The organism is Pedobacter sp. Leaf176, from assembly GCF_001424305.1.
Classification (GTDB): Bacteria; Bacteroidota; Bacteroidia; order Sphingobacteriales; family Sphingobacteriaceae; genus Pedobacter.
This window is the reverse complement of sequence record NZ_LMPD01000006.1, coordinates 288,358-346,028: the sequence shown is the minus strand read 5'-3', so window position 1 is coordinate 346,028 and position 57,671 is coordinate 288,358. Positions and strand designations below refer to the sequence as shown.

Sequence of the window (57,671 nt, the reverse complement as noted above, 5' to 3'; positions counted from 1 at the left end):
ATGTACTGCAGGCGTTAAAAGAAATGACAGGCGGCCGTGGTCCTGACCGTTGCATCGATTGCGTGGGCATGGAAGCGGATAGCACCGGGATTGAAAAGTTATATGATTATGCCAAGCAATATGCCCGCCTGCAGAATGACCGGCCTGCGGTGCTCCGGCAAGCCATTATGGCCTGCCGCAAAGGCGGAACGGTATCCGTTATCGGGGTATACGGTGGCTTCATAGATAAATTCCCGATGGGTGCGGCCATGAATAAAGGCCTGACTTTCCGCATGGGCCAGCAGTTCGGACAGAAATACATTCCTACACTGCTGGATATTGTCGCCAGGGGAGAAGTGGACCCGGCTTATCTGCTGACCCATAAATTGTCGCTCGATATGGGGCAGGAAGGCTACATGATGTTTAAAGAAAAAACAGACAAAAACATGCGTTCGGTCTTTGCTCCGGCCGGATAAACAATCTGTTAATGGCGTGGGGCTGCTCAGCATCCGCGCCTTTTTTAAATTAAAATTATAAAGATGAAAAAGGAATTCTTGATTTTTAGTATCGTACTGATGGCTTTTATGGCCTGTAAAAAGGATAGGTCGGATGCGCAGGGACTCGAACTGGTTTTTGCTGATGATACCTATCAACTAACGGGTGTAGCAAAGGAACCCTCCGGCCGGCTTTGGGTAAATTACCCCAGGTGGTCTGACATTTACCGTTATGCAGTGGTTACGGCCGAAGGTAACACCGTAAAACCCTATCCAAACGAGGCCTTTAACAACTGGCAGCCCGGTCAGGATGGGCAAAATATGTGGGTTTGTGTGCAATCTGTTTATGTGGATAATGGCGGCGGACTTTGGATACTCGACCCGGCGGCACCGATGATGAAAACCATACAAGGCAATGGGGCGAAACTGGTGAAGATGAATAAAACAACCAACCTGCCGGAACGGAGCTATTCCTTCATGAATATCGTTCCCGATACGGCTTATGTAAATGATGTGCGCGTTGATGTCAGTAAAAATTTCGCTTACCTGAGTGAATCGAAAGGAGGCGGCATTATCGTAGTGACCTCGCTTCCGGCGAGATGCGCAGGGTATTGAGTACGCATTACTCCGTGAAATCAGACCCAAATTACAAGTTCATCATCGATGGGAGGGAACTGATGAAAGAAGGTAAGCCTGTAAAAATCAATTCAGACGGAATCGCCCTAACACCCGACGGCAACTGGATTTATTATAAGCCCTTAACCGACGACAAACTCTACCGCATTAGAACAGAGTTCTTGCGAAATTTCAGCATGAGCGATACGGAACTGGGCTCAAAAGTAGAGGATTTAGGCCATTTCTCCTCAACCGATGGAATGATCTTCGACGCCGCCGGCAACCTCTATTTAGGCGATTTACAGAACTACCGCATCCTTAAAATCGACCAGAACCATAAAATGACGACACTGATTAAAGATGAAAGGCTCATCTGGCCCGATAGCTACAGCATTGCCGATGGGTATTTGTACATCAGTTGCTCGCAGATTCAGAAGCAGCCGGAATATAACAATGGAGTGAATAAGAGAACTAGTCCTTATACGGTTTACAGGATGAAGTTGTGACTTTGATAAAATAGGAGGGTTTGATAAACTGCAGACTAAAAAAAGGTGACTTATGAACCCATCAAAAAGACTGATGTCCAGAACCTGAGATGTATGACCACCTGTTGCTTGCGTAAAATGTAAGACCTGGCCAATATCGCTTTATTTCGTTTCCTTCCGTCATTCTCGCGCAGGCGGGAATCTTAAAGCGCTTTGCGATAGAATTAGGATTATTCATAGGTTTTTCTTTCCTCAAAGGCATTCATGAGCAATCGTGGTTCCCAATTAAATTGGGAATGACAACTTATCTAAAATAATCGATTCGTTATAAACGAGACGCGTGTGCCAGACTAATACTTCTGAACGCAATTCCTAGACCTATGCCCGCCCTGTCCGTTAGCGTTAAGCATAGCGTCTCTATGGATGCAAGCATGGAATTGAGTTTATAACTCAATATAAAAACAGTCACAGACGCTTTTAATCAATCCGTAGCGCCGTCTGGAAACTATGGGCGGACAAGCTTATTCTATTTTAGAAACAAATTCACGAGAAAATTCTTTTGTTTCTCCTGTTTTTGTTTCTCCATCCAGAAACATTATCTAGAGAAACTTTTTTTTGTTTCTCGTGAAATTGTTTCTCCAATCCAAAATATTCTTTACGCTTATCGAAAATCATAAAAACAAATTCCGGCCTCGTAAGGACGAGTTCATCTTATGGATTGCAAAACAAAACATTCGCTGTTTGGGATTTTAGTTTAACGAATTCCGAAAATTGATGAATAGGATTTTCAATTATGTAACGCTCTGTCGGTAGCGTCTCTACAGATTATTTCGGAGAAAATATTTGTTAGAAATTGATATTATTTGAGTTAATTTGGATACGAGCTACAAGCTCGCACCAGCTTGAACACTAATCTTGAAAGTGTTGTGCAATTGGGAGACGTTTAAGTCAATAAAATAAGTAAGCAAACGATATGATGACCAAAATACTCTGGATAATATTTAGTCTCATATTACTTGTCACTTTAGTATATTTATCAATAAGATATAATAGCTTCAGTTGGGTTTATTATGCTCTGATAATTATTATATTTTGGAACATGAAACATTTATATAATAGGAAAGGCTAAAGATGAAAGGATACATGAATCTTGACTTATATTTGCATTTAAGTAAGTAATTCTTATGAGCAATGTGTCCCCCCGCTAGTCCGATCGGATTGCAATTCATTATTTGTGCTGGTCCGAGCTTTTAACTTGTAACAATATAAAAAAGCCATTATTAAAATTTAGAATTCGTAATCACTTGCTTTAAGCAGCTTAATTTATCCAGCTAGTTTTAGTTTTTGAATATATGCGGCAGAAATGATATAATTTAAGTTGATATAGGAACAAGCTACAAGCTCGCACCAGCTTATGGATGTAATCTGAAACAAGCTAAATTATTGAATACATTTGAGGCTTTGGTAGCCCATTTTGAGGATATATCAAAAAAAATGATAGTGCTACCTCCTAAGATTAGGTTTTATTATTACATTCTCCGTAAATTGGGCATATTTTTTTTTGTAAAACAGCAGAAAGTTATCTATGTTACAACCGAATCCTAACGTTATCAATAATCCTATAGAACTCTTTCCGGTAGCGCCTATTACACCACAATTAAAAGCAGTGGACTTCTTCTGTGGTGCGGGTGGCGTTACAGCGGGATTCGTCCAGGCTGGCATCGAAGTCTTAGCCGGAATCGACATTGATCCGAATTGTAAGGCTACTTACGAAGAGAATAATACCGGGAGTAAATTTTTGAAAAAAGATATTTCGCTCTACAATCCTGAAGATCTTAGCACTGAATTAAAAATTCAACGCAACGATGATGATTTGGTATTTATAGGTTGCAGCCCGTGTCAATATTATAGTTCAGTAAATAATATTAAAGATAAATCAGCCAAGGGAAGATTACTTTTAGAAGATTTTCAACGGTTTGTAGATCATTTTAGACCTGGGTATATATTTATAGAAAATGTTCCAGGATTAAAAAAAAACAATGAAAGTCCATTAGGTCGGTTTAAACAATTTCTGATCGACGCGGGTTATGTGTTTTCTGATGACGTACTTAATGCTAAGTATTTTTCAGTGCCTCAAAACAGAAGAAGATATGTGTTGCTAGCCACGAGGATAAATAATGAAATAAAATTGCCTACAGGTAGTAAGAAAAATGTGACCTCCGTTAGATCAGTTATCGGCGATACAACTGTATTTCCCCCAATCGTAGCAGGGCATAAAGATAATAGCGAATTTTTACATAGCGCAGCCAGTCTTAATGAAGTGAACATGAGAAGAATTCAAAGAACCACTCATAACGGAGGTTCGCGAAGAGAATGGTCTGATGATCCAGAATTACAATTGGAATGTTATAAAGATTATGAGGGTCATAGTGATGTCTATGGTAGGCTTTATTGGGACAAACCATCACCAACTATAACTACTAAATTTTACAGTTTGTCAAATGGTCGATACGGACACCCCGAACAGGACAGGGCTTTATCGCTACGTGAGGGGGCTGTACTCCAGTCCTTTAGTAGCAGTTACAAATTTTTGGCTTCGAGCCAAGGAATTAATGGAAAACTTATAGGTAATGCAGTGCCTCCTAAAATGGCCATGGCAATTGGTAATGCATTGATAGAAAACAGAATAAATGGCGCAATTTAGGGCTAAGGCGAGAGCGGTCGATTTATTAGGTAAAGGACAGATAGCTGATTTGCCTACTGCTATTTCCGAACTTTGGAAAAACGGATACGATGCTTACGGTAATAACCTAGAAGCATCGTTGTATGAGCAGGGGTATGAAGGTGCGAGCCAGTCCATATTCGTCGTTTCTGACGACGGCAGAGGAATGGACGATGAAGATATATCCGATAAGTGGTTTGTTTTGGGAACCGATTCCAAAACACGAGGCAGGTACGACCAACAAGGACCCGATACACTGGATAAGCCGCCTCGTGTAAAGATGGGCGAAAAAGGCATTGGCCGTCTTGCAGTTGCTTATTTGGGACCTCAGATGCTTATGCTTACTAAAAAGAAAAATCACCCTTTGGAATTGGTTTTTTTTGACTGGCGTATCTTAGAAAACTACAATTTATATTTAGGAGATGTGCAAATTCCTCAAAGCTCAATTACTTCATTAGACGAGTTTGAGGGAACGCTGAAAAATCTAAAAAAGGAATTTCTTCAAAATTTTCCTCAAATAGCCCCCGGTAAATTTGATCCATGGAGCGAACAGCCTGAAATTAAGGCATCAATAATTTCTTACTGTAATAATCTTAGCGTTCCTGATTTTATCATCAATGATGTTGTAAAAGGTCTTTTAGCCGATTTATCGGCTGCACATGCCACCAGGTTTATTATTTTTCATCCAGATCCGCAAATAACAGAGCTAAGCACGTTTGCGAAAGAAGATTCAACAAAAGACATTGATAGCGCGTCGTTAAATTATACCATATCCTCCTTAGCGGGCCTGTTTAATCTTTTTAAAACCAAAGACCCTGAATATAAGACTCATTTTTGGATACACAAAAGTGACGGCACAGGAGTGTATGACCTTTTGACATTTCGCTCTTTTTTTGAACCCGATGATTTCACTAAGTCTGATCACATGATCGAAGGTGATTTTGATGTTGAGGGAAATTTTGACGGGACAGTCAGAATTTACAAAAAATCGATACCACATGTATATAAACCTCAAAAGGCTAGAAAGAAAACGTCCTATGGGCCGTACAAGATAAAGCTTGGTTATGTTCAGCGTGAAAAGGAAGATAGCTCGCTGACAGAAGCCGTTAAAGATGAGTTTGAACGTAAGTTAGATATATATAGTGGCCTTTTCATTTATAGAGATGGTTTCAGGGTTCTACCATATGGACGTCCCGATACAGATTTTTTAGAATTTGAAGAGCGTCGCAGTAAAGGTGCTGGAACGTATTTTTTTTCCAATAGGAGAATGTTCGGTTATATTGAAATTACTAGGGATGGAAATGGTGGGTTAAAAGATAAATCAAGCCGCGAAGGATTTACTAACAATCAGGCATTTCGCGACTTTAAAGTAGACCTGATTAATTTCTTTAAAGATCTAGCCAAAAAATATTTTGCTACCAAAGCAGAGGAAGATTATAAGCGAGATCAGCAAGAAGAACTTAAAAAAATGTCTCTCGCTGAAGAACAGGAGAAGCAACGTGATATTCAAGCCAGAAAAGAGTTTCAGCAAAAACTTAAGGATCTTCCTGGAACTTTAGAAAAACTCCAAATAGAATACGACGGATATTTGAAAGAACTGGAAAATAAATCTAACCAATCTGATATCATTTATAACGATCTTCAAAATATCATAACAAAAGCGGAAAATTGCAGAATAAGAATAAAAGACCTTAAAATTTCTAAGCCAACCAGATTTAAGCCAACGCCTTTGCAGCAGAAAACTTACCATAATTATAATAAGGATTATTCTAAGGTAGTCGGTCATTTTGATGAATCAACTTCTATACTGAATAATGTCAGAGATAAGCTGAAAGTGCATGAGCTTTTCCAGTCGTTCCAGGATAAAAACACTTTATATAAAAACACACTTATTTCTCAGTATCGTAATGTATCTGCCGAGTTAGAACTAGCTTTTAAGAATATTGAACGGGAACTTGAAAATGAACGAAAAATATTGTTGGATGATTTTGAAGGCAAGTACAATGCAATCATTCCGGCAAAAGACGACGCAGATGATATCGGAAGAAGTATGAAATTACTGGAAAGCATTTTTAATGATTCCAGAGAACGGCTGATTAGCAGAACTGCACCATTTCTTGAACATATCAAAAGAATAAATTTTAATGTTGACGAAGATAATTTAGTTGGGTTTTATAAGTGGAAGTTTGAAGAAATGCGCGAAGAATGGAACCAAACTTATGAACTCGCTCAGTTAGGCATTGCCGTTGAAATTATCGATCATCAGTTTAACACTTTGTATGCACAGTTAGCTGAAAATATCAGCACAATGCAACGCTTTATGATTCCCGGTGATGAAGCAGAAAAAAAATATAACCGTCTCTATACGGCATTTGAACACCTGCAAAATAACTATAAGCTTTTACAACCTATTTACCGAACAACAGGTAGGATAAGAAAACAAATTCCAGGTCAGGAAATAAAAGACTATACAAAAGAATTTTTCCATGATAAATTTTCTGAAAATAAAATTTCATTTGATATAACCCCCAAAGCTTCCAAGTGGACTATTTATACTTATGAATCGATTTTGAAACCTGTCGTTATAAACGTTATTAACAATGCAATTTATTGGTTACAACGAGCGGATAAAAAAGAAATTCTAATTGATGAGGTTAATAGTAACTTACTGATAATGAATTCGGGGGAGCCGATTGATGATTATCTATTAGATGACATATTTAAATTATTCTATTCAAACCGTCCTAATGGAAGAGGAATAGGCCTTTATTTAGCCAAGAAAAGCCTTAATGGTGTTGGACTGGACATTGTTGCAACGAATGACCCCGCTCTAAACAAGTTAAATGGAGCATGTTTTGTAATTAAACCTTTATCACAATCTTAAATAGCACCATGACTGATCTAGAAAGCCCTGCTGTCGGAATTATTAAAAAATCAATTATTTCGTCGATTTATATTGATGATAACATCGTTGAGCCTTTTACACAGGTTACGGAAACTGATGCAGATTACACCTTAACAAAGGGGGTATATGAATCTTTCAGGAAAGAAAATAAAACTATCGATTTTTACAAATTCGATGCCGGCAAAAATTGGGAGGAAGACCACGAATATCTTTTTAAGAATAGAGATTTATTAGTTTTAGACTGGCAATTAATTGGCGAGGGGCTAAAACAGCCGGAAACGCTTAAAGTACTTCGAAAGGCCGTCAATACAGACAGTCTTCATTTCATATCGATCTACACCGCAACTGAAGTAAAGGACTTCTCTCAAATATTATACTTTATAAAGGCTTACTTCAATCCTGAGTATACTGATGCTTCAGTCGCTGAATACAACAAAATCATAGCGGAAATTGAAAGCCTTGGACACGACTCGTCCTTTTTTAAAAAATATATTGGTCAATTTAAAGATATAGCCTTAACGGGAGGTGATCTTAAAAAGGAAAATATACAAGAATTAAAAAAGTTGATAGAAACTGATCTTGGTGATGATTACAAAGTTTTTGCGAAAAGCCTTAAAAAAGTTCACTCAGACACATTAAAGGCCTGTGAAATCTTTGGTTATATATTAAATGAGGTTGAACCTATAGAAACTCCTACATTTGAAAGCGAATTTAATCTTGAATTTGTGAGCGAAAATTTTTTGATGGTTAATCACACTATCATCCAGATTACTAATAAATCCAATCCAGAGCCTTTACAACTCTTTCAATTTTTCACAACGGCCCTACAAAAAGTTTGCGGAAACTTGCTAACACTAATTACATTGGAAACTCGAAGTTTGCTCAGAGAAAGCTCAGGATTTATCGGCAAAGACGCGGATAGTATTAAGGATGCTGTGTTATATCACCAACGTGATAAAAAAAGTGGTTTTTTTGAATTCCTGATGAGCATAATAAAAAGTCATACCATTTCCTATTTTGATTATAAACAAGGTAGATTGAAATCTGTTCAAGATGAATTTTGGGATACTTACGATCGTGAAAAGAATGTTAAAGAAAAATTAACAGAGCTCGAAAAATCTGAAAATGAAGTCGAGCTAATTGATGAAATATTAAAGCTAAACCTGTATTATAACACACTCCATATTAAACGATCTGACGGAGATAAACTGAAATTTGGTGACGTCTTTTACCGAAAAAAAGATGGTAGTTTTTTTCTATGCATTACTGCGCATTGCGATTGTCTTGAACCGGATAATATCAAAAATAATTTTTTCTTTATTACCGGCAAAAAGCATTCCTCTGTAGAAATGGTGAAGATGGGCGACGATGTATTTTGTTCTTACCTTAAAGACAATGACAAAGTAATCGCCGTAAGATGGAACAATAGGCCGGTTGTCTTAAAAATAAAAGATAACAAGGTCCTGAATCATATTTTAAAAGGCTTGGATGGTAAGGACGAAGATTATGAATTAATCTATCATTCTACTATTAAAGAAAATTATACACAGAGGATGGCAAACAATTCATTTGCTCATGCGATGCGGGTAGGTATAGATTTTGGTAAATTGTAAATTCAAACAACCTGATGCCACAAGATTGGTCAGATGCCGAGGTCAAACTAATAGTAGCCGACTATTTTTCAATGTTGATAGACGAATTAACAGGGAAAGTACTTAACAAATCTTTTCATAGAAAGGCGTTGTTTCCGTTGCTGAATAATAGGACGGCATCTTCAATTGAATTTAAGCACCAAAATATTAGCGCTGTACTTGTCGAAATGAATATTCCATTTATTAGAGGATATCTGCCAAGAGATCAATTTCAGCGCAGCAAACTTATCCCTGCGGTAAGGGGGTATTTGAAGTTGAATCCTAATGTACAATTATTATTTGGTGAGTTTGCTAATGACAGTTCGTTCGTGAATAAAGGTGTTAAATTTGAAAACTGGTTGGTAACGGCGCCTGAAATTAAAAAGGATATCCGAATCGTAAGGCCGGCACAAAACCCTGTCAAAATAAATTATTTGGAAAGGGAACAAAATAATCGGTTATTAGGAATGCAAGGTGAAGAACTGGCTATTCAATTTGAAAAAAACCTGCTAATCAAATCTGGAAAAGAAGCGCTTGCAGAAAAAATTGAATGGGTGTCCAAAGAACAGGGTGACGGTTTAGGCTTTGATATTTTATCGCGAAACTTAAACGGTACGGATAAATACATTGAGGTTAAAACGACCAAACTATCTAAAGAAGCGCCTTTTTTTTTCACATCCAATGAATTCAATTTTTCAATTAAAAATGAGGGTAACTTTCATCTTTATAGAATTTTTGATTTTAACATAAACCCAAAGATGTTCCAATTAAAGGGACGATATGATGCCTTTTGCAGAATTGAGCCCGTAGGGTACAAAGGACGATTTTAATCTGAAAGCACAAATAAATTACAATTACTACTTTAGATTAGTGTCTTGAACTAAGCTTTGTTTTCTTTTAAAAAATCTCGAAATTACTCTTGACATTTATGACAATATGTTTAGATCGGTTGAAACATATTGTTGGAAATACCTCCCCAGAGCCTGACTTTATTAGTGCGCGTTAACAGAGGAAATTTTAAATGGTTTCAAAATCGCATTTTTTAAAAAGTATGTGCAACAATCAACAGTTGATTCATGGCACAAAAGGTATTATGAAGTGAACTTTAAATAACAGATAACTATTTATTATCCATCAATCAGAACTACAAATTTCAACATAGTTTGAATGACCCTTGAAATCCATTCTCTTGAAAAAACCGTAACAAATGCCTAACGGAGCAAATTTTAATGTTCCAAAAATCCTTGTTAAATCTCTTCTATAATTTATAAAATCACATTTTGACTCATTAATACGCATAGTCTAGCACATCATAATTTTTCTTCTTATTAATAATATAATATGTTCAAGCTTTCTTAAATTGAGTAAAAAAACTAGTTTGCCAATAATCTTATCAAAAAATATGAGTAATACTTTCTTTAAATTATTCTGCCGCTTAACCCTTAGTATTACTAATTTCGCAACGAATTTCCCTTAAACACTCATTATGGATTTATTCTCAATAGTAGGCTGGTTCGGCGTTTTGTTCTGCACGCTTGGCTATTTATTGCTCAGCCTTAAGACAATCAAAGCAGAATCCTTCAGCTTCCAGGCCTTAAATATTGCAGGCGGATTGTGTCTGGCCATCACGGCAATTCAGACGGAAGATCTCCCGAATGCGGTAGCCAACCTGCTCTGGATGTCTATCGGTTTATTTGCCGTTACCGGTAAATTCAGGAAGCGGAAAGTGGATGAAGCTTAGCTTCAGATAAAGATAGGGCATCGTAGGCTTTTTGCTTATAATAGGCGAGGCGCTCCACATAGGCCTTTTTATCGCTTTCCATGGATAGATAAAAATAGGCCCCATCTACCAATACAAAAATATAATCGGCCGTTACCTGCGGGTTCTCCACCTGTATGAGTCCCTGGCTGCTGCACTGTTCTATGATGGAAGCCAGTCCGTTACGCAGGGCATCGAGAATGAGTTTGTATTTCAGTTTTATCTTTTTCTCCCGGAAGGCCAGGGCATAAAAAGTATAAAATAGGCCATCATCAAACAGCAGGTTCCATTTTTTGGAAAAGAGCATGTCGATGGTTTTCTCCAGGTCGGCCAGGTTGGCTTTGCCCTTATGTCTTGCAGAATAAATGGATAAATACCGGTCGAGTATGTGATCAATCAGCGCATAGGTCATGCCTTCCTTCGTATCGAAATAATGTATAATCAGGCTTGGATTAATATCCATCACTTTGGCAATTTTCGCGATTGAAGTATTTTCATAGCCTTCCTTTTTGGCTACCTGGTAAAATACATTAATGATCTCTTGTTTCCGGGCCTCTTTCAGGCTTTTACGTCCCATGCTGCTGTTAATTTCACTGCAAACTAAGCAAAAGGAATCAGAAATAGCAAATTAAAAAAGCAGAATAGATTGAATGAACGTTCAATTAATATTTTAATGAGGGCTTAACTTCAGCTTAATATGATATGGTGAATTTAGCGGCGCTGAAAGGCATCAAAAAATCCAAACAAGAAATTAATTATTAATTACGATGAAAAAAAAGCTACTATGGATGTTCGCGCTGTTACTTTTATCGCCGGCCTTATTCGGGCAGGGGTTAACGGTAAGCGGTGTGGTGTCGGATGAGAAAACGGGGGAGACCATTCCCGCGGTAAACATTACGGTAAAAGGAACAAACCAGCACATCGCCACCAACAGCAATGGCGTTTATAACATCAGCAGCGTTAAGCCCGATGCCGTACTGATTTTCACTTACATTGGTTATAAGCAGCAGGAAATTGCTGTTGGCGGCCGGACAAAAATTAATGTGTCCCTTGCTGCCGATTTTGCCAACCTAGATGAAGTGATGGTGGTTGGATTCGGTACCAAGAAAAAAATCAATGTAGCCGGTGCAATCGATCAGATATCCGGTAAACAACTGGAATCTAGACCGGTAACCAATGTGTTGCAGGGCTTGCAGGGCATAAGTCCGGGCTTAAACATTACCTATGCAGGTGGCGCGCCGGGTAGTGTACCCAACATCAACATCAGGGGTTATACGTCGATTAACGGCGGTTCTCCATTAATTGTAATTGACGGTATTCCGGCCACGAGCAACGACGATATGTTAAGGCTCACCCCGTCTGATATTACCTCTTTCACCGTATTGAGGGATGCCGCATCTGCCGCGATTTATGGCGCAAGGGCTGCCTTCGGCGTGATTTTAATTACCACCAAACAAGGAGCAGCAGGGAACAATGTGATCAGTTACAATACTTTTCAATCCTGGGGAAAACCGACTTTACTTCCTAAACCCGTAACGGATCCTTATATCTTTTCGCGTGTGCTGGAAACGGCAACCGACAATACCCCATGGGATTATGTAAATTATTCGGATGAGTATTACCGCTGGGCAAAGGAAAGATCAGACAATCCATCCATCGCGGATACGCGTTTAAACCCAACCGACCCAACCAAATGGGCCTATATGGGCAGCAACGACTGGTATGGTTATTTCTTCAATAACGCAAGCTTATCTAAAAGCCATACGCTAACCTTTTCAGGTGGTGCAACCGTTAATGAAAAGCCTTTAACTTATTATTTATCTGCAGATTATGCCAGGGATAACGGCTTGAATAAATTATCGGCCGATTACTGGGACCGTTATGGAATGCGTTCGAAAGTTGGATTTGCTCCGCTTTCCTGGTTAAAGATTGATAACAACCTGAACATTTACGAAACGAAGCGTGCAGTGTCGAATGGCAACATTACGGATTTGTATTACCTGATGCCGACCGATGTGGCAAAAAATCCGGACGGCACCTGGGCAAATACAGCAGCGGGTAAACTCGCCGCGAAACTGGTGGATGGCGGAAACAACCAGCAGAATATGTTTGGTTTCCAGAACATTACCAGCGCCACCGCCTTATTTTTAAACGGCGACCTCCAGGTGAATGGTGATGCTTCCTTCAAAAGGGAGCTTTGGAAAAGCCATTTCGACAGTAAAAGATACAAGATTGGTTACGGACCGAATGACATCCGCGAGGAAGGCGGAAACGGTTCGGTATCGGAAGGCAATGGCTACCTCTACAATAATGCCTTTAACTTATACAGTACCTATAAAAAGACCATAGGCGATCATTTTTTCAGCGCCATGGTAGGTTTTAACAGCGAGGATTACAGTTATTCTACGGTAAGTGCGAGTAAGGATATATTAATCTCACCTTCATTGCCTTATCTGTCGCTGACCACAGGAACGGCTACCGCTGGTGCTGGTTATGCTGCCTATGCAACTAACAGTGCATTTTCGAGGTTGAATTATACCTTTAAGAACCGTTACATTGTGGAGGCTACCGGCCGTTATGATGGTTCATCACGTTTCCCGGTGGAACGCCGCTGGGGATTTTTCCCTTCCGCGTCTTTCGCATGGATTGCGAGTGGCGAAGATTTCTTCAAACCACTTTCGCCGGTGGTATCCACTTTTAAACTACGTACATCTTACGGTGATTTAGGCAACCAGAACGTAGGTGATTTTGGTTATATCCAATCCCTTGCCACGGGCACATCAGGTTACTTAATCGGTGGTTCCGGACAAAATCCAATCATTACAGGTGCGCCGGGATTGAATGTCGACCCCCAAACCTATACCTGGGAAAGGGTGTCTACCTTGAATATGGGTACCGACATCGGCCTATTGAATGATAAGCTTTCTTTTACATTTGATTATTATATCCGCGATACCAAAGGCATGCTTACCGCCGGACAGGAATTGCCAGGCGTATTGGGTACAGGCGTGCCGCGCCAGAATTCAGCTGATTTGAGGACAAAAGGATGGGAATTATCGGTAACCTACCGGGATAGATTCGATTTAGGCAGCAAGCCATTTAATTTTGATGCGAAGGTTTTCCTGTCGGATTCGAGATCAAAAATCACGAGGTTTAAAAATGACCAGAACTTATTCAGCAGCTTCCGCGAAGGACAGGACATTGGTGAAATCTGGGGATTGCAGAATGATGGCGTTTTTAGAAGTAAAGCAGAAATTGCGGCATTAGATCAATCGGCCATTGTTCCATGGGGCGCGCTTTCTATTGTAGAGGGCTGGCCGAAATACGTGGATCTGGATGGCAATAAAAAAATCGAAAGAGGCTTGAGCGCAAACGACCCGAAAGATTTAAAAGTTATTGGAAACAGTACCGACCGCTATACCGTGGGTGCGAACCTGAATATGGATTATGCAGGATTTGATCTGTCTGTATTTGTGCAGGGTGTGCTTAAAAGGGATTTTTATCCGCACAATTACCTGTTCTGGGGACCTTACCAGCAGCCTTATGCCAATGTGTATCCCTGGAACCTCGATTTCTATCGTGGCGCGGCTGAATCTGCTGAACAAAGGGCGAAACATTCTGCATCGTACATCGCTGCCGGTCTTGCCGATGCGAATCCAGATTCACAATACCCGGTGTTGCAATCCTGGCTAGCAGATTCAAACTATGGCTCAGGTCTGGACATTCCGCAGACTAAATATTTACTTAACGGGGCTTACCTGAGAATTAAGAACGTTTCCTTAGGCTATACCGTTCCTGCGAAATGGACCAAAAAGATAAACATTACTCGTTTGCGGTTTTTCGTAACCGGTGAGAACCTTTATGAATTCTCGGCGATTAAAAAATTCATCGACCCGGAAGCCGTAAACCAGGGACCTAACGCAGCGGCATATCCTTTCCAACGCCGGTATGCATTTGGTTTAAACCTCGATTTTTAATTTAAAAAGAACCCCATCAGATGAAAAAGCATTTATATATAATCGCTATTGCCGCACTAACAACAGTCGCAGCATGCAAAAAGAATGGTCTGGATCGTTTACCGCAAACCTCCATATCCCCGAACCTGTTTTTCAATACCGAAAGTGATCTGTCGCTTTACGTAAACGGATTAATTTCGCAGCCCGACCGCGGCAGCTACCTCAATGATCAGAGTACGGATAATGTGGCAACAACTGCAGCGGTAGAAGTAAAAAACATTATGGCCGGCAATACCAATGCGCAGAACATAACCACAGGATGGAGCTGGACAAGGTTGCGAAACATCAATTATTTCCTGGAAAACTGTGGTAAAGCACAGGTTTCTGCTGCTGTAAAAAGCCATTATGCTGGTTTGGCAAGGTATTACAGGGCTGAATTTTATCTCGACAAAATGAAGCGTTTTTCTGATGTGCCATGGTATTCTGGAACCCTTGAACCCGGTGATGCAGAATTGTATAAACCGCGTGATGCCAGGGCTTTAGTGGCCGACAGCATAATGGCTGATTTAGATTATGCCTACAAAAATGTAAGGGAATCTGTTCCGGTGGGAACACCTGGTAAATGGGCGGTAGCCACTTTATATTCCAGGGCAGCCCTTTATGAAGGTACTTACCGCAAATACCATAGTGAACTGAACCTTAGCAATACGGCCAACACTTTTTTACAGACAGCGGCACGAGTTGCAGGCGAACTGATGGCAAGCAAAAAGTTTTCAATTTATAACACCGGAAAACCGGAACAGGACTATGGTACACTTTTTTCATCGCAGGATTTGACCACCAACACCGAAGTGATACTGGTTAACATTTTCGACCTGAATAAAAGCAAAAGCCAGAATGTGAATTCAACCGTATTTGGCGATTATGAACAGGCACCGGCAAAAGATTTATTGCAAACCTACCTGATGCGTGACGGAAGCCGCTTCACCAGTCTTGCAAATTATAATCAAATGGGTTTCGTTGCGGAATTCAAAAACCGCGACCCAAGGTTGTCGCAAACGATGGTTTACCCGGGATGGATCAGGGTTCCGGATGCCACGCCTTATATCCAACGCCTCAACAAAAACTTTACGGGCTACCACCAGCTTAAAGGCTATGTGAACAGCACGGATAATGCTACGCTGAATGGTGTCGATTTTCCGGTTTACCGCTATGCGGAGGTTTTGCTAACTTATGCGGAAGCACTTGCTGAACTCGGCACCTTAACGCAGGCCAACCTGGATGAATCTGTGAACTTACTGCGCAGGAGAGCAGGCTTACCGGATTTAAACCTGTTTGCAGCTAATGGTAATCCGGACCCAATGTTAGTGCAGCAATACCCTAATGTAACGGCCAATGTTGGTCTGTTACTGGAAATTAGAAGGGAACGCAGGGTGGAGTACGCATTCGAAAACATGCGCTATGATGATTTAATGCGGTGGAAAGCGGGTAAATTATTAACAAAAAGTCCTGAAGGCATGTACTTTAGTGGCTTAGGGAAATATGACCTAACCGGGGATGGGATAGACGATATTGCACTTATCGACCGGACGGCGACCATACCAGGGGAAGATCAGAAAGAGAAAAACTCATTGGGCGTCAAACTCATTTACTACAGGGCAGGAACCATCGGTACGGATGCGACTGTTTACCTTAAAAATGGAAATGCAGGCGGAAACATCGTTACAGAGAATGTAACCCGCATTTTCGAGGAGCCGAAGTATTATTACCGTCCGGTTCCCCAGCAACAGGTGGCCTTGAATCCGAAACTGACTCAAATTTTTGGCTGGTAATGAAAACTAAGATGAACAGACGTTCGCTGATTAAAGCGCTTGGCTTATCGGCAGGTGCTGCAATTGCTCCATCAATCCCGGCTATTGCTTCAGCCGGGATTATGGGGGCGCCTGCAACGGAGAAACCTGTACTAACCGTGCCGCACATTACAGACGTGCACATCCGGCCGGGAGATAAGGCCCCGGAGAGATTTAAGGCCTGCCTGAAACAGATTATCAGTAAACATCAGGTTGATTTCTTCCTGAATGGAGGCGATTCCATTAACGATGCTTCCTATGATAACGTCATCCGCGACCAGGTTACGGAACAGTGGCGCATTTGGGATGATTGCATTTCAGTAATTGGCAAGTATGAAATCTATAGTTGCCTTGGTAACCATGATATTTGGTGGAAGGCACCCGGCAAAACCGATGAAATGTATGGAAAAGATTATGTGGTGAAGCGACTGAAGATACCGGCCCGATATTATAGTTTCCGTAAAAAGAACTGGCACTTCATTGTGTTAGATGGGAACAACAGCAAGATTTCGCTTGATGAGGTGCAATTTCTTTGGCTGGAGCAGACCTTAGCGCAAATACCCGCTGGTTCTTTTGCTTTGCTGATGTCGCATTACCCTATTCTCGGTACCACACAGGTACTCGTTGGCGGCGGACATTCGGATTGTAAGCGCTTAAAAGATTTATTCTACAAGCACAAGGATAAGGTGCGGATTTGCCTGAGTGGCCACAACCACCTTTCGGACCATAGTGTTTACAACGGCATTCAGTATTGCTGCAATGGCGCGATGAGTGGTTTTTGGTGGGGCAAGGGCGATGCGGAATCTGCGGGCGCCGGTTTCTACCAGGAAACGCCGCCGGGCTATGCGCTCCTTAAATTGTACGAAGATGGGCGCGTGGAAAATGACTATTATCCTCATAAATTATAATTGAAAAAGATGTATTTAAGAACGATTATTTTTTGCTGTTTCGCCCTGATTTCAATTTCTGCCGAAGCCCAGAAAATCAAAACTAAAAAAGTGGTGTATGTTATCGCAGATGGCATTCCCGCCGATGTATTGGAACGCTTAGACCTGCCAAATTTCAAAAGGATAATTCAGGCTGGTTCCTATTCTCGCATGCACGTAGGTGGCGATAAAGGTACCTACAACGAAACGCCAACCATTTCTGCTGTGGGTTACAATAGTTTATTGACAGGAACCTGGGTTAATAAACACAACGTACCCGATAACGCCATCAAAGCACCGAATTACAATTATCAGCACATCTTCAGACTTTTTAAGAGTCAATATCCGGCTAAGAAAACGGCTATATTCTCCAGTTGGACAGACAACAGGACAAAGCTTTTGGGCGATGGGCTCGTTGAAACCGGAAACTTTAAACCGGATTATGTTGCAGATGGTTTTGAGCTGGACACCATACGCTTCAAGCACGATAAAAAAGCCGATTACATGCACCTGATTGATGAGGAAGTGGTAAAGCAGGCCGTTGCAACGATTCAGACTAAAGCACCTGACCTTTCCTGGGTATACCTGGAATATACGGATGATATGGGGCACCAGTTCGGCGATAGTCCGGAGTTTCACAAGGGCATTAAAATGCTCGATGAACAAATGGGTAAAATATTCGATGCGATAAACTACAGGCAATCTAAATTTAATGAAGACTGGTTAATGGTCATTACCACCGACCACGGACGGGATGAAAAAACCGGTCGCGGACATGGCGGGCAATCGGATCGCCAGCGTTCTACCTGGATGGTGAGCAATTATAAGAATTTGAATACTTATGCTAAATATTTCGACCTTGGCGTGGTTGATATTATGCCTTCAATCGCACGTTACCTTAATGTGAAGTTTCCAAAAACCGTAGAACAGGAGGTTGATGGTACACCCTTTATTGGTCCGGTATCGATAACGGCTTTGAAAGCCAATTATGTTCAAAAGCATTTAGACATCAGTTGGAAAGCGCTCGAAAAAACGGGGAAGGTAAAGATTTGGTTGTCTACAACCAACAATTTTAAAACCGGTACGGCCGACGATTACAAATTGTTAGGAGAGGTAGATATTAGTCAGCAGCATTATTTAGCAGACTTGAGCCAATACCCATCGGATTTTTATAAAATCGTGTTGGAAGCGCCGGATAATATGCTGAATAAGTGGATAATGGTTAAATAAGGTAAGTTATTTAGTTGATCTGGTATTAGCTTGAGGCGAGTTGATCTCATTTACTGCAAAAAAAACTCGTCATTCTCGCGTAGTCGGGAATCTTAAAGCACTTTGCAATAGCATTAGGATTCCCAATCACATATCTAGCGCAAGCGTCCCGCTTGTGCTTAACAAGAAAAGTATTAATAATTATTTTTAATAWTATACGTCACAAGCGGGACGCTTGCGCCAGAGCACTTTTATAGACCATATCTAGCGCAAGCGTCCCGCTTGTGYTTAACAARAAAAGTRTTAATAATTAGTTTTGATAATATACGTCACAAGCGGACGCTTGCGCCAGACTAGAACCAGACTAGATCAAATTGCTACTTAAAATTGATCTATAATTTTTATATTTAGATAATGAGTTCAAAATATAAAATCCGGGACCAGACAAAGTTATATTTTATCAGCTTTTCTGTGGTTCATTGGTTGGATGTATTTATAAGAAATGAATACAAAGATATCCTGGTCGATAATTTAAAATACTGCCAGCGGCAGAAGGGTTTGGAGATTTATGCTTGGTGTATTATGACCAGCCACGTTCACTTGATTATCGGTTCTAACGGTGAAAAAATGGAAGATATTATTAGAGATTTTAAAAGTTTCACATCAAAATGTTTAAGAAAATCGATAGCAGAAAATCCTGTTGAAAGCAGGAAGGAATGGTTGCTTTGGATGATGAAAAGAGCAGGTAGTAAAAACAGCAATAACGAAAACTTCCAATTTTGGCAGCAGAATAATCATCCTATCGAACTATGGGATAATTACATGATAGAACAAAAGCTTGATTACCTTCACAACAATCCGGTTGTCTCCGGAATCGTAGATGAACCAATGCATTATTTATATAGTAGCGCAAGAGATTACTCAGGTTTTAAAGGCCTGATTGATATTAAATTAATTACTTAGTTTTCAATCTAGCGCAAGCGTCCCGCTTGTGATAAAAAGGGCTAGCATGTTTTACATAACAAACGATACTTAGTTTTTTAAAAAAACTTAACCAGATCATAATTAGTTATTTTTTAAATGATAGTCACAAGCGGGACGCTTGCGCCAGAGTAGATTTATGCTTTCCACTCATCTAGCGCAAGCGTCCCGCTTGTGATAAAAAGGGCTAGTATATTTTACATAACGCACAATACTTAGTTTTTTAAAAAACTTAACCAGATCATAATAAGTTATTTTTTAAATGATAGTCACAAGCGGGACGCTTGCGCCAGAGGACTAAATCCATTAAAACTTACTTTCTCATCTAGCGCAAGCGTCCCGCTTGTGATAAAAAGGGCTGGCATATTTTACATAACACACGATACTTAGTTTTTAAAAAACTTAATCAGATCATAATTAGTTATTTTTTAAATGATAGTCACAAGCGGGACGCTTGCGCCAGAGTAGATTTATGCTTTCCACTCATCTAGCGCAAGCGTCCCGCTTGTTTAAATGATAGTCACAAGCGGGACGCTTGCGCCAGAGTAGATTTATGCTTTCCACTCATCTAGCGCAAGCGTCCCGCTTGTGATAAAAAGGGCTAGTATATTTTACATAACGCACAATACTTAGTTTTTTAAAAAACTTAACCAGATCATAATAAGTTATTTTTTAAATGATAGTTACAAGCGGGACGCTTGCGCCAGAGGACTAAATCCATTAAAACTTACTTTCTCATCTAGCGCAAGCGTCCCGCTTGTGATAAAAAGGGCTAGTATATTTTACATAACGCACAATACTTAGTTTTTTAAAAAACTTAAGCAGATCATAATTAGTTATTTTTTAAATGATAGTCACAAGCGAGACGCTTGCGCCAGAGTAGATTTATGCTTTCCACTCATCTAGCGCAAGCGTCTCGCTTGTGATAGAAAGGGCTGGCATATTTTACATAACACACCATACTTAGTTTTTAAAAAACTTAATCAGATCATAATTAGTTATTTTTTAAATAATAGTCGCAAGCGGGACGCTTGCGCCAGAGCAGATTTATACTTTCCACTCATCTAGCGCAAGCGTCCCGCTTGTGATAAAAAGGGCTAGCATATTTTACATAACACACGATACTTAGTTTTTAAAAAACTTAATCAGATCATAATTAGTTATTTTTTAAATAATAGTCACAAGGGGGACACTTGCGCCAGAGGACTAAATCCATTAAAACTTACTTTCTCCAGGCTAGGCTAACCATGCTAACATTACTCTTCCGTGAAGAACTCACTGCAATGCCCTTGTTTTCCTTGTCTGTTAGTGTAAAGCCTTCCAGCTCATCTGCCTTATCTGTGTCTATAACTTTTATCACTTCTTCACGGCCGCTGGCCACGGATTTATCTAAATCTAAAAAGGTAAGCCGCCACTTGCGGCCTTCAATTTGATTTTGGACCAATACCAGAATGCCTTTATCCTCGATAAAATGTAGGTTTTGCACCCACGGTGAGCAAGTGAACTTTTTGTAAAGTAATCCTGCTTCGCTTGTTTTGGTTGCTTTGGCAAGTTTGTCGGCATGATATAAACGAACTTCGTTTGCCTTATTTCCATAGTCGGCCGTTGCCATGAACCATTTTCCTTTGTGTTTTACGTATTCAGGTCGGGTACCCTGAATGCAGGCATCATCTTCTATGGTTTGCAATAAATTACCATCTAAAGTTTTGCTTTTTAGAAATCCCTGCCAGTCAATTGCATATATCATGGCTTTCCACAAGGTACCTTCGGCATTTTGGCGTACCGAATTTCCAATAAAGGTGGGCATACCTTTTATAAAGGCAATCCCGGTAGGGTGCTTAATTACATTTTCGCCTTTTATGGTAAAGCGGTATTCTTTGTTCTGATAGATTAATGAATCGTGTTCTAAAGCATATTCCCGCATTACGCCGACTTCCCGGTCGCCATATAGAAAATATTTTCCGTTTTGATGGGATATGCCCTGGCAGGCGCCTAAAGAATCGATTGTAAAGGTTTTTGTAATGTTTCCGGAGATGGGCTCGTAATTAAGTGTGCTTATGAGCAGCGCAGATAAGATTATTGTATTAAAGATTTTCATATTAAGGGTCTAGAGGTTCGTCAAAATCGATTTGTAATGACATACTGTTCGGAAAGAATTCGACTTCGGTATCGCTTAGCTTTTGCCCGATTTTGTAAGGGTAGTAGCCAAGTTCTTTTTTACAGCGTTCGGCAAGTACACCGGCGATGTATGGAATGGTCGATTTTGTGGTACTTATTAAACCGGGCTTATCCATCGGCATACCATAGCGGAAGATCAGGCGGACACAATTGCGCAGGTTTGTAGTGGTGTGCCTGGCATGCGGCTCCATGATTACCGCATTTTCGGGTACATGCAATGTGTTGACCATAAACTTTTTCATTTCATACGCTTCGTTGTATTTTGTTTTATACGGATGAACCCTACCGCCGGAAACTACAATAAAAGGTGCCATACCTTTAAAGTACTGAACAGCCGCAATTCGGCAGCGTATCATTCCACCGGCACTTAACTCGGTTTCCTTATCTTCCGGACCCGCACCGGGAACAAGGATTACACTGTATTTGAAATTGTTGAAATTGGTTTTTTTTAGCTGTGTAATTGCCGGTTGATTTTCGCCCGTCAGCAGCGGTTCAAAATCTGCCGCTTCTAACCGGCTATTCAACTCCAGGGCACCTAGAGCGAAATTCATGGAAGGCTCAAAGAATAGCTTTTCATTGCCATTGCTATTGAGCGTTAAATTCGAAGCAATAAGTTCGGTGAATTCTTTATCCTTCACGCTAAAAGCAATGGAATCTATTTTAGGGTAATTTGGTTTCTTGCCTTCCACATAAACACCTATGTCATAATTAACGGCCCTGGCATCCTGTTCCCAGGCTTTGGCCAGAATCTCTTTTTCCGGTAAATCGCGTAACAGGCCATAACAACCGGAAGGCAATAAATGAGTTTTCAAGGTTTTTCCAAAAGCGTTGTCTTGCTTATATAAAGCGACTAAGCGCTCCCTGATGGACTGAATTTCAGATTCGCTAAACTTTATCGCGCTTGCGTAACAGCTAATGTCCCTGCCACAGGTTTTCAATGCATTTGCTGCATTCGAGGTTTTATCCTTTAAAAGCTTTTGGAATACTTCATCATCCGCTACAGTCTTTCTTAAGTCGGGCAATTCCTGCATCAGCGTAAGCAGGTAATAATTTTTAGACTGGATATAAGGGTTGTAAGATTCCCCTTTCCCAACAACTAAATGGTAGGATGGAAGGGCTGTACGTTGTTGTGCTTTTGCCTGGAATAGAAACAGCCAGAGCAGCAGGAGTGAAACTGTTATTCTCATGAAATAAATTTTCGCAAGCTAGATAAGTTCCGTTAAGATAACATTAAAGCTACATTAAATTCTACCGGGCATAAACCAAGGTAATAGCCGTATTCACTGCAATAACCGGCTAATTACTCCAAAAGCTGATCACAGACTTAACACTCGCGATACATAGTGTTAAAAGTACACACCTAATTTTGGCGCAACGAAAATGCGGGCCTATGTAAATTTCCAAATACATTCTTGAACATTAAACCACAGATTATTCAACATTACTACTAACAATTAAAAGATGACATCATTTTTTTTCAATGCAGGTATTCAGCGTAGCTGTAGAAAATTACTTTTGCCGATTGGATTACTGGCAATTTGTAATACGCCGGTTCTGGCTTCAGGCCCTTACAGCAACGTAGCGGTCCTAAAAAACAAATTCGCTTTTACGGTGAGCGGTACTGTAACCGATGATAAACAGCAGCCACTTCCTGGAGTGAGCATTTATGATAAAAAGACAAAGAAAACGACAGTAACAGATGGTAACGGTAAATATTCCATTTCACTTGATGAAACGGCAACTTTAGTGTTTTCATTTATTGGTTACGATGCGCGGGAGGTTTCAGTTTCTGCAAGCAGAACGCTTAATATTATCCTTAAAGAAAGCAGCAATAACCTTGATGAAGTCGTTGCCATTGGTTACCAAAAAATAAGAAAATCTGATGTAACCGGTGCCATCAGCAGTGTTAAAGCCAGTGAAATGAACTTAACATCGCCAACGGTTGGTCAGGCTTTGGTAGGTAAGGTTGCTGGTGTGCAGGTTTCGCAAACGAGCGGTGCGCCTTATGCAGGTACCAAAATCAGGGTTCGCGGTATTGGCTCAATTAACGCGAGTTCCGATCCATTATACGTAATTGATGGTTATCCGGCAGGAAATAACGTAGCCATAAATCCGGAAGACATTGAAAGCATCGATATCCTGAAAGATGCGGCTTCGGCGGCAATTTATGGTTCAAGGGCATCGGGTGGGGTAGTTTTAATCACAACGAAAAGAGGTCAGGATGGCAAAGGCCGTTTTGAATATGATGTTCAGGGCGGTATCTCTCAGCTGGCGAAAAAAGTTAAATTGCTCGATGCAGACCAGTTTATTCAGTTGCTTATCGATGGCCGTAACAACGCTTATAAAGATTTATGGGTTAATTCAGGCAAAACCTGGAACGATGCGATGTTCGGCGACAACAATGCAACTCGTATTGCCAATGTTGGAAATGGAAGCAGTGTAAGCATCCCGACCGATTTATATAATTTTTCTACTCAACAGGCAATTCCCGCAAAATACAATACCGACTGGCAGGACGAGCTGTATAGAAATGCCGCATTTCAACGCCATAACCTTTCCTTTTCTGGCGGAAATAAAGACATGAAGTATTTTATGAGCGGGGGCTATCAGAACAACAATGGTATCGTAACCAACACGAATCAAAAAGTGATTAATTTCCGGGCAAATATCGATGGCAACGTGAGTGAGCGCTTACATGTTGGTGCAAATGTATCGTACACGCAAAACAACAACCGAGAGGTTCGCGAAGGCCGTTACGATTTAAGTCCGATGATGTCTGCCTTGATTTACCTTCCGTACTTACCTGCAAGAGATGCCAATGGCAATCCGATCCAATTTGGTATGGGCGCATTGTCATCCATATATGGTATTCAAAACCCAGAGAATCCGTTGGCAACGGTAGAGCAGTTGGAAATTTCCAGAAAGGGCGACAGAAGCACCTACAATGCAAACGCATCCTACAAAATTTTGGATGGTTTAAGCTTTAAAGCAAACCTGGGTATGCAGACTTTCAGTGAGAAATATGATTTCTACCTGCCTACGAGTTTAAGTAACGGAAATAACCCACCTTATTCTACGGCATCTCTGGCAGCAGCAACTGCCATTGCACAAAACTTAAAGCAGATAGATCAGCTTGCTGAGTTTACCTTAAACTACAACAAGACTTTTGGTAAACATAAAATTGATGTTTTGGGCGGTTATTCTGCACAAAAAACAACAAGTGATTTAATTCGTGTTTCTGCCAAGGGCTTTCAAAACGATAATATTGGTGAGATAACAGATAAGGGCGCTGATGCAAGTTTCTTTGCTTTAGACAACGCAGCTAAATCTGCCAATACCTTGCTTTCGTACTTTGGTCGTTTCAGCTACAATTATGCTGGTAAATATTTTTTAACGGGTTCATTTCGCCGTGATGGTTCATCCCGATTCGGACCTTTAAACAAATACGGTAACTTCCCATCTGTTGCAGCTGGCTGGAGTTTATCAGAAGAAGATTTCTACCACAATTTTCTTGGCGAACAGTCTACAGTTAAAATCAGGGCAAGCTGGGGTTTGAGTGGAAACAATAACATTCCAAATTACAGAACACAACAGGAAATGAGTGCGCCCGGTGGTGTCGTTTTCGGTAACGCCATTTCAACTGCAATCTGGCCAAATGCTATTCAGGATGGTAGTTTAGGCTGGGAATCTACATCTCAATACAACTTCGGTGCTGATATCGGTTTGTTCAGAAACAGGGTATCCGTTATTGCCAACTATTACCTGAGTTATTCTTATAACTTATTGTTCAATCAGTCTATCTCCGCTATTTCAGGCACTTCATCCATATTAACCAATCTGGCCGACAGTAAAATCCGCAACAAAGGTTTTGATGTTCAGGTGGATGGCAGAATTGTGCAGAAAGAGAATTTTACATTTGGTTTAAGCGGTAACATTGCAGTAAACCGTAATGAAGTGTTAAATATGGGCGGTGCAAGTACCATTTTGACCAATGGGGCGGAACGTTCATACCTGACACACATTACACAGGAAGGCCAGCCAGTAGGGATGTTCTACGGTTTCAAAGTACTCGGCCGTTTAACAGCGGATAATGTAGGTAAAGTAGCGCCTTCGGCATCTGCAACCAACCCGGCTAAGATTGGCGATTTGTATTTCCAGGATACGGATGGAAACGGCATTGTGAATGATGCAGATAAAACCGTTATCGGAACACCATATCCGAAATTCACTTATGGTTTTGCTTTAAACACCTCATATAAAACCATCGACTTAAGAGCGTCATTTAACGGCTCTTACGGCAACCAGGTTTTAGATGGACAGGATTACTACCTATACAATTTTGAAGGTTCGGGCAACCAGTATATGGATGTTGCCGATAGGTATAGAAACGAAGCAAATCCGGGCAGTGGTTTAAACTACCGCGCTTCCCGCGCAGGTACGCAAAGTAACAGCACGCGTTTATCGTCATTCTACATTCAGGACGGTACTTATTTCAGATGTACGAACATTACATTAGGTTATACTTTCCCTAAATCTTTAGCGAGTACACTTAAAGTAAGCAACGTTCGGGTGTATGCCAGTGTAGACAATGCATTTACCATCACCGATTATAAAGGCTATAACCCCGAGGTAGATTATAGCGGAGGTTCTAACTTAACACCTGGTGTTGATTACGGAAATTATCCTTTAGCGAGAACCTACAATCTTGGTGTTAAATTAACTTTCTAGAATTTACGAAAATGAAAAAATATATCTTAATTCCTGCTTTAAGCGTTGTTGTTGCTTTAAGCTCTTGTAAAAAAGAATTTCTGCAGCAAACCAATCCCAATGCTATCATTGTTGAGAATTACTTCAAATCAGAAAACGACGTATTGCTTGCGGTAAACGGTGCTTATCAATCGTTAAGAAGCAGCAATACAATGGGCGAAAACAGCGGCTTATTCACGGATGAGCGTTCGGATGATGCCGGCCGTAACGATAACCAGAGTAATGCGGGAGAGCCATTTCAGTTTAATGATTTCTCGCTCCTGCCAAGTAATTCTTATTTAAAATCGCACTGGCTTGCACTTTATCAATCCATAACCAGAAGTAATGTGATACTTTCCAATATCGACAAGGTTACTTTTACAACACCTGCAAATAAAGCCACATACAGTGCAGAGGCAAAATTCATCAGGGCAATTATGTATTTTGAACTGGTAAGAAAATGGGGCGCTGTGCCTTTAGTAACGAAGCAGCTTCTAACAACCGACGAGGTAACAGCAAGTACATTCAGGGTTCCGGAAGCTGATGTATATGCCCAGATTGTTGCCGATTTAAAAGATGCTTTGAACAGCGGTTTGCCAAATTTCCAACCTGTTGCTGGTATCGGCCGTACTTCTAAAGCGGCTATTAACGCTTATTTAGGCAAGGTTTATTTAACTATGGCTGCCACGCTTCCTGCTGGTAAAGCAGAAAACCTGGCTAGTGCAAATACGTATTTAATGGCAGCATATAACATGCGTGGTTTCGGTAATTTATCTGAAATCCCTTATGCTGATGTTTTTGATGTGGCTAAGAAAACGACTTGTAAAGAGTTAATTTTCCAGATTTCTTATAAACAAGGGGATATCAATTACAGTTCGAGCATTGCAGCGAACAACCAGGCAAGGGGAGAATCTATTAATTCATTAAAGGTTTCTACCGGTATTGGCGGTAATGTTAAAACGGATTTAATTAATGAATACGAAACTGGCGATCTACGTAAAGACTTTTCGGTAAAATATGCAAACGACGCAAACGTTAAAGATTGGTTCATTACCAAATTCCGCGACGCGAGCACGACTGCCACAGTAAACGGTTATGGTGGCAACGATTGGATTATGATGCGTTATGCTGATGTGATTTTAATGCTCGCTGAAGTTGCCAACCTCCAGGGAAATGATGCCGTTGCCGCACAATACCTGGATATGGTTAGGGCCAGGGCAGGCCGTCCGCTCTACGCAGTCGCTAAAACTGATCCGGTTTATGCCGCTAATTTTCCAACGATGAAACTGGCTATATTGCATGAAAGGCGCGTTGAACTTGCTTTTGAACACCACAGGTGGTTCGATTTAATCCGGAATTTTACGGCTTCAGAATTGGTTAGCTACTTAAAGGCAAAGCCACAGGCAACATATGGCATTGCAAAACTGTCTAACGTAACCACAAAGGATCGCTATTTTCCGATTCCTTTTGATGAAGTGAAATTAGACCCGGCTAAAATGTATCAAAATCCTGGTTATTAAATTGAATTCTTAATCCCTATCTTATAATATGGTGGCTGGTTGTCAGTCACCATTTTTTGTAAACCCCTTTATTTTATAAAAATGAATCAATTAATAAAGAAAACCCTTATCTTTTTAGTTTTCGCTACAGCTTCATTTTCCCTAAAAGCGCAAAACCCGGATAAAAAGCTAGCTGCAGTTTTTAACAGGAACAATAAGGAAATTTTAGTTGCGGCGCATCGCGGCGATTGGAGAAATGCCCCTGAAAATTCCTTGAAAGCACTTTTAAACAGCATTGAAAAGGGCTTTGATGTAATGGAGCTGGATGTAAAGATGACCAGAGACAGTCAGATGGTGGTGATGCACGACAACACCATCGACAGAACAACAAATGCTAAAGGAAAGGTTAGTGATTATACCCTTGATGAAATCCTTAAGTTCAAATTAAAAAATGGTTTGGGCAGGGTGACCCCGCATGGCATTCCAACCATGAAAGAAATGATGCTGGCAGCGAAAGGTAAAATCATCATCAACGTAGATAAAGGTAACGACCACCTTAAAGAAGTTTTTAAAGTACTTGAAGAAACAGGTACATTAAATCAATCGATTGTTAACGTGGGCGATAATATCGATTATGCCAAACTAAAAAGTGCTGAGCGTATTCCGGAACAAGCTTACCTTATGGTGGTGGTTGATATGAAAAGAGCTGATGCAGCAGCTGTTACAAGCAGTTATCTGCCAAATAAACGAAGCATTATTCAGCCTATTTTCAGTAGCGACACTTTAGAAAATCTAAAGACGATTCCAGAAATTGCAAAGAAACAGGTCGTTTGGCTGAACAGTTTGTGGCCATCTTTAAACGGCGGACATGATGATGATAAGGCAGTTGAAGAAAACCTGAAACAGGAAAGCTGGGGTTGGTTAATCGCAAAAAAACCGTCCATATTACAAACGGACAGGCCAGCTGAATTATTACTTTATTTAAAGCAAGCTGGATTCCACGCAAAGTAGCTTACTATTTATCGAATTTAGCTTTAATAAGCAAATGGCTGTTTGCGCTCTTTCAACCACCATGTGTTTGATTTTACCTATCGGTAAATCACAGAAGAGGCTGTGTCAAATTAAAATTTAGCTTTAAAGTCACAATTTATTTCGTTTCCCCCTTCATTCTCGAGCAGGCGGGAAACTTAAAGCGCTTTGCAATAGCATTAGGATTATTCATAAGTTTTCCTTTCTTCAAAGGCATTCATGAGCAATCGTGGTTCCCAATTAAATTGAGAATGACGACTTATCAGGTTCCCGTCATTCTCGCGCAGGCGGGAAACTTAAAGCGCTTTGCAATAGCATTAGGGTTATTCATAGGTTTTCCTTTCTTCAAAGGCATTCATGAGCAATCGTGGTTCCCAATTAAATTGGGAATGACGACTTATCAGGTTCCCGTCATTCTCGCGCAGGCGGGAATCTTAAAGCGCTTTGCAATAGCAATAGGATTCCCAATTAAATCTCCGAGTTAGCCTGAATCTTTTTGATACAGGCGCTTTCTTCCTTCTGTCTTAACATTAACTTAACCTGTACACGCTTTCTTTGCGAAAAATTGTTTCGCATGGTCAAATCTGTTGTTGCTTTATTGATATTATTTATTTTAGCTTATAACGCTCATCCTCAGGAAAAAGAGTTACAGGTTTTCTCAGAGCAGCAATCGAAAAATCCAGTCGAATCACTGGTCGATTTAAAAATAATATATGCCAAAGCAATCGAAAGTAATAATGCGGTTTTAGAGGGCGAATGTTTGCGGCAGATGGGGAAGGTATGTTACCATCAGGGACATTTTAGTCAGGGATTAGATTTCTTTTTAAAGGCAGACAAGATCTTTAGTAACAACAACAGGTCCTTATCAATCGCGGCAAATCTGTGCGATATTGGCGTACTGTATTACTACATCAAGCAGCCAGATAAAGCGATGAAAAATTACGCGCTGGCATTGAACATTTATAAGAAACAAAATGACTTAAAAGGGCAGGCCACGGTTTTTGGACATATCGGTCAGCTTTACGAAAAACGGCAACAATATGACAGCGCATTTTATTATCAAAACCTGGCCTTAAAAGTAAATGAAAGTACTAAAGATGTTAACGGGGCAGCTAAAATTTATGAGAATCTGGGAAGTATTTATGAAGATTTGGAAAAGTATGATCTTGCTGCTCAGCACTTTAAAAAATCACTTTACCTGTACCAAAAATCTCATAATGAATCTGGTAGTATTGAGGTAATTAATAACCTTGGTGATATTTTACGCAAAACCGGGAAATACAGGGAAAGCATTACTGAGACACAGCATGCGATGCAACTTGCAGAAAGGTTAGGCAATATATACCAGTTGGCCTCTTGCTGTAGAGACTTAGGCAAGGCCTACGAACTCATGAATCAAATGGATAGTGCCTATCACTATGTTAAATTAGGCTATAAATACACTATCGATTTGTATTCTGAAGATGGCGCCAGGCAAGTTGCATTTTTGCAGGTGCTTTATGATATCAATAAAAAATCAGACGAGATTAGTAAACTACAAAATGATAGAAAAGTCAATCGCATTATTGCATTTTCTGCCACCATTGTCGTGTTGCTAACTGTTGTTTTAGGATTTGTTATGTTTAGCAGACAACGTTTCAAGCTTAGAGACCAGCAAATGTTAGCTAAACAAAAAGATATTGAACACGATTTAACCAGTTTAGCGCTTAAGAACCTGAAACTTGAAGAGCAAAACCTAAAGCAGCAACTGGAAGTTAAAAGCCGCGAGTTATCCACTCATACGCTAAACCTGATTAAAAACAACCAATTTCTCGAGAAACTCCGCAATACCTTGCAGGCCATGGTAAAGGATGATAAGCGTGACCAGAAAAAGCAAATGAACCAGATGCTGACTGAAATTAATCAAAGTTTTAACCACGAACGAAACTGGAAAGAATTTACCCTGGCTTTTGAGCAGGTGCATCATCAGTTTTTAGAGCAGCTCAAAAAATTCAGTAACGAACTCACTTCTGCAGACATGCGCTTAATTGCGCTGCTAAAAATGAACCTTGATTCAGCAGACATTTCTACTTTACTCGGTATATCAACAGACAGTTTAAGGGTATCCCGATACCGTTTACGAAAAAAGCTGAATTTGACTCAGGGCGATAATTTATCCGCGTTTATTCAGGCGCTTTGAGCGTTACATCCCGATCGCTGAAATCAGGTATTCTTCTTGTTTATACTACTTAACAATTTATTAATGTAACGGTAATAAAAGCATAACGGCGTTTTTAAATTGTATTAAGTTGTTGATAATTAAATGATTAATAAATCTTGTTGCTTTTTCATATATGCCTTTTGTAACGGTGCTGCCTTTATGTAACTCCGATAATTTCCTGGTGTGATTTGGTGTATACACCTTTGCTGAGTCGAAAATAAAAAGACATTACCAAACGAAATGAATAAACTCTTACAAATTCTGTTTTTTCTTGTTTTTTGTGCAGGCACAGCCAATGCTACAAAAATAAAGGGCCATGTGTACGATAAGCAAACAGGTGAAGCCATCGTGGGCGCTACAGTAATATTGGAAAATCCCAGGCGGGTAACCAATACCGGACTTGATGGAACTTTTGAGTTCAAAGGCTTATCAGCAGGTTCAGCTAAAATCAGTGTAAGTTATGTCACATACAAAACCGTTACAAAGGCTTTCACGATTGAAAAAGAAGATAATGAACACCTCAAATTCTACATGGAAAGCGATTCTAAAAACCTTGATGATGTAATGATTAAATCAAACATTGTAGGTTCTACCGACCAGGGTGCCCGTCGCTTAGAAAAGAATGCAACTCAAATCATGAATATCGTATCGGGAAGGGCAATCGAGATTTCCCCCGATTTAACCGTGGCAAATGTGATGCAACGTATATCTGGTGTTTCCATAGAGCGTAACAGCAACGGCGACGGACAATATGCGATACTTAGAGGGATGGACAAACGCTATAATTATACTCTTGTTAATGGTGTTAAGATTCCTAGCCCGGATAACAAATACCGTTACGTTCCGCTGGATCTATTTCCCTCAGATTTATTAGACAGACTTGAAGTGTATAAAACACTTACGCCTAACCTGGAAGGAGATGCAATTGGTGGCGGAATTAATATGGTGATGAAAAATGCACCAGGTAAATTCCAGGTAAACGCAAATCTATCTTCAGGCTATAGCCAGCTGTTTATCGATAGAAAATTTGGCAGCTATAATTCATCTGACATTCAATACAAATCGCCCTATGAGTTAAATGGGAAAAATTACAATGCCACTCAGAACGATTTTACGAAAGGGACATTAGATTATAAATATAAGAACCCGGCACCGAATTTAATCGGAAGTTTATCTTTAAGCCAGCGGTTTTTAGATAATAAGCTGGGCGTTGTTTTGGCAGGCACTTATCAAAATACGTACCGTGGCAGCAACAGTACTTTCTACAACACGGCCGTAAATGGTACAGATGCTTATTCGGTCATCACCAGCAAAATAGACAGAACATTTTCCGAACAACAGGAGCGTACCGGATTGCATGGTAAGGTGGATTACGTATTTAACAGAAATCATCAGTTGAGCCTTTACAATGTATATGTAAATCTAAAAAACGAGCAGCTTAGAGAAGGTGTAACGACAACCTTTAACGGCGTTTATAATCCAACTGCAGGAAATGCAGAATTGGTTTACAATACCCGGAGTCGCTTAACGGAGCAGCAAATTTACAACAGCACCTTACATGGCGACCATAAGTTTTTTGATGAAAAATTCAAGGTGCAATGGTCGGCGGTGTATTCATCGGCTAAGAATGATGTGCCGGAGAATACCAGCATCAGCTTAAACGGCACTCAGCAGAATTTTCAAAGCCGGCGTTTGAGCCTGGTGAATACCAATCCGGTTACCCATAGATGGGAGCGCAATACCGATGAGGATTTGGCAGGATATTTAGATTTTAGCTACCGTTTTACGTTGGGTGAGCACAAACTGGACCTGATGGCTGGAGGTTTGTATCGTGATAAGCAAAGAAGCAGTTTTTTTAACAACTACAATCTTGCACCAATTGCTGCAGATGCCAGTAAAATTTATGGTGTAGATTACCAGAATTATACCGATTTAAACTTAGTGGTAAGCAACCCCACTGGTGCAGTAGCCAATTCTTTGACTTATGATGCAACAGAAAAAATTACGGCAGGCTATGGCATGTTTAAATACATATCGCTTAAACTGGAAGTGATTGGTGGTGCAAGGATAGAACATACAAATCAGGGTTATAATTTACTTTTTCCTGCCGGAGAGGCTTTTCCAAAAGGGCAGCAGGTGTATACCGATATATTGCCGAGTTTAACCGCTAAATACTTTTTAACGGATAAAGCACAATTACACGCTTCTTACTATAAAGCACTTAACCGTCCTGGTTTTTATGAAATCGTGCCAGGAAAGGTGGTAAATGAAGAGTTTCAGGAACGAGGCAATCCAAACTTGAAGCGCGCTTTGGCTGATAACTTCGATCTACGCTATGAGCTTTTTCCTGGCGCATCTGAACAGCTTTTAGTGGGCGCATTTTATAAGAGAATTAAAAACCCTATTGAATATACTTTCCAGGCAGACGCCACACGTGGTCAAGATATTTATTACAGCCCTGGAAACTTTGGTATAGCCAATAACTATGGTGCAGAGGTAGATTATATTAAATATTTCAGCAAAATTGGTGTAAAAGCAAACTACACTTATACCCATTCCAGAATTACTACGCCAAAAACGACAAGAACGATTAATCCAACAACTGGTGACATACAGGCATTATCAGTCGATCAGGAGCGCCCACTTTATGGCCAGTCGGAACACATTGCAAATGTCTCCTTGTTATTTAAGGATACTAAAAAGGGTTGGGACCTGCAAGTCGCAGGCGCTTATACAGGTCCGCGTATCAATACCGTTTCTCAATTCCTGAATAATGATTTATGGCAGGAGGGTTTTATCCAAATGGATGCTTCGGCAGAGAAAAGATTCAAGGGTGGCATTAGTGTTTTCCTAAAAGCGAACAATATTTTAAATACGCCAACAAAATTATTCATTAAAGGCACCAATCCGGAAAATAATAAAATCAACGAGGAATTGGTGGAGGACGGGCATACTTTGGTTAGGAATGATTATTACGGTCAGGGTTATCTGATCGGCTTTAGATATAAGTTTAATTAATTGAAATTTTAAGAGAAAAGATATGAAATCGAAACAGATTTTTAAACTGTTAACCCTTGCGCTACTGGCGCTAGCAGGATGCGAAAAAGCCAACATCGATGTGGATACCACAGTGGTTGATGGTTCCGCCATTGGCGAGGTTTCAGGGGTTTGGGCCAAGGGTAGCACACAGGTAATCAAGGGCGATATCGTTATTCCTGAAGGTAAAACATTGACCATTGAGGAGGGCGTTACGGTATTGATGGATACGGTGGCAAAACCGGAGATTATTGTAAAAGGCAACTTATATGCATTAGGTACTGCAGATAATCCGATTAAATTTACGGTGAATGAGTTTTACAAAACTGCCCAAAAGAAATTTGGCAAGTTATGGGGAGGCATACTGGCCGGGCCTACCTGCGAAGAACTGGTATTAGACCATGCGATTATCGAGTATGCCGGATCAACAACATCAGATGCATCAACATCGGTTAAAATGGGACTTTATAAAGCCGTTGCAGGCGAGAACCTTCCGGCGCTTTGGTTCGCTAATGCTAAAGGTAAACTGGTGGTTCAAAGTACCATATTCAGAAACCTCCAGGAAGACTGTACCTACATAGAAGGTGGAAAGATCATCTTTGCCAATAACGTGTTCTACACCACAGGTGTTAGCGGAGGCGAAGCAATGAATTTTAAATCCGGGTGTTTGGCCGATATCGCTTATAACCTTATTTATAGCACCAACACAAATGCCTTAAAATTATCTAATACGGGAGATAAAACGCCACAGACCTACATCATTGCTTATAACAATACCATGGTAAATACAGGCTGGAGAAGACCAACAGCAAAAGGCGGATCGGTTTGGTTGGAAAGTACAGTACGTGCTGATTTGTACAACAACCTTTTTGCCAATACGCGCTTTGGAATAAAAAGAGACCCGAAAAAGCCAGAAGACAGCCGTTCTGCTTATAGCAACAACTGGTATTATGGCTATGATCAGCTTACCGTTAATCAGTTTCAACCAGGCAAAAACGATGTAATCGGTGGTAAGGACGACGTAATCAGCATAACTGCCGGTGCTAATGATCCAAAGTTTGTAAATTACCCGGTAAACACAGCGGTAAGTAATGCTGATTTTAATACATCATGGGATTTCCATTTGCAAGGTAATTCTCCTGCTTTGGGCAAAGGCATTACCAACTTTACACGTCATCATGCAGCAGGACTTACAATGAAAAATGGTATCACATACAACTCGCCGGCACCAGCTACTTTTGTTGGCGCTTATGGTACTAAAATTTAATATGAAAAATAGGAGTTTATTAAACATTGTAGCTTTTACATTTTTGAGTCTGAGCTTTTCCTGCAATGGTATTGCACAAAAACAAGATGCTGCAGCGATAAAGCCGCTATACATTTCTGATCCGGTTGATTTTGATACAGATGATCCTGCAATTTGGGTTAACCCAGCTGACCCGTCGAAATCGCTGGTTATTGGTACGGACAAAGATACCAATGGCGGTTTATATGTTTTTGACTTGAAAGGAAAAGCCATTCCATCAAAAACCATCAAAGGACTAAAAAGACCTGATAATGTCGACATTGCTTACGGTTTGATGCTGAATGGTAAAAAGACAGACATCGCCGTGACTACAGAGCGCTATACCCATAAACTTCGGATTTATTCCCTACCGGATATGAAACCTTTAGATAAGGGTGGAATTCCGGTATTTGTCGGCGAAACGGGGGCAGAATTCAGAGATTTAATGGGCATTTCAATGTACACTGATCCGAAGGGGAAAATCTATGCGATTGTTGGTCGTAAGACAGGGCCAAAAGATGGCAATTACCTTTGGCAATATCAGTTAAAGGATGATGGCAATGGAAATATCAAAGCACATTTGGTCAGGAAATTTGGAAAATATAGTGGCAGGAAAGAAATAGAGGCCATCGCCGTTGATAACGAACTGGGCTTTGTTTATTACTGTGATGAGCAGTTCGGTGTACGCAAATATTACGCTGATCCAGCCAAAGGGAATCAGGAACTTTCCTTATTTGGACAAGGAGACTTTGCAGTAGACAATGAGGGCATAGCCATTTATAAGACAGCTGGAAATAATGGCTATGTTTTGGTTTCCGATCAAGGTGCCAGACAATTGAAAGTGTACAGCAGAACGGGTAAAACAGGCGTAGCAAATCAGCATCCATTATTGGCTACGATAAAGTATTCGGCGAACCAGACCGATGGTATTGATGTAGTCTCCATACCTTTAAATTCAGATTTTAAACACGGATTGCTCGTTGCGATGAGTGATGATAAAACCTTCCATTTTTACCGCTGGGAAGATATTGCCAGTAAGGAATTGACGGTTAATCCGTAATTATCAAAGCTAAAAAACCTTGAGTTAAAGCAGGCGGTACAAGTGTACCGCCTGCTTTGTTTCGTAAATCGTTTTATTTTTATCAGTTGAATTAATTCGCGGGCAGGTAGTATTGTTTCAAATGAAGGGGTTGTGTTGGGATGGATGGCCCACTCGACGTAAAAACCACATCTGCTTCGACTATCCATCTTTCTGGCAGACCATTTCCGGCAGGCAATCGTCTGCCAGTGATTTTACCATCAACAGGCACCATGGAAATCGAAAAGCAAGTGGGGCAGTTGTTCTGGTATTTTACCCTGCCTTCCAGGAAATCTTCTTTTGTAAGGCTGAAGCTATCGCCAATCATTGGTGCCATCATATAAAGGGAAAAAGCCGAATAGCTAACGCTTGTATGTGCCCAGAAAACCCGGTACTGGCCCTTGGTCAATAATAGTTTAATGCCATCCATGCCGGAGTTATCGGCATAAAAAAAATTGCAGGTTGATCCGGTAGGGCATACCGTCAGATTGTCTTCATTCGGAAGAATTGCTTCGGCTGCAGTTTCTTTTTTACAGCCGCTAAGCGAGAATAAAAGCAAGATAAATAGTGAATAAGCATTTTTCATAATTGAGTTTATTGCTTATACGCCAGGATCAGATTAAACGCTACCTGCTTCTTATTAAGAATATGTTAAGTTTTAGCTGGGTTCAAGTAGCTGCCTGTACCTGACTGTACAATCCATATCGATTAATTTTTTGATAACGCATCAAACACAGGGTTTAACCATAGATTTTTTTCTTTTGATAAACTTCTGCCTAATCGGTTAATCAGAATCAAATGTTAAAATAAGTTAATGCTAGGTTTATATAAGCACGATAGCTTTGCCCCATTCTAAGGAACCAAGGAAACAAAATGAAACGGTTTATACCGGTAACTAATTAACATTAAATAATGAAAAAACCTTTACTGCTAATGCAGAAGTTTGTGCTATATAGTTTCGTAGCGGCAATTCTGACGGGTGGACTCAGTGTACCATCCATGGCCGCGGTGAATTTACAAGATCCGCCATCTGCCAACAAAATTCAGGAATCAGGAACAATCAGTGGTAAAGTCGTTGATGAAAAAGGCGATCCGCTACCTGGTGCAAGTATTGTGATTAAAGAATTAAACAAGATTGTGCAAAGTAATCCAGATGGAACATTCAAAGTAGATGTTCCGGCAGGAACCTATAATGTACAGGTGAGCTTTATTTCTTATACTACAGTCGTTCTGGGTAAAATCGTTGTAAAACGTTCCGAAAACACCCCTTTAAATGTCACTTTAAAAGGAGAAACCGGAAGCTTAAATGAGGTCCTTGTTGTCGGTTTTGGCACTCAAAAACGCGAGAATGCTACAGGTTCTGTAGATCAGATTACATCAAAAAGTCTTGAAAACAGGCCAATTACAAATTTAACACAAGGACTTCAGGGTTTAATTCCGAACCTCAATCTTAAAATGATGGACGGTAAGCCAACGCAGTCTCCCAGATACAACATCCGTGGTACTACTTCTATTGGCCAGGGGGGAAGTGCACTTATATTGATTGATGGTTTTGAAGGCGACCCATCGCTTTTAAATCCAAATGACGTGGAAAGTGTTACGATATTAAAAGATGCTGCATCTGCGGCAATTTATGGTGCCAGAGGTGTGTTCGGCGTGGTTTTAATCACGACTAAAAAAGCAGAAAAGGGTAGAACCAGTATTTCATATTCGTCTAATTATGCCATAAAAAATCCATTACAGGTACCGGATTTTGTTACTGACGGTTACACCTGGGCAAAAATGTTTTCCGAAGCTTTCGTAAATGGAGATGGTGCTTTCCCTCAAAATGCTAACAAAACACAAAAGTTTTCCCAAGCCTATCTCGATGAATTTAAAAGGCGTGTGGAATCGGGCCAACCATACAGTCAAATAGAAGTTAACCCAACCACAGGTGAATATACTTATTACGGCAGCACCGACTATTACTCGGAACTGTATAAGAAACATACCGCTGCAACAGAAAATAACCTCTCCGTAAGCGGAGGCAGCGACAAGGCTTCGTTCCTGGTATCGGGTAGGTACTTAAACCAGGATGGACTTTTCAAATACAATAGCGATGATTACGATATGAAAAACATTCGTGCACGTGGTTCAATACAGGTATTTCCGTGGTTAAGCATCGAAAATAATGCAGATTATTCAGTTATGAATTATCACAATCCAATAAATGTTGGTGAGGGTGGTGGCATCTGGAGAAATATTGCTGACGAAGGAAAACCAACTATGCCAATTTTCAATCCAGATGGTTCTCTAACTTTTGCTGCCGCTTATACCGTTGGCGATTTCATTTATGGAAAGAATGGCATTGATACGCGTCGTCAGGTTTTTAGAAACATAACCGGGTTGAGAACAAACTTCTTCAACAATAAATTCAGGGTCAATGCCGATTTTACCTTCCGTAATACGAACAATAATATTGAACAAAGAAGAGTGCAAGTACCTTACAGCAACACCAGGGGTGTTACAGCATATGTGGGTACAACGACAAACGATTTGCTGTTTGACCAGCGTGAAACACAATATCTGGCAACCAACATCTACGCCGAATATGAAAACCGTTTTGGAACCGACCATTATTTAAAGGCAATGGCTGGTTATAACTACGAGCAATCGACTTACAATCGCATTGCCGTACAGCGAAACGGAATTATTTTTGAAGATGCTACCGATTTAAACCTTGCATTAGGTCAATCAATTGCTACTGGCGGCGGTTATGAGCAATGGGCGATTCTTGGCGGGTTTTCCAGGTTAAATTACGCTTTTAAAGATCGCTATCTCTTGGAGGTAAATGCGCGCTATGATGGGTCTTCGAAATTCCCTGCAAACCAACGCTATGGATTTTTTCCTTCAGTTTCCGCGGGATGGAGAATCAATAAAGAATCGTTCTGGAATGTCTCAGATAAGTTAATCTCCGATTTCAAGTTGAGGGGTTCTTATGGTTCTTTAGGAAATGGTAACATCGCCTCCTATGCATTTCAGGAAATTTTCAACATCAGCCAATCTGGCGTTATATTAAATGGTGTAAGGCCGCAAACGACAAGAATTCCTGCCGTACTGCCTGATGGCTTAACCTGGGAAACTTCGACGACGAGCAATTTTGGTTTGGATTTGACCATGCTTTCAGGACGCCTTAGTTTTACCGGTGATGCTTATGTCCGCAAAACAACTGATATGTTTACATTCGGATTGACGCCACCGGCCGTGTTTGGTGCGGATGTACCAAAAGGAAATTATGCTGATTTGACAACTCGTGGATGGGAAGTTTCATTGAGCTGGAATGATAAAATTGGTCAGTCAGAAAAACCTTTCAGGTATAATGTTAGGTTAACACTTTCTGACAACAAAACTAAGATCGATAAATACAACAATCCAGACAAATTACTGAATGATTATTATGAAGGGCAAACATTAGGTGAAATCTGGGGCTATGAAACCGAAGGTTTTTTTATTGATGATGCCGATATTGCATCACATGCCAAGCAAGATCCGCAAATGAGAGCATCCCCAACAGGGAAATGGTTCCCGGGAGATATCAAGTTGAAAGATTTAAACGGCGATGGGTTTATCAACGTAGGCGAAAATAAAGTTGAAAAATCGGGCGATAGAAAAATCATCGGAAATTCTGCCCCAAGGTATCTATATGGTGTAAATTTAGGTGCAGACTGGCATAACTGGTCTTTTTCAGTTTTCTTCCAGGGCGTTGGTAAACAGCAATGGTATCCGAGCACCGAAACGGAAATGTTTTGGGGGCAATACAACAGGCCTTATAACAACATTCCGACTTTCCATTTAGGTAACATGTGGACACCTGAAAATACAGATGCCTATTTCCCCAGAACAATGTCGAGAGCGGCTTCAAGTAATACCAACCGTACCCTTGGTGTGGCACAAACGCGCTACCTACAAAATGTGGCTTACCTCAGGTTAAAAAACCTCCAGGTAGGTTACAATCTCCCTACCAAATGGATAAACCGTATCGGTATGCGAAGCGCTAAGGTATTTTTCTCAGGTGAAAACTTGTTTACTTATTCACCAATGTACAAAATTGTGAAAAATACAATTGATGTGGAAAATGCGGTTCCATCTGATCAGGATTTAAATTCTGGCAGCACAAATGGCGATGGGTATAATTACCCTTTGATGAAAAGCTATTCATTCGGTGTGAATATTGGATTTTAAATATTGAAAAGAATCAAAATGAAAAAACTATATATAGGGCTTGGCTTAGCTTGTTTAAGCTTTGCCGCTTGTAAAAAATTAGATCAGAAGCCAGAATCTACAGCAACAAAAAGTGCTGTTTTTGGTACGGAGAACGGACTTAAACTTTATACAAATTCTTTCTATGGAATGGATTTTCTTCCGAAGAATTCTACCAGTCAGGATGCAATGTCTGATTATTTAGCCGTAAAAGCTGTACCCGATTTTATACGTGCAGGTGGCTTTGCAGCGAATAACAGTTCTGGATGGACCTGGAGGGATTTAAGAAACATCAACTACTTTATAGAAAACTGTAATGATCCGGCTGTTCCGGTAGCTGTTCGCAATAACTATTTAGGCATTGCCAGATATTTCCGTGCCTATTTTTATATGGAGAAAGTTAAGCGTTTCGGCGATGTACCTTGGATCGGAAAGCCTTTGGATATCGATGATCCGGCTTTAAACGCTGGCAGAGATAAAAGAGAATTAGTGATGGATTCGGTTCTTGCAGATATCAATTTTGCATGTGCAAATATCAGTAGTACAAACGATCCGAGCCGAACTACCATTACAAAATGGGTTGCTTACGCTTATAAATCCAGGTTGTGTCTTTTTGAGGGTACTTTCAGGAAATACCATACAGATTTAAATCTTTCGGGAACCGCAAATAAATGGCTTGACGATGCAGCATCAGCTGCCAATGAGATTATAACAAAAGGCGGTTACGCTTTGAATACAGCAGGCGGCCCCGGCCTGTCTTACCGCCAGGTTTTTACCAGCAATACGCCTGTTGCAAATGAAGTTTTACAATCGGCAGTAGCCGATTTAAACCTAGGCGTGCTGAATGAGGCTAATTGGTGGTGGACAAGCGGAACTTATGGAGCAAAAGCGAGTTTCACCCGCACATTTATAAATACCTACCTGAAATTGGATGGCACACCGTTTACCAATGATCCTGCTTACAGAACCATGTTATTTAAAGATGAAGTTAAAAACCGTGATTTAAGACTTAAGCAAACCATCCGCTTAGGAGATTATAAGCGCATAAGCAGCGGTCAACAAGTACCTGCACCACCCGTGTTCTCTTATACCTTTACAGGTTATCAGCCTATAAAATGGACTTTGGACGATACCTACTACGATGCCGGTGCTTTAAATACAAATGCGGTTTCCTTATTTCGTTATGCCGAAGTATTGTTAAATTATGCTGAAGCTAAAGCTGAATTGGGAACCTTTACCGATGCCGACTGGGTATTAACCATCGGGGCACTTCGGGCGAGGGCAGGTATCACCGGAGGATTAACGGCAAAACCAACTGTAGCAGATACGTATCTGGTTGCAAATTATTTTCCGGGAATTTCTGATGCCTCATTGCTTGAAATCAGAAGAGAAAGAGGTATTGAGTTAAGTTTGGAAGGCTTACGTTTTTCTGATCTGTTGAGATGGAAACGAGGTCCGTTAATGGAGCAGGAATGGAATGGTTTTTATGTTCCTGCATTGATTACACCAATGGATTTAAATGAAGACGGCATTTTGGATGTTGCTTTCTATCAGGGCACACGCCCGACACCGGCGGTTGCAGGTGTAACATATATCGATGTATCGGCCAATTCAGGTACGGCGGTAAATTCTCAGCTTTTGAAAAACGGAAGTTCTGGCGAACTCACCTGGATGAGAGAAATACCACGAAAATGGAATGAACGCAACTATTATTACCCGATTCCGCTTGCAGATCTCCAACGTAACCCGAACCTGAAACAAAATAAAGGCTGGGAATAATTAATCAATAAATACAGAATATGAAAATAAGAATAATGGTTGTCGCAGTACTGTTTGTATTTGCTTCTTTCAAACTTAGCGCACAACAGATCACAGTCGGAACTTTTAACATTCGCTTTGATAATCCACGCGATTCAGGAAATCTTTGGGTTGATCGGGCACCGGTGGTTGCAAACTTAATTCGTTTCCATGGTTTTGATGTTCTTGGAATTCAGGAAGGTTTGAAAAACCAGCTTAATGATATCAGCAACGCATTGCCAGAATATTCAAGGTATGGAAAAGGTCGTGATGATGGAAAAGAAGCCGGAGAACACTCCGCAATATTTTTCAGAAAAGATAGATTTAAGCTTGTAAAAAGTGGTGATTTTTGGTTGTCTGAAACACCTGATGTACCCGGAAAAGGGTGGGATGCGACCTGTTGCAATAGGATTTGCAGTTGGGTTTATCTCGAAGATGTAAAATCCAAAAAGCAATTCTATGTCTTCAACGTACATTACGATCATCAGGGTTTTGTTGCCCGTCGGGAAAGCAGTAAACTTATTCTGAAGAAAATTAATGAAATCGCCGGCACAAATCCTGTTTTATTGACAGGCGATTTTAACGGCGGCAGAGACAGTGAATGGTATAAAACGATAGCCACCTCTGAGGTACTGGCCGATGTTAACGGAAAGGTTAAATTTCCATACGCGAATAATTCCTCATCAAATGGTTTCAGAACGCCGAGAGGGCAATCGGTAATTGACCATATTTTTATGAGCAAACAATTCACCGCTTCCAGATGGGGGATTTTAACAGATACTTATTTCGGCAAATTTCCTTCTGACCATTTTCCTGTATTGGCTGAAGTTGAATTGAAGTGATTTTCAGTTATTAATTCATATTAAATAGAGTAAACGCTTCCCGAATATTCGGGAAGCGTTTATGTTTCTAAGCTCAAAAGAACAGCGTATTGTGTCGTTTGAGGCATTGATTAATATGCTGTTAACACAAATTCTAAATTTTGATCACATGATTTCATTTAACGGACACAACCGGACGGTAGTACTTTAGCCGTTAAATAGCATTACTTTATTTTTCACTAAAGATTAACCAAAAGGCATTATTTCCTTAACAGTAAACCGAGAATAAAGCATGAACTTCGTGCCCATAAAAATAGTATATGAATATCGATAACACGTACCATAACGAAGATTTAAGAACGTTTATGAAGAAATTTGACCCAAAGAAATTTAAAATTACACGTGCCGGGGTTGAAATTCGCGGCATTAAAGATATGTACAGAAATTTGATGCATGCCCGTACCATTATTTCCAACCTCGAATTAAACCTTACTGTTGTGCACACTGCAGAAATGCTTAGTTATGGGGGCTTTCAGGTAAATACAATTTAGTCAATAGAACTACATCTGAAAAACCAACATAAGTGGCATTTTTGTATATTTAATAAAGATTTTTTAAGATGAGAGATAGAAGATTTTTTCTAAAAGGGAGTCTGGCTTCCATACTTCTTACGGGTTTGTCGCCCGTTGTGGGGCTTGCCGATGATTTTACAGATTCAGTTTTACCCACTAACAATGCAACAAAATTGCGATTTGCAATTGCTTCGGATGGGCATTACGGGCAGCCCGGAACCAATTATAAAACGGACCACGAGAATATTGTACGTTGGTTAAACACCGCACATGAAAAAACGCCGCTCGACTTTGTAATAATTAATGGTGATTTGGTGCACGACAGACCAGAACTGCTTCCTGAATTAAAAAGTCTTTATTTCGATAAATTTAAATTTCCGTTTTATGCAATTCCGGGTAATCATGACCATGCAGATGCTAAAATTTGGAAATCGGTTTTGGGTTATGAGGATAACTTTTCTTTCGAAAAAAATGGCGTTGGCTTTGTAATGGCAAATACATCCGATTTAAAGGGTACCTACATTTGTCCTGATAACGGGTTCTTAAAACGCGAATTTGAAAAGTTTAAAGATTTAAAAACTGTATTTGTTATCCTGCACATTCCACCACATTTTTGGGTTCCTGAAAGTCCTTTTGTAGAATGTAAAGACACCTTAGATTTGTTGCACATTTACCCAAATATTAAAGCTGTTTTTCATGGTCATGATCATAGCCTCGATTCTGTATTTTATACCCAAAAGTTACCGCACTTCTTCGATGCACATATTGGGGGCAGCTGGGGTACTGCTTATAAAGGTTATAGAATTGTAGAGGTTTCTCAGGATCATAAAATTTCTACCTACCAGGTAAATGCCAGTAATAATCCTGTCCTTAATGAAGTTAAATTCTAACTGACTAACAGGTGAAAATCTAACGGACGGAATATTCAGATGTACAATGGTGCCATTTTACGCCAGTAATGTGGACGATGGGCATTGCTTTCCCACCGATAGAACTGATTCTGGATGCCTTTCTCCCATAGTATTCTACTTAAATGTTGATTTCCAGCAAGAAAAGGATCTGTTTCACCTACGGCCAGAATAATTTCCATTTTCCGCAGATGATTCAGCAGTGCTTCCTCATTTATATTTGCGATGAATTGCGAAGGCATATTGAAATAGACTGTCTCGCTTATGTAACCACTCATTAAATCTTTGAAATCGCCTGGTGCATCAGTCAAATCATATCGGCCGCTAATGCCGACTGCTTTCTTAAACAGCCATGGATATTTTGTGGCCAGGTTAATTGCATGATATGCACCCATGCTGCAGCCTGCGGTTTCTATGAAACCTCCTTTATTTATGGCCTGAACAAATGGCAAAACCTCATTTAAAATATACATTTCGTATTGGAGATGCCTGCTTATCCTAACTGATGGAAAAATAGAATGGTTGTAAAAGCTTTCTCCATCAATACTATCCACACAAAAAAGCTGAACTTCGCCGTTATCTATTTTACTTTTGATGGAATCGACAATGCCCCAGTTTTCATAATCATAAAACCTGGCCATTCTTGTGGGGAAAAAGACAACGGCTCTTCCCGCGTGGCCGAAAACGAGAAGCTCCATTTCTCTTTCCAGATTATCACTAAGCCATTTATGATATTCCCTTTGCATGCGAATTCTTTGCGGAAATTAACTTTGTTATATTATAGAAACATTAATAAATTATCATGATTAGCCTATTTTTTTCCTGATGATTGTTTTCCATAACCGGTAGCCTGCAGGGCTTAAATGTAAGCCGTCTTCCTCATAGTATCCGGCATTTGGCGCTCCGTTTTTATCCAGCATTTCTTTAAAAATATTAATGAATTTCCAGTTCGCATTACATTTAATTATTTCGCTTTCAATCAGGTTGTTTGTGTACTTAAACTGGTCGGCCAGGTGCCATCGCGACACGCTTGGCTTTAAGGAAACAAAGTAACAGGGGATGGATCCGAAACGCTGTCTGACCTTAACAACCAACTGTTGAAAGAAGATAAAAATTTCTTCCGGATGTCGCCCATCGCCAAGATCATTATCACCAGCATAAAAAACGAGGGCCAGCGGATCATAGCCAACCATAATTCGCTCGAAGAACCATACGCAAGCCGCGAGCGTAGAACCGCCAAACCCGAGGTTAATTACGCTGCGCTCTGGGAAATCTTCCTCAAGCGTTTCCCACAAACGTATGGTAGAACTACCATAAAAAAGTGTCAGTTGGCCCTGTCTTTTCCGCGACTCGATTTGTTCAAGCTGCTTAACTTCCTGTTCGTACCAGTACATATACCAATTAATATTTATCAATTATAACAAAACCGAAACAATATTAGCTTTTACTTTTACTGTTTTGAATTAAGTTTAACAGGCTGTTAACATTTAATAAATCCTGCGTTGGCATTAATTAAAAATAGGGGAAGGGGTTCAATTACATATTCCCTTATTAACACAGGATTAACATTTGGTTGCTTGATTTGTACTTATAAATTATCAATTAAATGAAAAAAGAGATAACGACCCTTGCATTTGCAATAGCAATTGGCGTGGTTGGATGTAAAAAGAATTCCGATAGCCCTTCCCAGGAAATCGTATATCCGGATGTAGCTGAAGCTTCAGATCCGGCAACGTTATTTACAACGAACAGCGGTGTAAAGGTATACAACGGAGGTTTCGGTTCGGCTGTTGCGGCAGATCCGAATGACCCTGCGGTATTTTATATGTTAACTGACAGGGGATCGAACGTAGCCGGGCAAATGACCAATTCGATTATCATCGGAAAACCAGATTTTACCCCGCAAATCGGAAAGTTCAGGTTAAAGGATGGTAAGTTGGTTTTAGAACAAACCATCGAGCTTAAGAATGCCGCCGGCGGTAAATTGAATGGCGTACCGAACCCGGTTGGGATGGGTGCTTCAGGAGAAACGGCTTATGATTTAAACGGACAAGTGATTACACCGAGTGCTGATGGGATTGATTCGGAAGGTTTGGTAAGGGCATCTGATGGGAGTTTCTGGGTAAGCGATGAATACGGGCCACATATTGCACACTTTGATGCAAGTGGAAAAACAATCGAGCGGATTAACCCTTTTGGCAGCGGTGCCGGGGGTAGAAAAATCCCAGTCGTATTTGCCAACAGAAGGGCTAACCGCGGAATGGAAGGCCTGGCGATAACACCAAATGGAAAAACGCTTGTAGGCATCATGCAGTCGCCGATGTACAATCCGTCCAAAACAGCCGTTGCAAACTCTACTGTATTGAGGATTTTAACGTTCGACATCGCCACAGGTGCAACCAAACAATATGCATACCTGATGGAGAATACAACTTTAACCGGGGTAAGTGATGTAGTGGCCGTTAACGCGACAACTTTTTTAACCATTGAGAGAGACGGACTTTTTGGAGGAGATCCAACCAATCCGGCAGCCTTTAAGAAGGTTTTTAAAATAGACATCAGCGCAGCTACTGATATTTCGGACGCCGCAAATGGTGCAACCGGAAAACTATATGGCGGTAAAACAGTAGAAGAATTAAATAACCTGGCTGGTCTCACTTCAGCGGGAATTACTCCGGTAACAAAAACACTTGTGCTCGATTTACTTAAAGATTTGCCATCTGTTTATCCGCACGACAAAGCAGAGGGTTTAGCTTTATTGCCGGGAAATATTTTAGTGATTTCTAATGACGATGATTTCGGTGTGGTGGATAATGGAGCGAGTGGCTTTGCTCAAAAAATGGTACCATTAACGAAGTCGGTAGATAGAAACAGGCTTTACTTTGTGAAGGTAAAACTCTAATTAAATTAGAATAAAATTTGGTTTATAGGGGCTTATAGTTTGACTATAGCCCTTTTTTAATTTTCAGTCAATGCTAATAAAAAGATGTCATCTTGATTTCTATGATAAACCAAATCATTTTTACACATGGTTTGGTTTTTTTATGACGGCAAATATTCTGTGGATGATTTTGTTTATTTAATAATATTGGAAATGCTAGACCAGTTCTAGAAATCGTTCTGACAAGCAAAATTAGTTTTTCAACGCTGTTTTCCGCTAGGCCGTCCAAAAAGGGAAAGAAAAAATGTCTCCCGCAGATTACACAGATATACGCAGATGAAATAAAAAAACCTGCGTCGTTAGCGTAATCAGCGGGCGGATTTAACAAAGAATCCAAAGCCATGGTTCGTGTCCTCACGAACCAATATTATACTTTCGATTCGTGAGGACACGAACCGAGGCGTAGGGATATAGTTTTACTATAGCCCTTTTTCAATTTTCAGTCAATGGCAATAAAAAGACTTCATCCTGAGCGTGTTGAAGGGTATAAAAGCTCTTCAAGCGGCGTTACGATGCTTCGGCAAAACAGCACAGGCTAAGCTCAAGGTGACAAATTTAGAGGCACTTACACGAATTCTGTTTATTGTTATTTAACGCTTAACACAAGTTTTCAGATTTGATTCCCTTAATCTTTTGTTAAAATAGCATACGGTATTTAACAATTTCATAATCCTATCTGAGCATAACCCTAACGCCCGGCGCACATCTTTGTGGCGCAATAAAGTATTTTTTTTTTGTGCTGAGTTGCATTTTACCAAACAATCATAAAATTCATTCATGAAACAAAATTACAAATTCAATTATTTGTCTTTTTTAGGAAAATGGCAGTGCTTCTTCATATTCCTGATTCTATTTTCACTCAACACTTTCGCTCAGAGCAGCAAAACCATTACTGGTAAGGTGACTGACGAAACCAACCAGCCTGTTCCAGGCGTAACCGTACGCATTAAAGGCGGCAATGGTGGAACATCGACCAACAGCGATGGTATTTATAGCATTCAGGCAAAAAGCAGTGATGTGCTTACTTATTCTATGCTTGGCGGATTGACCAAGGAAATCATAGTCGGCAATCAAACCTCCATTAATGTTACTTTAATGCCCGATAACCAGACTTTAAAAGATGTGGTTGTTATTGGCTATGGTACAGCGAATAAAAAAGATTTGACCGGTGCGGTTACTTCAATAAAATCGGAAGAGTTTAACCAGGGGGTTATGGTTAATCCGGCGCAGCTTTTACAAGGTAAAGTAGCCGGTTTAAACGTGACAAAAAGCGGCGACCCTAATTCAAAGCCTTCAACTATTTTACGTGGGCCATCTACTTTAAGGGAAGGTGCCGCGCAGGAACCATTTTACGTTATCGATGGTGTACCAGGCGCTTCAATTGATTTACTTGCGCCCTCTGATATTGAAAATATTGATATCCTTAAAGATGCTTCTTCAACTGCTATATATGGTTCGAGGGCTGCAAACGGCGTTATCATCGTAACAACCAAAAGATCTAAAAGTGGGCAGGCCCGTTTATCCTACAGTGGATATGCGGCAGTAGAAAAGGTATCGAAAAAATATGATATGCTTTCTGCGCCCGAGCTTAGACAATACCTCGCCGATAATAAGCAGACTTTAAATCCTGTGGATGATGATGGTTCGGATACCAACTGGCAATCGCTGCTCGAAAGAACAGGCTATTCACAAAACCACAACCTTTCTTATGGTGGTGCAGGTCAGTCTTCTGATTATGGTGCGAGTGTGAATTACCTGGACAATAAGGGGATATTAAAAAATACTTCGTTAAAAAGAACTGTTGTCAGGGCCTACCTTAATGAAAAGTTTTTTAACGACAGGTTAAAACTTGGCTTAACGGTTACGAACAGCAATTCGAAAAATTCGGATATCTATCAATCTCAGGCTTTGCCAAATATGCTTTTCTATTTGCCAACCGTTAGCCCTTTCAACACGGATGGTACCTATAAAGAAAATTATAACCGTACGGGAAGCGGAACCAGAAACCCTCTATCAATTGTAGACAATAACGTTATCAATAACCTGAACAACAAAACCCTAATTAACGGGATGGCGCAGGTGAATATTCTTGACGGTTTAAGGTTTACAGCCAGTGTTTCTTCTCAAAGAGACCAGAATAATTATAGCACTTACCTGAACAGCCAGTCGGGATTAGCCAGGGGTGTTAATGGACAAGCGCAGAAAATCGACGTTTTAAATAAAAGTCAGGTGCTAGAAGGTTATTTTAACTACGATAAGACCTTTGGAAAACACAGTTTAAAGTTACTTGCAGGTTATTCCTGGCAGGAAGACAGAACCAATGATGGTTTTGGTGTTACCACCCAGAATTTTTCGAATGATAATTTAGGTTACAACAACCTTTTTCTTTCGAACCCAACATTGCTTTCACAAATTGCATTCAACAACGCCCCTATATCTACCTTAAGATTAATATCATACTATGGCAGGGTTCAATACAACTATAACGAGAAATATCTGTTTCAGGCATCATTAAGAGATGATGGTTCATCTGCTTTCGGTAGAAATAACCGTTGGGGTTTATTTCCTGCAGTGTCTGCCGGATGGAGAATCATCAGCGAAGATTTTATGCAGGCCGTTCCGGTAATCAGCGACTTAAAACTTCGTGCAGGTTATGGTGTATCGGGTAACAGTTTAGGTTTTGATGCTTTTTCATCTCTGCTTATTTATGGTACACTCTCAGGAAGCAATAAATTTCTAAATAACGGAAACATCAGCAATGCAATTGGTCCGGTTAGAAATGAAAACCCAAACCTGAAATGGGAGAGTACGGCAACGACGAACATTGGCCTGGATTTTGGTTTGTTTAAAGACAGGATAACAGGTTCTGTTGATTTCTATGTAAAACAAACTTCCGATTTAATTTACGATCGTTACGAAGTATCAACAACGCAATTTTTCTTGCCAACCATTACCGCCAACGTAGGTAAAATTAAAAATACGGGTATTGAATTTGCTCTAAATGCTGTTGCGGTTAAAACAGACAATTTCCGTTGGACAACTTCACCAAATATTGCGCACAATAAAAACGTTGTTCAAACCCTTTCAGATGACTTTTATAAAATAGCAGCCATTCAAACCGCCCAACTTGGTGGTAAAGGCCAGTCTGGAAATTACAGCCAGCTTATTCAGCCAGGTTATGCTTTAGGTACTTTCAACTTATGGAATTATGCAGGTAAAAATGCTGCAGGTGTAAGTACGTATGTCAACGCCGCTGGGCAAACCATTGCAACGCAGCCCTTAACAACTGATGCTAAAATTGCAGGCGATGCACAACCGAAGTTAATTTATGGCTGGGCAAACAGTTTTAATTACAAAAACTGGGATTTTAACTTCCTTGTTCGTGGTGTGTTAGGCAATAAAATACTGAATGCTACGGCTGCATCTCTAAATAACCCGGCGGATGCCAAACTACAGAACATCCCAAGGTTTACTTTGGGTGAATCGTTCAACGACATCAATGCTTACCTGATTTCCGATCGTTTTCTGGAAAGTGGTTCTTATCTGCGCCTGGATAACGCAACGCTTGGTTATACGATTAAACCTAAAACGCCTTCAATTAAAGCGATCAGGTTATACGTTACGGCAAATAACCTGTTTGTAATCACAAACTATAGCGGTATCGACCCTGAAATTAATATTGGTGGCTTAACGCCAGGTATTGATAACAATAATTATTATCCAAAAACAAGAACGTTCAGCTTTGGTGTAAATGCATCATTCTAAAAATACAAAAATGAAAAAGTTTATAATTTTATTTAATATTCTGGCTGCTCTGATGGTACTGGAATCCTGCAGCAAGCTTGATGTAGATGTAGAATCGCAGTATGTAAAGGATAATTTTCCTTACACCAACTCAGATTACGCGGCGCTTTTCGGTACCATGTATTCTAACTTGTCTTCGCAGTATGGCGTTCCATACTGGAGAATGCAGGAGCTTTCTACCGACGCGGCGATTATCCCGGCACGTGACGGAAACTTTGATGATGGTGGCCAATACCGCCAATTACACTACCATACTTGGACCATCGATCATCCAAATGTAAGGGATATCTGGCAATGGGGATTTGGTGGCATCAACAACTGTAACCGCCTCATCAACCTGACCAATGAATCTTCAGTTTCTGAAGCGTCGAAAGCAAGCAGCCTGGCGGAAGTTAAGGCCATGCGGGCATTGTATTATTACTTTATGATGGATTTGTACGGTAACGTGCCAATTATCGATACTTTTCCGGTAAGCAGCCTGCCTGGAAACCAAAGCCGCGAAAAAGTATTTGAATTTATAGAAAAGGAACTTTTAGCTGTCGTTGCTCAATTACCGGCTAAAGAAAACAACAACCGGGTGTTGGTTTACGGCAGGCCTACACAGGCGATGGCTTATGCCTTACTGGAGAAAATGTATTTAAACGCAGAAGTTTATACCGGCAAGCCGAGATATGCAGATGCGGTTACTATGGCCGATAACATCTTAAAAAACAGCAATTATAGCCTGGACGCAAAATACAGCGATATTTTCGATGTAAACAACGGTCCTCAGATTAATGAAACCATTTTTGCAATTCCTTACGATCAGCAAATTCCAGGCAATCAGATTACCAGGTTTGGTTTTTACCCTGCTTTGGCAGCATCTTATGGTATAAATGTCGGTTTCAGTATCGCCATGAGCACCACGCCGGAATATTACAACCGTTTCAATTTAACAAACGACATCCGCAACAGTTTCTGGTTAATCGGTAAACAATACGCACCGGATGCCAGCCGTAAGCCTGATTTAACAAAGCCAGTTTTTGTTGCAGGAACAACTACGCAAATTGAAATAACGCCCGACTTGATTTTAAAACCAGGCAAACCAATGGATTTGGGTAATACAGTTGCCGACCAGGCCAAAGGGGTACGTTCGATAAAATACTGGCCTGATGTTAATGCCATACAGGCAACCAGGTTAAATGGAAACGATATGCCGGTTTTACGTTTAGCCGATGTGATGTTAATGAAAGCCGAAGCCATATTAAGAGGCGCAACAGCAACTACAGTTAATGGTGAACTGCAAACGCCTTTGGTTTTAATTAATAAAGTAAGAAGCCGTGCAGGTGCTGCAAGTGCATCAACAGTTACATTAAATACATTGCTTGATGAAAGAGCGCGTGAGTTTAGCTGGGAAGCCTGGAGGAGAAATGATTTAATCCGTTTCGGACAATTTGAAACTGAATATCCGCTACCAAATGATGTGCTTTTTATGAATAAGGACATCACCAGGAGAATTTATCCCATTCCGGCGAACGAGTTAAAATTGAACGCGAATTTAAAACAGAATCCTGGTTATTAAAATCAAAAATATGAGACTGATTACCTGTGTTGGTTTATTGCTCGTTCTGCCTGCAATTGCCTTAATTGCAAGAAAGGATGATTTGCCAATAAATCAAATACAGGTTATTGGTTCACATAATAGCTATAAACAAGCCATTAACCCATTGCTTTTCAATGTTTTAAAATCGCAAGATTCGTCAGGAGCAAACAGCCTGGACTATGAGCATATCGCAATGCCCGATCAATTGGGGATGGGTTTAAGAAATCTGGAAATCGATGTATATGCAGACGATAAAGGCGGTAAATACGCCCATCCAAGAGGTTTTGAACAAGTTGTAGGTCAACCTGAATTTGATAAAGATGGCGAAATGAATAAACCAGGTTTCAAGGTCTTCCATGTTCCGGATTTAGATTTCAGGTCGTCGGCACTAAGCTTTAAAACTGCATTGCAGCAGCTGAGAAACTGGTCGGAAGCTAATCCGGACCATACACCGGTTTTCATGACTTTAGAAGCAAAAGACGATTCGACAAAGCGCAGAGGTTTTACGCAGCCGGAAGTTTTTACAGGTAAAACATTTGATGAACTGGATGCCGTTATAATTGAAAATTTAGGAAGGGATCATATTATAAATCCTGACATAGTTCGGGGTAAATACAAAACCTTGGAAGAGGCTGTTCTTGCCAATAACTGGCCGAAGCTTAGCCAGGCTAAAGGTAAATTCATTTTCGTCCTGGATGCAAAAGATAGAAAACGCGCCACCTACCTGGAGGGTCATCCTTCGCTTAAAGGCAGGGTGATGTTTGCTAATGCAGAACCGGGAACGCCTGAAGCGGGTTTAATGATTCGGAATAACCCAAACGATGAACAAATTCCTGCACTGGTGAAGGAGGGCTACATCATCAGAACAAGGGCAGACGCAGATACGAAGCAGGCCAGAAACAACGATTGGAGCGATTTTGAAGCTGCCTGCAAATCGGGTGCACAGATTATTACTACAGATTATTATAAAAAGAGTACGCACTTTAAATCGGATTATGCCATCAGTTTTGCAGATGGAAAATACTTTAGGGCGAACCCTTTATTTAAAAAATAAGTTAGATATGAACAGAAGATCATTATTAAAAGGAGGCTTGTTAACCGGTTTAGGTTTGCCTTTTGTAGGTATAAAAGATGTTGCAGCTTTCCCTTTGGCTGGTCGAAAAAAGGCCAAAAATATCATCATGATGGTGAGCGACGGGATGAGCATAGGAACGCTGAATATGGCCGACTTATATTCGAACCGGATACTTGGACGAAGCAGCAAATGGTTGGGCCTTTACCGGGACAACAAAGCTGTACGAGCTTTAATGGATACCGCTTCTGCAAGTTCATTGGTTACCGATTCTGCCGCGGCCAGTTCATCTTGGGGTGGCGGTATGCGGGTTCGGAACGGTTCTTTAAACGTAGGCATGAACGGCGAAAAACCGCAGCCAATCCTTCAAAAATTTAAAGAAAAAGGTAAAAAAGTGGGTTGTGTTACCACGGTACCAATTACACATGCAACGCCGGCAGGTTTTTGCGTTAATATTGATAACCGAGGGGGGCAGGATCTTATTGCCGAAATGTATTTAGGCCTTAAATTCGATGTGATGATGGGTGGCGGACATAAATATTTCGGCGAGAAGAGAGCAGGTGGAAACCTGATTCCCAAATATTTAACACAGGGCTATAAAGTTGCAGAAAACAGGATGGAAATGTTGGCCCTTGATAAATCGAAACCTGTATTGGGTTTGTTTGCAGAGGATGGAATGCCTTATGAAGTAGACAGGCTGCACGACCAGGAACTCATAAAATCAACGCCAACTTTGGCAGAGATGACCATGAAAGCCATAGAACTAATGAAAGACCACAAAGATGGTTTTGCCTTACAGGTTGAAGGGGGTAAAGTGGATTGGGCTGCACATTCAAACGACCTTAGCGGATTAATTTTCGATCAGCTTGCTTTTGATGAAGCCGTTGGAAAAGCGATAGAATTTGCCGAGAAAGATGGAGAAACATTGGTTATTATTACAACCGACCACGGTAATTCCAACCCAGGTTTATTTTATGCTGATGAAGCCAATAAAAAGTTCGATAGTCTTCAAAACTTTAAACGCAGCAATACTTTGCTTCTTGCACAGTTAAATCAATCATTCAGCGAGCAGAAAATAATTGATTTGATTAAAGAAAATCAGGGTTTTGAAATGAAATCAGAAGATGTAAAATCTTTATTGGTACATTTCAAGGATATTGTCCCCGGTCAGATTTATAATGAATCGAACCTGCCGTTTTACGAGTACGGCAAAATTTTGGGCAAATATACCGATGTACAATGGGCCGGAATGAACCATACTGGCGATTATGTGGAGCTGACGATGTTTGGTCCGGGTTCGGAAAATTTAAAACCCTTCATCAAGAATTACGAGCTGCATAACTTTATGCTTAAGGCTGCAGAAATGCCCGAGGCGTTTTTGGTAAAAGCTTGATCTTGATGAAACGGCAAAAAAATAATCAGGAAGCTGTATCAATTAAAAATCTGGCTTAAGGCCAGATTTTTATATCGTTTCCGGTCATCCGATAGCTATCGGATCGTGCGCAGGCGGGAAACACGATTGCTCAGCGAAGCTAATCTTAAAGCGCCCCTCAATAGCTTTAGGATTCCAATTAAATTGGGAATGACGACTTATCATTATAATTTGCTTTTATTCGTTGCCCGTCATTCTCGCGAAGGCGGGAATCTTAAAGCACCTCAATATCTTTAGGATTCCCAATTAAATTGGGTATAACGACGGATTAAAATATAATTTATCTTTGATACACCTCCTTTTTTAAATTAAATCAGTTAATGATTACCATTTTAAAATACTTTCGCTTTTCATTGGGCCTCATTTTGTTGTTTAGTATTGGCTATCTCAACGCACAGGAAACGACTAATCCTCCGGCAATCATAAATAAAAATGGTGTTTGGCTGAAAGGCGATTTGCATGTGCATTCGAGGCATAGCACCGAATCATCTAACAATTCGGTTTCGAAAATCATAAATTTTTCAAAATCAGTTGGTATGGATTATTTGTGCATAACCGACCATGATAATCATGTAAAAGGCGATGTTGCCCATCATACCTGGGCCGACCCGGAGTTCAAATCTGATTCGTTGCTTTTGCTTTATGGTGCCGAATGGACAACCACCAGGGGACATGCAAATGTATTTTCTGATAAGCCATATGATCACCAGCGGTTGTTCGATATTAGAGATGCACGTGACATCAATATTGGAAAGGTCAAGAAATCGTTGGGTGTTCATTTATCGGCAAATCACCCGAGCGGAAAAGATAATTTCGGCTTTTCTTACGATTTGGTTCAATCTATAGAGGTCTGGAATTCGGCTATGTGGCCAAAAAATGCCAACGCCATAATGATTTGGGATGACATGCTTTCTTCGGGCAGAATGATGACGGGTAGAGGAGGGAGCGATACCCACCATGGTGTACCCACGTCAAGCGAAAAGCCCGGCGCGAACACTTATCAGGCTGAATTTAATTATGTAGGTACACCCACAACCTGGGTTTTCGCAAAAGAACGTAATTTAAAGGCAGTTGTGGATGCATTAGATCAAGGAAAGGCTTCGGTGAGTTCAAATCCTTTCGCTCCAAGAGTTGAGTTTTATGCTGATTTTAAGGCCAACGGTAAGTTTGAAATGATGATGGGCGACAATGCTATTTCGAATGGGAAACCCATTAAGTTCCAGGTGCAATTGATTGGCAACAAATTACCTGAAGAACAATATACAGTTACCGTAATAAAGAATGGCGCAAAGCTAAATACTTTTCTGGTCGGCGGCGAAATTCCTGTACTTCAGTTTACCGATACACCCGATTTAAAAGGGCGTACCTATTACCGCGTTACGGTAGAAGGAAAGAATACAGATTACCCACAGGTGCCAAAATCTGCAGCTTTGAGCGAAAAAATGGTGGCTTTATCAAATCCGATTTACTTTAATTTCAATCCTGATTTTTGATCATAGTTGGGGCGCTTTGTACCTTAACGTTTAGGCAATTGTTAATGTTAAGGCAATATTGCTTATTTATCTTTGATAAAATTTACCAATTCACATAATGAATCTTTCCTACTTCGTAACTTTTACAGCTGCAATCCTGTTTTCACTTGCAGTAAATGCGCAAACAAAACCTGCCAGCCAGGGCCACAGTCACAACGATTACCATCAGAATATACCCCTTTTGCAAGCTTATTATGCCGGCATGGGATCGATTGAAGCGGATGTTTTTTTAAAAAAAGGTGTGCTTTTCGTAGCGCACGATAGTACGGAGATAGCAGCAGAGCGAACACTAAAAAGGTTATATTTAGCGCCCTTAGCTTCACTCTATAAGGCAAACGGCAATCGGGCTTTTAAAAAATCAGATCAAAAACTCCAACTGGTCATTGACATTAAACAAGACCATGTAAA

Annotated in this window: 38 protein-coding genes (2 of these 38 only partly in view); 32 read left to right on the top strand and 6 right to left on the bottom strand. The window is 40.4% G+C overall.

Translation table 11 applies throughout. The features are described 5' to 3' along the window. The 8 genes from ASF92_RS17535 to ASF92_RS17505 form a co-directional block, all read left to right on the top strand. Nucleotides 1-455, top strand: partial view of a zinc-dependent alcohol dehydrogenase gene (locus ASF92_RS17535; RefSeq protein WP_056096261.1) — the 3' end only. 721 nt of this gene lie to the left of the window's left edge; the window shows 455 of its 1,176 coding nt (coding positions 722-1,176); the start codon falls outside the window, past its left edge; it ends in the stop codon at nt 453-455. A gap of 63 nt (nt 456-518) precedes the next feature. Next, nucleotides 519-1,088 carry a hypothetical protein gene (locus ASF92_RS21295; protein WP_197413325.1) on the top strand — a complete coding sequence of 190 codons (570 nt, stop codon included), beginning with the start codon at nt 519-521 and terminating at the stop codon, nt 1,086-1,088. Between the two features lie 14 nt (nt 1,089-1,102). Continuing rightward, the gene (locus ASF92_RS21290) at nt 1,103-1,594 is read left to right on the top strand and encodes an L-dopachrome tautomerase-related protein (RefSeq protein WP_197413324.1); all 492 of its coding nucleotides are present in this window, start codon (nt 1,103-1,105) and stop codon (nt 1,592-1,594) included. A 1,564-nt stretch (nt 1,595-3,158) separates the two neighbouring features. Beyond that, the gene (locus tag ASF92_RS17525; RefSeq protein WP_082489606.1) at nt 3,159-4,277 is read left to right on the top strand and encodes a DNA cytosine methyltransferase; all 1,119 of its coding nucleotides are present in this window, start codon (nt 3,159-3,161) and stop codon (nt 4,275-4,277) included. Further along, entirely contained in the window at nt 4,264-7,179 is a 2,916-nt protein-coding gene (locus ASF92_RS17520; protein ID WP_056096258.1) for an ATP-binding protein, read from the top strand. The genes ASF92_RS17525 and ASF92_RS17520 overlap by 14 nt, the downstream gene beginning before the upstream one ends. Before the next feature lie 8 nt (nt 7,180-7,187). Then, on the top strand, nt 7,188-8,813 hold the full coding sequence (locus tag ASF92_RS17515; RefSeq protein ID WP_056096255.1) for a response regulator receiver domain: 1,626 nt from the start codon (nt 7,188-7,190) through the stop codon (nt 8,811-8,813). Between the two features lie 14 nt (nt 8,814-8,827). After that, complete coding sequence (locus ASF92_RS17510; RefSeq protein WP_056096252.1) at nt 8,828-9,661, top strand: DUF3883 domain-containing protein; 834 nt, start codon at nt 8,828-8,830, stop codon at nt 9,659-9,661. Between the two features lie 656 nt (nt 9,662-10,317). Beyond that, nucleotides 10,318-10,572 (top strand): hypothetical protein, encoded by a 255-nt coding sequence (locus tag ASF92_RS17505; RefSeq protein WP_056096248.1) that lies wholly within the window; start codon nt 10,318-10,320, stop codon nt 10,570-10,572. On the opposite strand, the gene ASF92_RS17500 is transcribed toward ASF92_RS17505, so the two are convergent. Beyond that, on the bottom strand, nt 10,544-11,167 hold the full coding sequence (locus ASF92_RS17500; protein WP_056096245.1) for a TetR family transcriptional regulator: 624 nt from the start codon (nt 11,165-11,167) through the stop codon (nt 10,544-10,546). The two genes, ASF92_RS17505 and ASF92_RS17500, sit on opposite strands and share 29 nt — an antisense overlap. A gap of 190 nt (nt 11,168-11,357) precedes the next feature. Between ASF92_RS17500 and ASF92_RS17495 the strand changes: the two genes are divergently transcribed. The 5 genes from ASF92_RS17495 (at nt 11,358) to ASF92_RS17475 (ending at nt 19,494) form a co-directional block, all read left to right on the top strand. After that, complete coding sequence (locus ASF92_RS17495) at nt 11,358-14,567, top strand: TonB-dependent receptor (protein WP_056096243.1); 3,210 nt, start codon at nt 11,358-11,360, stop codon at nt 14,565-14,567. A gap of 20 nt (nt 14,568-14,587) precedes the next feature. Beyond that, nucleotides 14,588-16,378, top strand: coding sequence for a RagB/SusD family nutrient uptake outer membrane protein (locus ASF92_RS17490; RefSeq protein ID WP_056096240.1), 1,791 nt, complete (start codon nt 14,588-14,590; stop codon nt 16,376-16,378). Further along, nucleotides 16,378-17,304 (top strand): metallophosphoesterase, encoded by a 927-nt coding sequence (locus ASF92_RS17485; RefSeq protein ID WP_231729855.1) that lies wholly within the window; start codon nt 16,378-16,380, stop codon nt 17,302-17,304. Before ASF92_RS17490 ends, ASF92_RS17485 begins: the two co-directional genes overlap by 1 nt. 9 nt (nt 17,305-17,313) lie before the next feature. Beyond that, on the top strand, nt 17,314-18,552 hold the full coding sequence (locus ASF92_RS17480; RefSeq protein WP_056096236.1) for an alkaline phosphatase family protein: 1,239 nt from the start codon (nt 17,314-17,316) through the stop codon (nt 18,550-18,552). Between the two features lie 393 nt (nt 18,553-18,945). After that, the gene (locus ASF92_RS17475) at nt 18,946-19,494 is read left to right on the top strand and encodes a transposase (protein WP_056096234.1); all 549 of its coding nucleotides are present in this window, start codon (nt 18,946-18,948) and stop codon (nt 19,492-19,494) included. Between the two features lie 1,240 nt (nt 19,495-20,734). Here the strand turns inward: ASF92_RS17475 and ASF92_RS17470 are convergent. Then, nucleotides 20,735-21,610: a hypothetical protein gene (locus tag ASF92_RS17470; protein ID WP_056096230.1), complete on the bottom strand. Its 876-nt coding sequence runs from the start codon at nt 21,608-21,610 to the stop codon at nt 20,735-20,737. A 1-nt stretch (nt 21,611) separates the two neighbouring features. Then, nucleotides 21,612-22,877 carry a YdcF family protein gene (locus ASF92_RS17465; protein WP_082489605.1) on the bottom strand — a complete coding sequence of 422 codons (1,266 nt, stop codon included), beginning with the start codon at nt 22,875-22,877 and terminating at the stop codon, nt 21,612-21,614. Between the two features lie 274 nt (nt 22,878-23,151). Between ASF92_RS17465 and ASF92_RS17460 the strand changes: the two genes are divergently transcribed. From ASF92_RS17460 to ASF92_RS17425, 7 genes are all read left to right on the top strand, one after another. Then, nucleotides 23,152-26,418, top strand: coding sequence for a TonB-dependent receptor (locus tag ASF92_RS17460; protein ID WP_056096227.1), 3,267 nt, complete (start codon nt 23,152-23,154; stop codon nt 26,416-26,418). Nucleotides 26,419-26,429: 11 nt separating this feature from the next. Further along, nucleotides 26,430-27,956, top strand: a complete 1,527-nt coding sequence (locus ASF92_RS17455) for a RagB/SusD family nutrient uptake outer membrane protein (RefSeq protein ID WP_056096225.1) — start codon at nt 26,430-26,432, stop codon at nt 27,954-27,956. A gap of 81 nt (nt 27,957-28,037) precedes the next feature. Then, the gene (locus tag ASF92_RS17450) at nt 28,038-28,946 is read left to right on the top strand and encodes a glycerophosphodiester phosphodiesterase family protein (RefSeq protein ID WP_056096222.1); all 909 of its coding nucleotides are present in this window, start codon (nt 28,038-28,040) and stop codon (nt 28,944-28,946) included. A 592-nt stretch (nt 28,947-29,538) separates the two neighbouring features. Then, the gene (locus ASF92_RS17440) at nt 29,539-31,143 is read left to right on the top strand and encodes a tetratricopeptide repeat protein (protein WP_056096216.1); all 1,605 of its coding nucleotides are present in this window, start codon (nt 29,539-29,541) and stop codon (nt 31,141-31,143) included. A gap of 261 nt (nt 31,144-31,404) precedes the next feature. Beyond that, nucleotides 31,405-34,182, top strand: coding sequence for a TonB-dependent receptor (locus tag ASF92_RS17435; RefSeq protein ID WP_056096213.1), 2,778 nt, complete (start codon nt 31,405-31,407; stop codon nt 34,180-34,182). A 22-nt stretch (nt 34,183-34,204) separates the two neighbouring features. After that, nucleotides 34,205-35,467, top strand: a complete 1,263-nt coding sequence (locus ASF92_RS17430) for a hypothetical protein (protein ID WP_056096210.1) — start codon at nt 34,205-34,207, stop codon at nt 35,465-35,467. Between the two features lies 1 nt (nt 35,468). Beyond that, nucleotides 35,469-36,545 (top strand): phytase, encoded by a 1,077-nt coding sequence (locus ASF92_RS17425; protein ID WP_056097123.1) that lies wholly within the window; start codon nt 35,469-35,471, stop codon nt 36,543-36,545. 91 nt (nt 36,546-36,636) lie between these two features. Here the strand turns inward: ASF92_RS17425 and ASF92_RS17420 are convergent, their stop codons facing one another. Next, nucleotides 36,637-37,149 carry a hypothetical protein gene (locus tag ASF92_RS17420; protein WP_056096207.1) on the bottom strand — a complete coding sequence of 171 codons (513 nt, stop codon included), beginning with the start codon at nt 37,147-37,149 and terminating at the stop codon, nt 36,637-36,639. 326 nt (nt 37,150-37,475) lie between these two features. On the opposite strand from ASF92_RS17420, the gene ASF92_RS17415 reads away from it, so the two are divergent. The 5 genes from ASF92_RS17415 to ASF92_RS17395 all read left to right on the top strand — a co-directional run bounded on the left by ASF92_RS17415 (nt 37,476) and on the right by ASF92_RS17395 (nt 44,882). Then, nucleotides 37,476-40,784 carry a TonB-dependent receptor gene (locus ASF92_RS17415; protein ID WP_231729854.1) on the top strand — a complete coding sequence of 1,103 codons (3,309 nt, stop codon included), beginning with the start codon at nt 37,476-37,478 and terminating at the stop codon, nt 40,782-40,784. Nucleotides 40,785-40,802: 18 nt separating this feature from the next. Further along, nucleotides 40,803-42,581, top strand: a complete 1,779-nt coding sequence (locus ASF92_RS17410; RefSeq protein ID WP_056096203.1) for a RagB/SusD family nutrient uptake outer membrane protein — start codon at nt 40,803-40,805, stop codon at nt 42,579-42,581. Between the two features lie 20 nt (nt 42,582-42,601). Next, nucleotides 42,602-43,441 (top strand): endonuclease/exonuclease/phosphatase family protein, encoded by an 840-nt coding sequence (locus ASF92_RS17405; protein WP_056096200.1) that lies wholly within the window; start codon nt 42,602-42,604, stop codon nt 43,439-43,441. 299 nt (nt 43,442-43,740) lie between these two features. Next, complete coding sequence (locus tag ASF92_RS17400; RefSeq protein ID WP_056096197.1) at nt 43,741-43,971, top strand: hypothetical protein; 231 nt, start codon at nt 43,741-43,743, stop codon at nt 43,969-43,971. A 68-nt stretch (nt 43,972-44,039) separates the two neighbouring features. Next, nucleotides 44,040-44,882 carry a metallophosphoesterase gene (locus ASF92_RS17395; RefSeq protein ID WP_056096193.1) on the top strand — a complete coding sequence of 281 codons (843 nt, stop codon included), beginning with the start codon at nt 44,040-44,042 and terminating at the stop codon, nt 44,880-44,882. Between the two features lie 35 nt (nt 44,883-44,917). Here ASF92_RS17395 and ASF92_RS17390 read toward each other — a convergent pair whose 3' ends face one another. Then, complete coding sequence (locus ASF92_RS17390) at nt 44,918-45,646, bottom strand: esterase family protein (RefSeq protein WP_056096191.1); 729 nt, start codon at nt 45,644-45,646, stop codon at nt 44,918-44,920. 60 nt (nt 45,647-45,706) lie between these two features. Further along, complete coding sequence (locus ASF92_RS17385) at nt 45,707-46,294, bottom strand: GDSL-type esterase/lipase family protein (RefSeq protein ID WP_056096188.1); 588 nt, start codon at nt 46,292-46,294, stop codon at nt 45,707-45,709. Nucleotides 46,295-46,506: 212 nt separating this feature from the next. Between ASF92_RS17385 and ASF92_RS17380 the strand changes: the two genes are divergently transcribed. From ASF92_RS17380 to ASF92_RS17345, 7 genes are all read left to right on the top strand, one after another. Next, a complete protein-coding gene (locus ASF92_RS17380) occupies nt 46,507-47,802 on the top strand; it encodes an esterase-like activity of phytase family protein (RefSeq protein WP_056096185.1) in 1,296 nt (431 codons plus the stop codon). Nucleotides 47,803-48,618: 816 nt separating this feature from the next. After that, on the top strand, nt 48,619-51,606 hold the full coding sequence (locus ASF92_RS17370) for a TonB-dependent receptor (protein ID WP_082489604.1): 2,988 nt from the start codon (nt 48,619-48,621) through the stop codon (nt 51,604-51,606). Between the two features lie 10 nt (nt 51,607-51,616). After that, nucleotides 51,617-53,206: a RagB/SusD family nutrient uptake outer membrane protein gene (locus ASF92_RS17365; RefSeq protein WP_056097117.1), complete on the top strand. Its 1,590-nt coding sequence runs from the start codon at nt 51,617-51,619 to the stop codon at nt 53,204-53,206. Nucleotides 53,207-53,216: 10 nt separating this feature from the next. Then, nucleotides 53,217-54,281 (top strand): phosphatidylinositol-specific phospholipase C1-like protein, encoded by a 1,065-nt coding sequence (locus ASF92_RS17360; protein ID WP_056096177.1) that lies wholly within the window; start codon nt 53,217-53,219, stop codon nt 54,279-54,281. Nucleotides 54,282-54,288: 7 nt separating this feature from the next. Next, the gene (locus ASF92_RS17355) at nt 54,289-55,692 is read left to right on the top strand and encodes an alkaline phosphatase (RefSeq protein WP_056097115.1); all 1,404 of its coding nucleotides are present in this window, start codon (nt 54,289-54,291) and stop codon (nt 55,690-55,692) included. A 359-nt stretch (nt 55,693-56,051) separates the two neighbouring features. Continuing rightward, nucleotides 56,052-57,224, top strand: a complete 1,173-nt coding sequence (locus ASF92_RS17350) for a CehA/McbA family metallohydrolase (protein ID WP_082489603.1) — start codon at nt 56,052-56,054, stop codon at nt 57,222-57,224. 97 nt (nt 57,225-57,321) lie between these two features. Then, nucleotides 57,322-57,671, top strand: the start of a protein-coding gene (locus ASF92_RS17345; protein WP_231729853.1) for an alkaline phosphatase. 1,501 nt of this gene lie beyond the right edge of the window; 350 of the gene's 1,851 nt are visible here — the first part of the coding sequence; the start codon lies at nt 57,322-57,324; the stop codon falls past the right edge of the window.

Bases quoted from the DNA above. Each gene is read 5' to 3' on its own strand.
- ASF92_RS21295 (WP_197413325.1), top strand. From the start codon at position 519: ATGAAAAAGGAATTCTTGATTTTTAGTATCGTACTGATGGCTTTTATG.
- ASF92_RS17525 (WP_082489606.1), top strand. From the start codon at position 3,159: ATGTTACAACCGAATCCTAACGTTATCAATAATCCTATAGAACTCTTT.
- ASF92_RS17520 (WP_056096258.1), top strand. From the start codon at position 4,264: ATGGCGCAATTTAGGGCTAAGGCGAGAGCGGTCGATTTATTAGGTAAA.
- ASF92_RS17515 (WP_056096255.1), top strand. From the start codon at position 7,188: ATGACTGATCTAGAAAGCCCTGCTGTCGGAATTATTAAAAAATCAATT.
- ASF92_RS17510 (WP_056096252.1), top strand. From the start codon at position 8,828: ATGCCACAAGATTGGTCAGATGCCGAGGTCAAACTAATAGTAGCCGAC.
- ASF92_RS17505 (WP_056096248.1), top strand. From the start codon at position 10,318: ATGGATTTATTCTCAATAGTAGGCTGGTTCGGCGTTTTGTTCTGCACG.
- ASF92_RS17500 (WP_056096245.1), bottom strand. From the start codon at position 11,167: ATGGGACGTAAAAGCCTGAAAGAGGCCCGGAAACAAGAGATCATTAAT.
- ASF92_RS17495 (WP_056096243.1), top strand. From the start codon at position 11,358: ATGAAAAAAAAGCTACTATGGATGTTCGCGCTGTTACTTTTATCGCCG.
- ASF92_RS17490 (WP_056096240.1), top strand. From the start codon at position 14,588: ATGAAAAAGCATTTATATATAATCGCTATTGCCGCACTAACAACAGTC.
- ASF92_RS17485 (WP_231729855.1), top strand. From the start codon at position 16,378: ATGAAAACTAAGATGAACAGACGTTCGCTGATTAAAGCGCTTGGCTTA.
- ASF92_RS17480 (WP_056096236.1), top strand. From the start codon at position 17,314: ATGTATTTAAGAACGATTATTTTTTGCTGTTTCGCCCTGATTTCAATT.
- ASF92_RS17475 (WP_056096234.1), top strand. From the start codon at position 18,946: ATGAGTTCAAAATATAAAATCCGGGACCAGACAAAGTTATATTTTATC.
- ASF92_RS17470 (WP_056096230.1), bottom strand. From the start codon at position 21,610: ATGAAAATCTTTAATACAATAATCTTATCTGCGCTGCTCATAAGCACA.
- ASF92_RS17465 (WP_082489605.1), bottom strand. From the start codon at position 22,877: ATGAGAATAACAGTTTCACTCCTGCTGCTCTGGCTGTTTCTATTCCAG.
- ASF92_RS17460 (WP_056096227.1), top strand. From the start codon at position 23,152: ATGACATCATTTTTTTTCAATGCAGGTATTCAGCGTAGCTGTAGAAAA.
- ASF92_RS17455 (WP_056096225.1), top strand. From the start codon at position 26,430: ATGAAAAAATATATCTTAATTCCTGCTTTAAGCGTTGTTGTTGCTTTA.
- ASF92_RS17450 (WP_056096222.1), top strand. From the start codon at position 28,038: ATGAATCAATTAATAAAGAAAACCCTTATCTTTTTAGTTTTCGCTACA.
- ASF92_RS17440 (WP_056096216.1), top strand. From the start codon at position 29,539: ATGGTCAAATCTGTTGTTGCTTTATTGATATTATTTATTTTAGCTTAT.
- ASF92_RS17435 (WP_056096213.1), top strand. From the start codon at position 31,405: ATGAATAAACTCTTACAAATTCTGTTTTTTCTTGTTTTTTGTGCAGGC.
- ASF92_RS17430 (WP_056096210.1), top strand. From the start codon at position 34,205: ATGAAATCGAAACAGATTTTTAAACTGTTAACCCTTGCGCTACTGGCG.
- ASF92_RS17425 (WP_056097123.1), top strand. From the start codon at position 35,469: ATGAAAAATAGGAGTTTATTAAACATTGTAGCTTTTACATTTTTGAGT.
- ASF92_RS17420 (WP_056096207.1), bottom strand. From the start codon at position 37,149: ATGAAAAATGCTTATTCACTATTTATCTTGCTTTTATTCTCGCTTAGC.
- ASF92_RS17415 (WP_231729854.1), top strand. From the start codon at position 37,476: ATGAAAAAACCTTTACTGCTAATGCAGAAGTTTGTGCTATATAGTTTC.
- ASF92_RS17410 (WP_056096203.1), top strand. From the start codon at position 40,803: ATGAAAAAACTATATATAGGGCTTGGCTTAGCTTGTTTAAGCTTTGCC.
- ASF92_RS17405 (WP_056096200.1), top strand. From the start codon at position 42,602: ATGAAAATAAGAATAATGGTTGTCGCAGTACTGTTTGTATTTGCTTCT.
- ASF92_RS17400 (WP_056096197.1), top strand. From the start codon at position 43,741: ATGAATATCGATAACACGTACCATAACGAAGATTTAAGAACGTTTATG.
- ASF92_RS17395 (WP_056096193.1), top strand. From the start codon at position 44,040: ATGAGAGATAGAAGATTTTTTCTAAAAGGGAGTCTGGCTTCCATACTT.
- ASF92_RS17390 (WP_056096191.1), bottom strand. From the start codon at position 45,646: ATGCAAAGGGAATATCATAAATGGCTTAGTGATAATCTGGAAAGAGAA.
- ASF92_RS17385 (WP_056096188.1), bottom strand. From the start codon at position 46,294: ATGTACTGGTACGAACAGGAAGTTAAGCAGCTTGAACAAATCGAGTCG.
- ASF92_RS17380 (WP_056096185.1), top strand. From the start codon at position 46,507: ATGAAAAAAGAGATAACGACCCTTGCATTTGCAATAGCAATTGGCGTG.
- ASF92_RS17370 (WP_082489604.1), top strand. From the start codon at position 48,619: ATGAAACAAAATTACAAATTCAATTATTTGTCTTTTTTAGGAAAATGG.
- ASF92_RS17365 (WP_056097117.1), top strand. From the start codon at position 51,617: ATGAAAAAGTTTATAATTTTATTTAATATTCTGGCTGCTCTGATGGTA.
- ASF92_RS17360 (WP_056096177.1), top strand. From the start codon at position 53,217: ATGAGACTGATTACCTGTGTTGGTTTATTGCTCGTTCTGCCTGCAATT.
- ASF92_RS17355 (WP_056097115.1), top strand. From the start codon at position 54,289: ATGAACAGAAGATCATTATTAAAAGGAGGCTTGTTAACCGGTTTAGGT.
- ASF92_RS17350 (WP_082489603.1), top strand. From the start codon at position 56,052: ATGATTACCATTTTAAAATACTTTCGCTTTTCATTGGGCCTCATTTTG.